The following is a 55216-nucleotide window of genomic DNA, read 5'->3' as shown; positions in this document are numbered from 1 at the left end:
GCTACGATATCGACCTTGAGATTGCCGAGACGGGCGCGCTCTTCCTCGAGGATCATCGCCAGCGAGTAAGGCTCCTGACCGGAGGAGCAGGCCGCGCACCAGATGCGCAGCGAACCGGTCTTGCCGCGGGCCCGCGAGAGCACCGGCAGGACTTCCTGCTTGAAGAGGTCAAACGGCGTGTTGTCGCGGAAGAAAAAGGTCTCGTGCGTCGCCAGCGCTTCGGTAATGCCCCACAGCAGGCGACCGCTGCCATCGCGGCGGGCGGCGGCAATCAGCGCCTCGATAGAGGGGAAGCCTTCCGCACGCGCCAGCGGCGCCAGGCGGCTTTCGAGCAGATAGCCCTTGTCCACGGACAGAACGAGGCCGGACCGCTTGTAGGCTTCTTCAGCCACGTAGAGGATATCGTCTTTCTGGATCATCTTTACAGCCCACCCTTTGCCCGGCGCACAATATCGGGTCCGACCTCGGAAAGAGGCAGGATCGCGTCGGCCAGTCCCTCGGCCGCGACGGCACCCGGCATGCCCCAGACGACGCTCGTCGCTTCGTCCTGGGCCAGCACGGTGCCACCGGCATTACGCAGAATACGGGCGCCCTCGCGGCCGTCATGACCCATACCGGTCAGGACGACGCCGAGCGCCGTGCCCCCCGTGGCCTCGGCGACCGACTGGAAAAGCGGGTCGACGGCCGGGCGGCAGAAATTGATCGGCGGCGTCTGGTCGAGCACCGCATAGAAACCACCCGCGTCCTTGCGAATGGTCATGTGAAAATCGCCGGGCGCGATATAGACCTTGCCGGGCGCCAGGCGCTCGCCGTCTTCCGCTTCCTTGCACGCCAGCTTTCCGGCCTTGGTCAGGTGTTCGGCGAGAATGCGCGTGAACAGCGCCGGCATGTGCTGGGCGATCACGACGGGCGCGGTCAGGTCGGCCGGGAAACTGGCGACGACATCGCGCAGCGCCTGCGGACCACCGGTCGAAGATCCGACGGCGATCAATTGAGGACGCCCGGTCTTGCGCGCAGCAGGACCACGAGATACCGGCGGGCGGGCCGCCGGAGCGGCTGCCGGGCGCGCCGGAGCCGGACGCGGCGCCGGTGCCGTAATCGTCCGCGCCTGCGGCTGGGCCGGCGGCGCGATATCGCGGCTCGTGGGAACCGGCGGGATCGGGCGCGGCGCGAGCGCCTTCAGCTTGGAAAGAAGGTCGCGGCGGAACTCCTCGGCACCGGCGAGACGGCCGGCCTGGGGTTTCGGCGCATAATCCGCGGCGCCCATGGAGAGGGCGCGGATCGTCACTTCACCACCGCGGCGCGTCAGCGTCGAAGCCATGACGACCTTGGACCCCGGAACAGCCTTGAGAAGCAGCGGAAGCGCTTCCAGACCGTCCATTTTCGGCATCTCGACGTCGAGGACGATCAGGTCGGGCTTCAGTTCCTCGGCCTTGCGCAAGCCCTGCTCGCCATCGACGGCAGCCCCTGCAAGGACGAGATCGGGATCTTCATCGACCCAGCGCGTCATCAGTCCACGGGCGACCGCGGAGTCGTCGATGACCAGCACTTTTGCGATGGGGGTCGCGGAGGCCGCCTTGGCGAGTTCCGGCATGAGGAAACTCCCCTAGGAGGCGCGAAGCAGACCGGTCTGCTGAAATTTCGACTCGATGATGTCGCCGTCGAAAGGCTTCATCACATACTCGTCCGCGCCGGCGCGCAGGGCTTCCGTGATGTGGGCCATGTCGTTCTCGGTCGTGCAGAACACGACGACCGGCTTGTCGCCGGCATCCTCCCGGCGCAACGCCTTGACGAAGTCGAGCCCGTTCATGACCGGCATGTTCCAGTCGAGCAGAACTGCATCCGGCATCTGCTCGCGGCACGCCTCGAGCGCTTCGGAGCCATCCGCAGCCTCGACGCAATTGAAGTCGAGCTCTTCGATAATTTTGCGGGCGACCTTGCGAATAACGCGGGAGTCGTCCACGACCAGGCAGGTTTTCATCCCCGGACCCTCTCTCTTAGGCTGCCACTTCGGCTTTGTTTCCGGCCGTACCGATGACAGCGGACACGTCGAGCACAGCCAGCAATTCCTTTTCGAGCCGGTGCACGCCCTTGACCATGGACCGCCAGCTCGCATCGACATGGGCCGGGACCGGTTCAAGCTCCGCACGCGGACGACGAAGCACCTCGCCGACACTATCCACGATGAGTCCGAAGATTTCGCTACCACGCTCGACTCCGAGCGCCATACCGCTTTCGGTGGTCTCCCGCGGCGGCAGGCCGAGCCGGCGGCGCGCGTCGATCGCCGTTACGATACGGCCGCGCAGGTTCAGCAGGCCCGCCACTTCGGCCGGCGCCTGGGGCACCGACGTCACGGATTGCGGGGCAAAGACTTCCCGGATCGCATCGACCGGGGCGCCGAAGAGCTGATCGCCGATACGCACGGAGACGTATTCGTTGATGGCCTCGGCGCTGAGTTCGGAAGAGTCGCTGTTATGCGTGGTCATGCCACTTTCTCCTCTTGGGAAAACTCGTCCAGGGCAGCGATCAGGGCGCCACGGTCGGAACGCGGCAGAACGCGCGTCAGGCCTTCGCCCTGGGTGTCGTCCGGCCAGTCGGTCACGGCCAGAGCCGGCAGATCGACCCAGAGGCCTTCCGCGCGGATACGCTCGAGCGCACCCGGATCGCCGACCAGAGCGTCGAACACCTCGCCGCCTTCGGCGATTGCCCGGATTTCGTGCATGCCGCCGGACGGCGTCACGTCATAGCCCGCAGCGGCCAGAAGCGGCGCGATCATGCGGCGCGCGAAGGCGTCGGCGTCGACCAGCAGGATCTTGCGGCGGCGCTTGGCCGAACGGCGCTGGATTTCACCGGCGCGGGACTGGTCGAGATACCAGGCGATGTCGACCACGTCGGTCGCCTTGCCCTTGATGATAGCCGATCCGATGACACCCTGCTTGTCGGAGCTCATCTGGAGATCGACGCGCTCTTCCACGACGTCGACGATTTCGTCGACGGCCAGGCCGATCGCCGTGTGATTTTCGGCGAAGACCAGCACCGGCTGGCGCGCGCCTTCTGCGCAGCTGATTTCCGAGCCGAGCGGCACGATCGGCATGAGGCGTCCGCGATACTGGACGACCTGGCGGCCATTCGTGCTCTCGATGGTTTCCGGATCGAATTCCTCGAGTCGCGTGACCAGCGAGAGCGGCACGGCCTTCGGCTCGACGCCGCCGGCACGCACCAGCAGGAGACGCTGGGTCTCGACGGCTTCCGCCATGCTCGCGGCACCCGCATCGATCGACGCCTCCTCGTCCATCGCGGAGACGATATCTCCGGCGAGGCCGTTCGGGTCGAGGATCATGATAACGGACCCGTCGCCGAGGATGGTGGCGCCGGAATAGGCGTTCACGCCGCGCAGGGATTCGGAGAGCGGCTTGACCACGATCTCCTCGGTATCGAGGACATTGTCCACGACGAGGCCGACATTGCGTCCGCCCGCATCGAGCACCACGACGAAGCCGGTTTCGTCGTCACCGCCCTGATAGCCCTGCCCGACGCCAAGAACCTCGTGCAGGTCGACGATCGGCATGAGCCGGTCGCGCAGGCGCATGACATAGGCACCATTGAGGTTTTCAACCGTGTGCTCGGACCCGGCGCCGACCCGGACCAGTTCGCGCACGGCGAGCTGAGGGATCGCGAAGCGCTGCTCGTCGCAACCGACGATCAGGGCCGAAACGATGGCGAGAGTGAGCGGGATCTTGATCGAAAAATGCGAACCCTTGCCGGCAGTCGAGCTGACGTCGATGACGCCACCGATCTGCTCGATATTGGTACGCACCACATCCATGCCGACGCCGCGGCCGGAGAGATTGGTGACCTTGGCGGCGGTCGAGAAGCCGGGCGCGAAGATGAAGCGATGAATCTGCGCTTCGTTCATGCGCTCCAGCTCTTCATGGGTCGTCAGACCCTTTTCGAGCGCCTTTTCGCCGATGCGCTGGGTGTTCAGGCCCTGACCGTCATCGGCGATGGAGATGATGATGTGACCGCCTTCATGATAGGCGGACAGCTTGATCGTACCCTTCTCGGGCTTGCCGGCCTTGACGCGCTGTTCGGGCGTCTCGAGACCGTGATCCGCGGAATTGCGCACCATGTGCGTCAGCGGATCCTTGATCAGTTCGAGAACCTGGCGATCCAGCTCGGTCTCATTGCCGTCCATGACCAGCTCGATCTTCTTGCCGAGATCGGTGGACACGTCACGGATGATGCGCGGCAGTTTGCGCCAGGCATCGCCGATCGGCTGCATGCGGGTCTTCATGACGCCGTCCTGCAGCTCGCCGGTCACTGCGGACAGGCGCTGGAGCGGACCCTTAAGTTCGTCGTCCTCGAGGCCGCGGATCGTCTGCATGAGCTGGTTCCGGGTCAGAACGAGTTCCGACACGGTTGTCATGAGCGATTCAAGCACGTCGACGCCGACGCGAACCGTCTGCTGCACGCGCGGACCGCCTTCGCCGGTCGCCGCATCGGCGCCCTTCAGCTCGGCCATCGCGCTCTGCAGCGCCTCTTCCTTGGACATGTCGGCAGACAGGAAGTCGCTGGCCGGCGGCGGGGCAACCGCGTCGTCGACTTCCGCGCTCTGGAAGGCAGCTTCGAGTTCGGCCGCCGAGACTTCGCCCGGGCGCAGCTCACGGCCCAGCTCCGGATCGAAATCTCCGACGCCGAGATGTTCGTCGGACGCTTCGTTTGCAGCAGCCGGATCAGCATCCTCTTCGGAGGTCGCATTCTGGAAAGCCGCTTCGAGATCGGCGAGAGACACTTCGCCCGGACGCAGTTCACGGCCGAGATCATCGTCCCAGTTTTCCGGCTTGGCCGGCTCGCTCTCGGCGCCGGACGCATCTTCGAGACGCCCCATTGCCGCATCCTCGAGGCGCGAGATCAGCTCGGCATCATCGCCCACCGGTTCGGAACCGGTTTGCTCGAGGGATTCGAGCAGCAGCTTGATCTGGTCGATCGCCTCCAGCACCAGCGTGACCATGGGCGGCGACACGGTCAGCTCGCCGTCGCGGAACTTGCCCAGCAGCGTTTCGCCGGCATGGGCGACCGCTTCCAGGCGCGGCAGTCCGAGGAAGCCGCAGGTTCCCTTCACTGTGTGCAGAAGTCGGAAAATATTGTCCAGAATAGCCCGGTCTTCCGGATTATTCTCGAAACGCACCAGTTCCGCGTCGATGACGTCCAGGCTCTCCGCCGTTTCCGTCAAAAACTCACTGATGAGATCGTCCATAGCATGCCCCGTACGGTTCCTATTCAACCGCAAAGTGGCAGGCCTTGGTTAACGGAGAGTTCGCTTGGGGCAGGAGAATTCGCCCAGAACGATCATAGGATATTATCAGTGCAGACAGGTCAGCCGATCATGCCTTCAGGGGCAGCGACGAGGGCCACGAATTCGATTCGCTCGCCGTCTGCCATGGCGCTCACACGGCCGCCATTGCTGCGCGCGATCAGACCCGCGTAATAGGGCTGGATCGAGCGGCCGTCGAAGCCGGTTTCCGGTGCCTCTCCATCCAGAGCGGCCTCGGTGGCCGGGTCCAGACGCGCCCGTTTGCCCTCCGAGACGATGCGTAACCGTGCACCGCCGCCGGAGTTCGCGGCCTCGACCGTCACAGTGCCGCCGCGCGGGGCGGCTTCGACGCCGAGAATGACGAGATTGAGCAGCAGACGCGCCGCCTGCTTTTCAAGACCGGCCGTCTCGACTTTCCAGACGACGTCCGGCTTTACCGCCGAAAACATGGCTTCGGTTATGCGCTTGAGGTCGCGCGTGTCCAGAACGCCCGGCGCCGAACCGCCGGCGCCGAATGCGAGACGCGAGAATTCGAGCTTGGCCTGGGCCTGCCGGGAACTTTCCCGGACCAGCTCCAGCGCATCATCGTGCATGTCCGGCGATTCCTCGTCGTCCAGCACGGACAGCGCCGCTCCGAGGGCCGACACGGGGCTGACAAGATCATGGCAGAGCCGCGCGCACAGCAGCGCAGCAAGTTGGTCGGCGGCCAGTTCGGCGGGCGTGTCATCAAGCATGTGTTTACCGATACACGATTCTCGGCTTGTCAGCCGCCTTTTCACACTCAGACGCGTGTGCCCGCGGTAATAACCGTGGAAAGGACTTGGCAACCGGATCAGTCCAAGACATGATTCGTTCCCGGCTCAGGGGGACAGATCCGGCAACGCCCGGAATGCCTGCCAGGCGATCGCACCGCGATCGGAATTGAAACGATGGCGGCAGACCGGACGGCGCGGGATTTGCTTGGTACCCATTTGACACGATGTGTCTTCAATAGCTGACCGGAGTAATGGACACCGACATGTCCGGATTTGACGTATCCCGTGCCGATTCCCACCGCACCCGCGGTCTTGTTGTATTTGCCAGCCTGACGCTGTCCGCGGCGCTGCTCGCCGGCCTGCTGACCAGTGGCGAACAGGTAAGCGACGCCTCGCCGATCGACGCGCAGGCCTGGAGCGCTCCGGAAACCGGGATCGTCCAGGCTGCCGCCCCGCGCGAGCAGGCGCCAGCGGTCACGATAGAGTCGGCGGCGCCCGAAACCGCGCCGGTTGCAGCCGCATCTCCGTCAGCCCACGCACCGGTGGCCACGGATCCCAATACGGATCCGGTCATGCCCTGGCCGGCAGCGACGGACCCGATCGCGCTCAATGACGCCGCCTTCAGCGATTGCGTCAATTGTCCCACCCTGATCCAGTCCGAACATCGCGTACCGCGCGGCGGCACGCTGGCGGGGGTGCTGGACAATGCCGGCGTCGACCGGACCGAAGCCAATCGCGCCATCGCGGCACTGGGTACGGTCTACGACCTGCGCTCGCTGCGAGCCGGCGAGCAAATCCGGCTCTATTCAGAAGTTCGCACCAATGCTGAAGACGAGTCCCAAACGCGCCTGAACGGTCTGTCCTTCCGTCCGGAACTCGAACGATCCATCACGGTCGCCCGAACTCCCGAAGATGCGTTCCGCGCCCGCGAGACGATCGCCGAGTTCGATCGTGAAATGGCCCGGGCCACCGGTTCGATCACCAGCTCGCTCTATGTCGACGCCCTCAATGCCGGCGCGACCGATCGCGTCGTCGTCGAGCTGGCGGGCGTACTTGCCTACGCCATCGACTTCCAGCGCTCCATCCGCGAAGGCGACGAGTTCGATATCGTTTTCGAACGCTTCATCGACGACGAGGGCGATGTCGCCCGGACCGGCGATATTCTCTATGCGCGCTATGACGGCCGCGGCGAGCCGAAGGAATTCTTCCGCTTCGAAACGCCCGACGGCATTATCGGCTATTACAGCGGCGACGGCGCCAGCGCCCAGCGCCTGCTCATGCTGACGCCGATCAATGGCGCACGTCTCTCCTCGCATTTCAGCCGCGCCCGCCGTCACCCGATCCTCGGCTATACGCGCCGCCATAACGGCACGGACTTCGCGGCGCCGCGCGGCACGCCGGTCTATGCCGCCGGCAATGGTGTCGTCGAGCGTGCCAACCGGTTCGGCAGCTTCGGCAATTACGTCCGCATTCGTCACGCCAACGGGTACCAGACCGCCTATGCCCACCTGAACGGATTTGCGCGCGGCATTCGCGCCGGCTCCCGCGTGACGCAGGGCCAGGTCATCGCCTATGTCGGCACCACGGGCCGCTCCACCGGCCCTCACCTGCACTACGAGGTGCATCACAATGGCACTCCGGTGAACCCGATGACGCTCGATTTGCCCACCGGCCGTCAGCTCAATGAAGACGAAATTCCGCTCTTCGAGGCCGAGCGCGACCGCATTCTCGCCATCCGCGACGCCGCGCGTCCGGCTGCCGAGGAGGATGCGCCGGTGATGGCCGATGCCGGGACCGGTGCCCAATAAGCGCTGATTGACGGGACATCCCGAAGGCACTAGTGAAGCGGCGGGTCAGGAGATACCCGCCGCTCGCAGGCCATTGGCCCTGGTGAAATCTCCGTTTCGAGATTGTCTTGCCCAAGTCACGTAAGCGTGCGGCTGGATGGCAATGCGAGCCCCACCCGATATCCGCATGCATTACAGGCATGAGGCAAACATGACTCACCCCGTCCTACCGTCCCTCGACACGCTCAAGGCACAGGCAAAAAACTTGCGCCGGGCCCTGGAGAATGAGGGCAATTTCATCTCCCACAGCGAGGCGCTGGAACTGGTCGCGCACCAGCACGGCTATCGCGACTGGAATACGGCCCACGCGGCGGCCGGAAACCGGCCCGCCCCCCCGCTCGCTATCGGACAGCAGGTCCGCGGCCGGTATCTCGGCCAGCCCGTACGCGGCGAGATCATCGCCCTGCAGCGGATCGGCGACGGTCATCACTACAGGCTCACGCTCGACCTCGACGAAGCCGTGGACGTGGTGACCTTCGAGAGCTTCTCGGCCTGGCGGAAGCGCATCAATGCGACCGTCGATACTAAAGGCCGTAGCGAGGCGAAGACATCCGACGGACGGCCTCACCTGGCGCTGGCCCTCTAGGTCACTGTCACAGAACTGTCGTTGTATTCTGCACCGGCGAACCATATGACGTCCGCGACCTCGGCTCGCGGACGTCTCGCCATGCTTACAATCCTGATCCTCTGCACCGGCAATTCGGCGCGCTCCATTATCGGGGAAGTGCTGTTCCGCGACCTCGGCGGCAAACGCCTCACCGGTCTGTCCGCCGGCTCCGATCCAAAAGATGAACCGCACCCTCAGGCCCTGGCGACGCTGGCAGCGCACGGCCATTCGGTCGACGGTCTGAGCTCGAAACGCTGGGACGTGTTTGCGAAACCCGGCGCGCCTGAGATCGATGCGGTCATCACCGTCTGCGACAGCGCGGCCGCCGAGACCTGTCCGGTCTGGCCCGGCGCACCCGTGAGCGCCCATTGGGGCCTGCCCGATCCCGCCGCGGTCGCGGATCCGGACGCGGCGCGGATTGCGTTCGAGACCACCTATCAAACCCTGCATTCCCGCATCCGCTTGCTGATCGACGCGCTGGACGGCGATGATCGCGAGGCGCTCGCCAGCGCGCTGGATGCCCTGCCTTCACTGGAGCGCTGAACTGATGAGCGACACGTCACAGGCCGCCGCCCCGAGCGGGATCGGCTTTTTCGAGGCCTGGCTTTCCGTATGGGTGGGTCTCGCCATTGTGGGCGGGATCGCCCTCGGCGTCATCGCGCCGGGGCTGTTCGAGACGCTCAGCCGGCTGGAATACGCCTCGGTCAATCTGCCTGTCGCGCTGCTCATCTGGGCCATGGTCTATCCGATGATGGTCAATGTGGACTTCGCCAGCCTCGGCCATGTCGGCGAGCGGCCGAAAGGTCTCATCATCACCCTGGTCGTGAACTGGCTGGTCAAGCCTTTCTCCATGGCGCTCCTGGCGGTGCTCTTCTTCGAACATGTCTTCGCCCCGATGATCGCCCCGGAGGATGCGCAGCAATACATTGCCGGCCTGATCATACTGGGCGCCGCGCCATGTACGGCCATGGTCTTCGTCTGGTCGCAGCTGACCCGCGGCGATGCGAACTACACCCTGGTCCAGGTGGCGGCCAACGACCTCATCATGGTGGTGGCTTTCGCCCCCATCGTCGCCCTGCTCCTGGGCGTGACGGAGATCGCCGTTCCCTGGGAGACGCTGATCCTCTCGGTGGCGCTCTACGTGATCCTGCCGCTCGCCGCCGGCTGGGCGACCCGCAAACTGCTCACGCGCGGCCGCGAGAAATCCGGCGGGGAAGCCCGGGTGGCGCGTTTCACCGCAAAGGTGAAGCCGGCCTCCATCATTGGCCTGGTCGCGACGGTGGTGATCCTGTTCGGTTTCCAGGGCGGGACCATCATGGCCCAGCCCCTCACGATCGCCCTGATCGCGACGCCGCTGCTGATCCAGTCCTACGGGATTTTCCTGATTGCCTATGCAGCGGCCTGGCTGTGGAAGACGCCCTTCAACATCGCCGCGCCCTGCGCCCTGATCGGCACGTCGAACTTTTTCGAACTGGCCGTAGCCGTGGCTATCAGCCTGTTCGGCCTGAATTCAGGCGCGGCGCTGGCCACGGTAGTCGGCGTGCTGGTGGAGGTGCCGGTCATGCTCTCCCTCGTGGCGCTGGCCAACCGGACGCAGGGCTGGTTCGCGCGCTAGCCCGAACGGCAAAGGGCGCGTCCATCTCCGGACGCGCCCTTTCCACCCGGCTGCCGGAGCAGCCTAGTTGACGGTTTCGACCGTGGGCGGCTTTACGCCGATAGCGACGCCATTGACGGTGAGCACACCGGCCTCGGTCGAAACGCTGATCGTGTCGCCATCCTTGATCTCGCCTTCCAGCAGGAGGCGGGCCAGCGGGTCCTGCAGCTCTTTCTGGATGACGCGCTTGAGCGGACGTGCGCCATAGGCCGGGTCGTAGCCCTTGGCCGCGAGCCAGTCGCGGGCGCCGGCATCGATCTCGATCGTCATGCGGCGATCGGCCAGCAGCGTGCCGAGACGGTCGATCTGGATATCCACGATCGCCCCCATATGCTCCTGGGCCAGCTTGCGGAAGAGGATGATCTCGTCCACGCGGTTCAGGAATTCCGGCCGGAAATGTCCGCGGACCACCGCCATCACCCCGTCGCGCGCCTCCTCCACATCGTCGACGAGCTGCAGATGCTCGGCACCGAGATTGGAGGTCATGATGATGATCGTATTACGGAAATCGACCGTGCGGCCCTGACCGTCCGTGAGGCGGCCATCGTCCAGCACCTGCAGGAGGACGTTGAACACGTCCGGGTGCGCCTTCTCGATCTCGTCCAGCAGCACGACCTGGTAGGGCCGGCGGCGCACGGCTTCGGTCAGGGCACCGCCCTCCTCATAGCCGACATAGCCCGGAGGCGCGCCGATCATGCGGGAGACCGAGTGCTTCTCCATGTATTCCGACATGTCGAGGCGCGAAACGGCCGTCTCGTCGTCGAACAGGAATTCGGCCAGCGCCTTGGTCAGCTCGGTCTTGCCGACGCCGGTCGGGCCGAGGAAGAGGAAGGAGCCGATCGGACGATTGGGATCCTTCAGCCCGGCCCGGGCACGGCGCACGGCATCCGACACGGCCTCCAGGGCCGGGTTCTGTCCGACGACGCGCTTGTGCAATGCGTCTTCCATGCGCAAGAGCTTGTCGCGCTCGCCCTCGAGCATCTTGTCGACCGGCACGCCGGTCCAGCGCGAAACGACATGGGCGATTTGCTCGTCGTCCACGACTTCCTGGACCATGTCGCCATCGGCGCCGTCCTCGGCCTCCGCCTCGGCCAGCTGGCGCTCCAGCTCCGGGAGACGACCGTATTTGATCTCGGAGGCTCGGGCGAGGTCGCCGCGGCGTTCCGCATCGACCAGCTCGTTACGGATGCGCTCCAGCTCTTCCTTGAGCGTGGTCGCGGAGGCCAGCTTGGCCTTCTCCGCGCTCCAGGCGGCGGTCAGCTCGGCGGACCGGGATTCCAGCTCGGCGATTTCCTTGGTCAGCGTTTCCAGACGCTCCCTCGAAGCGTCGTCGCTTTCCTTTTTCAGCGCTTCCGCCTCGATCTTCAGCTGGATGGCGCGGCGATCGATCTCGTCGAGCTCTTCCGGCTTGGAGTCGACCTGCATGCGCAGACGCGAGGCGGCCTCGTCCATGAGGTCGATCGCCTTGTCCGGCAGGAAGCGGTCGGTGATGTAGCGATTGGAGAGATTGGCGGCAGAGACGATGGCGCTGTCGGCGATACGCACGCCGTGGTGCACCTCGTACTTCTCCTTCAGGCCGCGCAGGATGGAGACCGTATCCTCGACGCTCGGCTCTTCCACCATGACCGGCTGGAAGCGCCGCGCGAGGGCCGCGTCCTTCTCCACATGCTTGCGGTATTCGTCTAGAGTCGTGGCGCCGACACAGTGCAGCTCGCCGCGCGCCAGGGCCGGCTTGAGCAGGTTGGACGCATCCATGGCGCCATCCGTCTTGCCGGCGCCCACGAGGGTGTGCATCTCGTCGATGAAGAGGATGATCTCGCCATTGGCGGAGGTCACCTCGTTGAGTACGGCCTTGAGGCGCTCCTCGAACTCGCCGCGATATTTCGCACCGGCGATCAGCGCGCCCATATCAAGCGCGAGCAGACGCTTTTCCTTCAGGCTTTCGGGCACGTCGCCATTGACGATGCGCAGGGCCAGGCCTTCCGCGATGGCGGTCTTGCCGACACCCGGCTCGCCGATCAGCACCGGATTGTTCTTGGTGCGGCGGGAGAGGACCTGGATGGCACGGCGGATTTCCTCGTCGCGGCCGATGACCGGGTCGAGCTTGCCTTCGCGCGCCACCTCGGTGAGGTCGCGGGCATACTTCTTCAGCGCTTCATAGCTGTCCTCGGCCGACTGGCTGTCGGCGGTCCGGCCCTGACGCAGATCGTTGATGGCGGTATTGAGCCCCTGCGGCGTCACGCCGGCAGCCTTGAGCACGTCATAGGCCTTGTTGTTCGGCGTCATCGCGATCGCCTGCAGGATGCGTTCGGCGGTCACATACTGGTCGCCGGCCTTCTTGGAGGCTTCCTGGGCCGCATCGAAAATCTTGGCGGTTTCCGGCGTCAGGTAGAGCTTGCCCTCGCCACCCTCGACCTTGGGCATGGCGGCCAGCGCCTGGTCGACGCCGTCCTGGACCTGGCGGATACGCCCGCCGGCAGCCTTGATCAGGTTGGCAGAGAGCCCGGCATCATCGTCGAGCAGCGCCTTGAGTACGTGCTCGGGCGCAAATTGCTGGTGGCTCGATTTCAGGGCGAGCCCCTGCGCGGCCTGGATAATACTCTTGCCGCGGTCGGTATAGCTTTCAAAATCCATTTAGATCCCCCGTGGAAGGCGAGATATCAAACGCTTCACCGCCTTGATCAAGCACGGTAGAAACGCGGTTCAGACCGCATGTAGGTGTTGCATAACCAACACACAAGTGGTGGCAGCGCGACATTCTGACCACGCGTACGGATCACCCGGGACGGAGCTTTTCACATCCCATGCCAGAACTTACAGCAATCACGCGGTTTCCGGTAAAGGGATTGGGGCCCGACAACCTCGAGAGCGTCGCACTGACAGCGGGACGGACACTGCCGGACGACCGGCGATGGGCGATCGAGCATGGCGAACCGGTCTTCGATCCGGCCGCCCCCGGGCATCTGAAGAAGAAGCATTTTCTCATGCTGGCGGAGCAAGCCGGCCTCGCCGCCCTGAACTGCCGCTATGACGCGGCCACAGGACAGCTCAGCGTCCGCGATGGTTCGGAGCATGCAGTGACGGTCGATCTCGACGATCCGGCCACGCACGATCCGCTGTTCGACCTCCTGCGCGACACGCTCGATGCCGAAATCCGGGGCGGGCTTCGTATCGTCAGCGCGCCAGGCCAGGCCATGACGGATATTCCGGAGCCTCAGATATCCCTGATCAATGCGGCCACGGTCCGCGATCTTTCAGAAAAGACGGGCCGCCCGATCGATCCTGTCCGTTTCCGCGGAAACCTGCTGATCGACGGCGCCACGGCCTGGTCCGAGCTGGACTGGGTGGGGCGAACGATCCGGATCGGCAATATCGCCTGCCGCGTGGAGAGCCGCATCCGCCGCTGCGCGGCCACCAGCGTCGATCCGGTCACGGCCCGGCGCGATATCGACCTGCCCCGCCTCATCTTCGACACGCAGGGCCATATGGATTGCGGCCTCTATCTCACCGTACTCGAGAGCGGATCGATCCGGGGCGGGGATCCGGTCAATCCGATGTGACGGACACAAAAAAGGCGGCACGCCGTGCCGCCCTTTTCAGTTCCTGAAGCTATAGCGATCAGGCCGCTTCGCTTTCCGGATCATCGCCGCCGGTCGAGTCGCCGTCGGTGTCGGCGCTGGCCTTCTCGAGTGCGGCTTCGGCCGCCTTGTCCTCGGTCGGCTTGGTCCGGCGCGGGCGGCGCGTCCGGCGGCGCGGGCCGTCCTCGTCGCCGTCCTGGCTCTCATTGCCTGCGTCCTCGCCGCCGCCTTCGCCTTCCGGCGTCACGACATTGAGCGGGTCGTCCTGCTGCTGGCCACCATCGCGATTGCCGCTCTGGTCCTTGCGCTGACGACCACGACCGCGGCGGGGCTCACGTCCCTCGCGCTGGCCATCGCGCTGGCCATCGCGCTGATTCTGGCCGTCGCCGCCATCCTCGTCGCCGGACGCTTCGGCATTCTCGCCATTATCGTCCTGATTCGGATCGCGCTTGGGCTGATTGGCCTGCACGATGCGGTAATAATGTTCGGCGTGCTGGTAGAGATTCTCGGCCCGCACCCGGTCACCGGCGGACGAGGCATCGCGCGCCAGCTGGAGGTATTTGTCGTAGATCTGGGAGGCGTTGCCACGGATTTTCACTTCCGGGCCATTGCTCTCATAGCTCCGGTTCGCAGAGTTTCCGGACTTTCGTCCCCGACCGCGTTGACGCTTCATATCGCCTAATCCCTGTCTACCAGCGATGCTAATTCTAACTTATTGGCTTTGCTGTGCATTTGCAGGTGCAAGCCTGTGCGCCCGTATTGTCGAGGTACTGATATCAATGGCCGGATCAAGGCAGGTGGCTCATCCGGCCGCGCGTGCCCCCGTATTGGCGCGCATCACCTGCCTGACATGAACCTAGACTCACGCGTCCAGCATTCCAAGCCCTTTTAGCCGTTATCCACCCTGGCCTTTCTTCAGCCCGCCGCGGGCGACCGGCCGAGGACCACCCTGTCCTGCCCGCCCAGATCCTTCAGGCAGGCGATTTCCGTCAGGCCGGCCTCGCGGGCAAGCCCGGCGACCGTCTCGCCCTGGTCGTAGCCGATCTCGAGCGCGAACAGCCCGCCCGGACGGAGCAGGCGCGGCAGATCGGCGACGATTTCGCGATAGGCATCCAGCCCGTCCGCGCCGCCATCGAGGGCGAGGCGCGGTTCGTGATCGCGCACCTCAGGCTCCAGCCCGGCGAGCACCTCGCTGACGATATAGGGCGGATTGGACACGACGATGTCGAATGCCCCGTCTGCCAGCCCCTCGCCCCAGCGCCCTTCAGCGAAGGCGGCGCGTGCTGTCAGCCTGTTCCGGTTCGCATTGATGCGCGCAACCGCCAGCGCGGCGGCAGAAAGGTCGACGCCGAGCCCCGTCCAGCCCGGACGCTCGCTCAGCAGCGCCAGGAGAATGGCGCCGGAGCCCGTACCGAGATCGAGCAGACGAGCTTCCCCCTCCGGTCCACGCGCCAGCACCGCCTCGACCAGCGTCTCCGTATCGGCCCGCGGCGACAGAACGTCCGCGGTCACGGCAAGGTCCAGCGTCCAGAAAGGCTGACTGCCCAGGACCTGGCTCAACGGCACGCGTTTGAGACGCAGCCAGGACAGATCGGCGAGCTGCGCCATGCTCTGCCAGGACACCAGAGCCGGATCCGCGAGCGCGGCGGCCAGCGTGGTCGGCGCGAGGACGTGAGCGATGAGATGACGGGCTTCCGACTCGGCCTCCTCGATTCCGGCGTCCAGCAGGCGCACCACGAGATCGCGCCGCACGGCCTGCAGGTCGAGGCCCAGCCAGCTTTCACGCAAGGGTTTGCTGTCGGCTGCGTCGAAATCCGCCTTCGCGTCGGAAACCAGCTTGTCGAAAGGGCCGGTCATGACCGGCTCAGCCTGCCTCTTCCATCGCGGCGAGGCGCCCGGCCTGGTCCTCTGCGATCAGCGCGGTGATCACTTCGTCCAGCCCGTCGCCCGCGACGATCTGGTCGAGCTTGTAGAGGGTGAGATTGATGCGGTGATCGGAGACGCGGCCCTGCGGGTAGTTATAGGTCCGGATGCGCTCGGAGCGGTCGCCCGAGCCGATCTGCCCCTTGCGCTCGGCCGCGCGTTCGGCGGCGGCGGCCTCGCGCTCCATGTCGTAGAGCTTGGCCTTGAGGAGTTCCTGTGCCCGCGCCCGGTTCTGGTGCTGTGACTTTTCCTGGCAGACCACGACGAGCCCGGTCGGGACGTGCGTCATGCGTACGGCCGAGTCGGTCTTGTTGACGTGCTGGCCGCCGGCGCCCGAGGCGCGCATCGTGTCGACCCGGACATCATTCATGTCCAGCTCGATATCGATATTTTCCGGCTGCGGCATGATCGCGACCGTGGCGGCGGAGGTATGGATACGGCCCTGGCTTTCCGTCGCCGGCACGCGCTGGACCCGGTGCACGCCGCTTTCGAATTTCAGCCGGCCGAACACGCCATTTCCGGACACGGCGGCGATCACTTCCTTGTAGCCGCCATGCTCGCCCTCGGAGGCGGAGACCAGCTCCCAGCTCCAGCCCTGCAGCGCCGCATAGCGCTGGTACATATTGTAGAGATCGCCGGCGAAGAGCGCCGCCTCGTCGCCGCCCGTACCGGCCCGGATCTCGATCAGGGCATTGGCGCTGTCATCCTTGTCCTTGGGCAGGAGGAGCAGGTTCATCGCGTGCTCGAGATCGGGCAGACGTTCCTTGAGCGCGTAATATTCCTCGCGCGCCATCTCCGCCATTTCCGCGTCGCCGCCCTCCATCATCTCGGCGAGATCGTCCAGCTCCTGGCGCGCCGACTTCAGCTCGTTGGCCTTCTCGGCCACCGGCTTGAGCTCGGCGTGCTCCTTGGACAGCTTGACGATCTCGTCCGGGTCGGCCGCGGCGCCAAGGCGCGCCTCGACCTGGTCGAACCGGTCGATCACTTGGGAGAGTCTGGCTTCAGGTGCGTGCATGGCGTTCGGTTAGCACCAAGCGCCGCCGATGAAAATCCTGTCGGGCTGTTGCCGGGTCAGAACGCCACCAGCAAATTGCGCACGGTCATCACGATCAGAACAAGACCCGAGGCGATGAAGACGAGGAAACGGACGGGCACGTAATTCCACAATGCCTGGATCAGCGAGTGCAGAATGCGCAGAGCGACATAGCCCCAGGCGAGCATGATGTTGAGACCGTCGGCCACGCCCACGAGATGGGAATAGAGCACCAGTGCGTAGAAGATGACCGGCTGTTCGTGAAGGTGATTGAAATTGTCCGCGATCCGCCGCACTTCGATGGGCAGGACGTCGAGCTCGCGCTTCTCTTTCAGCTTTCCCGGATTGAGTCCGGCCTTCTGCATGGCCGGGATGCGCGTGGCATACATCCAGACGAACATCACAAGGGTCCAGGCGATCAGGACCAGCATCGGCGTCATGATGGATTGGAACACGGCTCAGTCTCCCCGAAACAATTTCGCCGGAGGTTAGAGCGCTTCGCGCGGAAAAAGCGAGCAAATTTCCCGGATCGGGGGGATGCGGCAAACGGGGATCAGGTCTGTCCGGTCTTCAGCCGCACATCGGCCGCCGGCGCCTGGTAGGCCTCGAAGGCGGCGATCAGCGTGTCGACGCGATCCGAGACGATCAGCGAGCGGCGGTGATCGTCCTGCAGGAAACCCTGCTGGGTCATGCCGTCGAGAAAGGCGACGAGGTGATCGTAATAGCCATGCACATTGAGCAGACCGACGGGATGCCGGTGCTGACCCAGCTGCGACCAGGTCCAGATCTCGAACAATTCCTCCATCGTCCCGATCCCGCCGGGCAGGGCGATGAAGGCGTCGGAAAGATCGACCATTTTCGCCTTTCGCTCATGCATCGATTGCACGACGAAAAGCTCGGACAGCGCCATGTGAGCGATTTCCTTGAGGGCGAGGAATTCGGGGATCACGCCGATCACACGCCCGCCCGCGGCCAGGGCCGAGTCCGCCGCCTGCCCCATCAGCCCGACCTGGCCGCCGCCATAGACGAGCTGGATATCCCGTTCCGCCAAGGCGATTCCGACCTCGTGCGCCGCCGCCCGGTAAGCCGGGTTGCGGCCCTCATTGGAGCCGCAATAGACACAGATGGATTTCATCGGCTTGCCTCCCGGCCCAGGACTTCCAGGGCATCGACGATAGACTGAAGCGGCGCCTCGAGCGCGCGTTCGCCGACTGTGAGCTCCAGCGCCGGCACCGGATCGTGCTCGAAATGCCAGAAGCGATTGCCCAGCCAGACGCCCGTCGCCTCTGCCGCCGCATCCCGTGCCCGCTCGGCGGTGGCGCGATCGCAGGGCAGGCGAACATGCATCTGGTTGGTGTGCGGCGGATTCGGCGTCACCGTGAGGCCGTCCATATCGTCCACCGCAGCCGCGATCGCCCTGGCGCGAGCCACGAAGTCCGGCATCTGCGCCAGCCGCGTGTCGAGCAGGCGCAGCGCATCGGGCACCATGGGCCAGGCCGAGACGAGATTGCCACCCAGCCGCCCGCGCCAGATGCGCGCCTGCTCCACGACTTCTGCATCACCGGCGAGGACGGCCCCGCCGCTGGCCCCGATATCCTTGTAGAAGGAGACATAGACCGTATCGAACCCGTCGGCGATCTCGGCCAGGCTGCGGCCGTCATAGAAGGTCCGCGCCGCCCAGAGACGTGCGCCGTCCATATGCAGCTTCACGCCCAGTTCGCGGGCGCGCGCCTTGATGGCGACCAGCACCTCCCAGTCCGGCAGCGCCCCGCCATTATGGCGCTGGCCCAGCTCCACGAAGGCACAGGCCGCCGGTTCGAGATCGTCGGCGGTCAGGGTTTCGTGCCAGTCGCCGTAAAGACGCGCCTCGAGCCCGTGGGCATGGCGATAGCCGTGATGCTCGTGCAGTTCGAGATGCGAGGTCGGGTGAAGCAATATGTCCTTGCGGCCCGTAGCCTCGGCATGGATACGCGCGGCGACACCCTGGGCCAGGGTCCCCGTGGCGCACCACATAGCATCCTGTTTTCCCAGCAGCTCGGCGACTTGCGCCTCGAGGTCCACGACGGAGGGGCCGGCCAGATAGGCTTCGGGCCCGTAGCCTTCGGCCTCCATGAAATCGGCGACGGCGCGCAGATGCGCCGCCGGGTTATTGTCGCCATGAAGGGGAAAGGAGAGGTCGATATCGCAGCGCGACTTGAGACCCGCCTCCATCATTTCGCCTCCGGCAGGAGCGCCGCCTCCACCGCCGGTGTCCAGCCGACATGGATCACAGCGCCCTGTTCGATCACCGGCCGCTTGATCAGCGTCGGATTGGCGATGAGGAGGCCGGCCGGATCTTCGGACGCGACGCTCTTGTCCGCCTCGGACAGGTTCCGCCAGGTCGTGGAGCGGCGGTTGACCAGCGCGCCCTCACCGACCGCTTCGAGCCAGGCGGGAACCTTGGCGACCCGGTCTGCCTCCTCGCGGATGTCCACGAATCTGTGAGCGACCCCGCTCCCCTCCAGCGCCTTCAGAGCTTTCTTGCAGGTGTCGCAATTCTTCAGGCCGTAAACTGTCAGGGTCATGGAGTTATCCGCTCGGAGTTGCTCGTGAGGAAGAGAGCTAGTGTCCCGAGGCAAGCCCGGTCAAGCCACTCCCTTCCAGAATGCCAGCCGGATCGTCCAGAGCAATCAGCGCATCCAGTGCAGCGGCCTTGTCGGCGGCATTGTCGTAATAGGCCTGGGCGATCTGGCGTCCGATCCAGTAGCCGGCCTCGTAATACCAGCCCTCCGGGGCATTGCCGTAATTGCCCAGCCAGCGTCCGGCCGCTGCCGCCGCCTCGTCGGAAAAGGGATTACCGGCCGCATTGCTGTCATAGCCCGCCCGGATGATCTCGCGGTCCTCGGCGAACCGGGCCCAGAGCATGTCCGCATTTTCGCGCGCCCAGGCGTCGCGTTCCGCCCAGGGCACCTCGCCGGTGACCTGCGCCGCGATGAAGTCAGGCACGCCTTCGGCGAGACTGGCAACAAGTAGCGGGTCCGCGCCCATCAGCGAGTCTTCCGGTCGCGTCTGGAAAGTGTGCACCGTCTCATGCGCAAAGAACATGCGGAAGGCCTGGCGGATCTCGTCCTCGCTCTCCTTGACCGCGCAGATCACTTCCAGCCCGAGCACCTGGGCGCCCGGCCCCGCCGTGCCGCCGGAATTGCCGGCCCCGAAGAGGACATGGATTTCCGGAAGTTCCTGGTCAGGCAGCAAGGCGTGCATGTTTGCATAAATCGTCCGCAATTCCGGCGTCATCGTTTCCGCGATGGGCAGGCAGACATCGATCGCCCGGCGATAGAGGCCCGGATTGGCGGCAATACGGGCCGCGAGATTGTCGGCGTTCTGGATCCGGTTCGGCGTGAAAATCTCGACGGCGTTCGAGCCCGGATCGAGATAGCCGGCCTGCAACGCCTCGGCGCTCGGAGCGCCCTCGGCGGCCTCGAAAACCGAAATGAAGCGATAGGCATCGCCGGTTTCCACCGTAGCGGAAGACGGATCGACACCTTGCGCCAGAGACGGCGCGGTCAGCCCGGCTGCCATAGCAAGCGCGGTGAGAGAGTATTTCATCGAAACAGAATTCCTTGATCAACGCCCCCGGCGTTAAGCGAGGAATACCAGAGCCTTTGCCGGCTGCCACCGGGACAGACAGTGCGAGCGTCCCCGGTCAGTGAAAGCGGGGGCCGTGAGGCCGCTTGCTACTCGGCCGCTTCCGTGTCGCTCTCGCGCTCCGCGCGCAATGCCTCCGCCCGCGCTTCGACCATTTCAACGATATGCTCGATCATCGCCTCGTTGGAGACGTTGTGATCCGGCTTGCCGGACACATACATCTTGCCGCGACCGGCGCCGCCGCCGGTGAAGCCCATATCGGTCATCAGCGCTTCGCCCGGGCCGTTGACCACGCAGCCGATGATGGACAGCGAGATCGGTTCGGAAATATGCGCCAGGCGCTGTTCCAGCGTCTCGACGGTCTTGATCACGTCGAAGCCCTGACGGGCGCAGGACGGGCAGGCGATGATGTTGACGCCGCGCGTCCTCAAGCCGAGCGATTTGAGGATGTCGAAGCCGACGCGGACCTCCTCCTCCGGCTCAGCGGACAGCGAAACGCGGATCGTGTCGCCGATTCCGGCCCAGAGCAGGGAACCGATCCCGATCGAGGATTTCACCGTGCCGATGCGCTGGCCGCCCGCTTCGGTGACGCCGAGATGGAGCGGAGCATCGGTCGCTTCGGAAAGGGCCTGATAGGCGGCCGCCGTCAGGAAGGGGTCGGAGGCCTTCACGGAAATCTTGTATTCGCGGAAATCCAGCTCCTCGAGGATGCGGGCATGGTCCAGCGCGCTCTCGACCATCGCTTCGGGACAGGGCTCGCCGTATTTCTCCAGCAAGTGCCGCTCGAGCGAGCCGGCATTGACGCCGATACGGATGGCGCAACCGTGATCCCGGGCGGCGGAGACGACCTCCTTCACCCGGTCCATCGAGCCGATATTGCCCGGATTGATGCGCAGGCAGGCCGCGCCCGCCTCGGCGGCTTCGATGCCGCGCTTGTAGTGGAAATGGATATCCGCGATCAGCGGAACCGTCGCCGCTTTCGCGATCGTCCTGAAGGCGGCCGTGGAATCCTCGTCGGGGCAGGATACCCGGACCAGATCCGCCCCTGCCTCTTCGCAGCGGCGGATCTGGTCGATCGTGGCCGCCGCGTCCGCCGTGGGCGTATTGGTCATGGTCTGGACGCTGATCGGCGCATCGCCGCCGACCTCGAGTCCGCCGATCCGGATAGTCCGGCTCGGGCGTCGCTCGATCATGCGCCAGGGGCGCACACTGCGGGGATCCTTGTCGGATGAGGTCATAGGGTGGCTCCATGGCGGCGCGCACAAGCCGCGCCGCATCGCACATTCCCCCTGCATATAACGTGTCGCCCGCGCGGTTTCGACCGGTCAGGGCATAATCAGCGGAATTGCCGCAGATCGGGTTCAGCGCGGCTGGTTTTCCGCCACCGTGGCCGGCTCAGGCAGGACAGGCAGGTTCTCGACCACCATGCCCGGCTCGCCAAGCGGTCCGATCACCTCGCCGTCGCGCACGAGTATGATGGCGCCCGCATCTTCCGCCGAAACCGTCAGGCCCGGCTCGAGGGCGCGATAGGTCTCGCCCGGCAGTACGTCGCGGGAGAACAGGATACGTCCGGAAGCATCACGGACTTCCATCCAGGTCGGTGCTTCGGCGCGCATGACCACATCGCCGATCCCGGCCGGATCGGCGCCGATGGGAAGATCGCTCCAGATCGCATCGACCGAGGCCGGCGACCGCGCGTCGAAATCCGCACGCGCCCATTCCGGCGCCGCATCGGGCGGCGAAGGCAGATTGTTCAGGATCGGATTGCCGGAGGTCTGCTCGGCATACCACCAGGCCACACTGGCCAGGGCGATCAGGATCAGGATAGCCCCGAAGGCGCCGCGCGGCAGCTTGATCGGCTCGCGCGTCTTGGCGGCAGCGGTCGGCTGAGCGCGCCCGGTCTCGGTATCGACCTCGCGCTTGAACTGTTCGACGACGCCCGCCGGTTCCAGGGAGAGGAAGCTGGCATAAGTGCGCAGATAGCCGATGGCATAGGCGCGGGCCGGCAGGCCTCGCGGGTCCATCTCTTCCAGAGCTTCGAGATAATCGGCCCGGATACGGGTGCGTGTGGCGGCCTGTTCGAGAGTCAGATTCAGCTTGCCGCGCGCCTCCCGGAGACGCTCGCCCGCTGTAAGCTGTACATATCCGACGCCGTCACCGGAATAGACGGCATCTACTGGCACGAAACCCGCGCTTGTCGCTTGACCCGACATCACCCTAGCCGCTCTCTCATTGTTATCGAGAGATTAACATCCGTAAGAACGCGAATGAGGGGCATTACCCTTACCGCTTCCTTATAAGATCAAATCCCTCGCCCGTTTTCAATGGCCTCGCGGGGTAATCCGGCATCCTCCCCTGCCTCGAGCAGGAGCGGACGCAGCGTGTCCGCGGGGCTGTGAAGACGGCTCGCAAGCCAGGTGCCAAGCTTGCCGGCATCCAGTCCGGAGACGAGTTTCTTGATCGGGCCGATATTCGAGGCGGCCATGGAAAGACTTTGATAACCAAGGCCGATCAGCACCGCGGCCTCCAGAGGTTTGGCCGCGATCTCGCCGCAAACCGAGACCGGCGTATCGTGCTCGTGGCAGATGTCGCGCACCTTTTTGAGCAGGTCGAGGGCGGACGGGCTGAGCACATCGTACCGATCCGAGACACGTACATTTTCCCGGTCGGCCGCGTAGAAATACTGCATCAGATCGTTCGCGCCGACCGAAACGAAGTCGACCGTATCGATGGAATGCTCCAGCGCCCAGGCCATGCCGGGGGTCTCCAGCATGATGCCCACCTGCACATCGGACGGCATTTCATGGCCGCTACGTTCTGCATGGCGGAGTTCGCGGTCCATCATGTCGCGCGCAGCCCTGACCTCCCAGGGCGCGGAGATCATCGGGAACATGACTTTCAGCGGGCGCCCGGCCGCGGCCAGGATGAGCGCGCGCAGCTGATAGCGCAGCAGGCCCGGGCGATCGAGGCCCATGCGGATCGCCCGCCAGCCCAGGGCCGGGTTCGGCTCTACAGTCGAGGGCGCGAAGGGCGCCACCTTGTCGCCGCCCAGATCGAGCGTGCGGAAGACGACCGGCTTGTCGCCCGAGGCGTCGAGCACGGACTTGTAGACCGTCGCCTGTGCGGAAAGCCGCGGCAGCGTGTCCGAGACCATGAACTGGAACTCGGTCCGGAACAGGCCGACGCCGTCCGCGCCGATCTCGTCCAGCGCCATCATCTCGATCAGCAGGCCGGCATTCATGTGCAGCTCGACCCGCTGGCCGTCCGCCGTCACCGTCGGGCCGCGCAACTCCGCATAGGACATGCGGCGTTCCGACAGGGCCTTGATCCGCGCTTCGTAGGTTTCCACCACGTCCGGCTGCGGTCGGATGTGGAGCAGGCCGAACTCGCCATCTAGAATGACAGGGTCGCCGTTCTCGGCCCGGTCGAGCGCGCCTTCCAGACGGCCGACCAGCGGAATGCCCAGCGCTTTCGCGACGATCGCGGCATGGGAAGAGGCCGAGCCTTCCTCGAGCGCGATGCCGAGCAGCTTCTCACGGTCGAAATCCAGCAGTTCCGCCGGCCCGATATTACGCGCGATCAGGATGGCATCGTCCGGAAGGTTCGCCGCCAGTTTGGCACCACCGTCGAGATGCCTCAGGAGGCGATTGGCCAGATCCTCCAGGTCGTGAAGGCGCTCGCGGAAGGTCGCATCCGCCGCTTTCATGAGCCGGGCCCGGTTTTCGTTACGCACCCGCTCCACGGCCGCCTCGGCCGTCAGGCCTCGGCGCACGGCTTCGCGCAAACGCTCCAGCCATCCCCGGTCATGGGCGAACATGCGATAGGCCTGCAGCACGTCGCGCGTCGGTCCGCCGAAGGGAATGCGGCCACTGTCCAGCATGTCGTCGATGGAGGCCCGCAGGTCTGCAATGGCGACGTCCAGGCGTTCCTCCTCGGAGGCCGGATCGTCGGCGATCAGGCGGGTCGACTCGACATGCGGCTCATGGAGCACGGCGACGCCGCGCGCGACACCGCCGGAAAAGGCGCCGCCCTGGAAACGCTCCGGCCGCGACTGACGCACATCCAGGCCGGCCATTTCCTCGGACTCGACGATATCGCCCGAAGCCACGATCTCGGCGAGCACCATGGCCACGGTCTGCAGCGTCTCGATCTCGTCGTCCGCGACCTGGCGCTCCTGCGCCGTCTGTGCGGTGAGCACGCCGACCATGCGGCCACCGCGAAGAATGGGGACGCCGACAAAGGTGTTGAAGGGTTCCTCGCCGGTCTCCGGCTTGTAAGAGAAGGCCGGATGGTCGCGCGCATCAGAGGTGGCGAGCGGTCGCGCACGGCGCGCCACAAGGCCGACAAGGCCCTCGCCCGGCTGCAGCGAGACGCGGTGCACGGCTTCCGGCTTCAGCCCGTAGGTCGCGCAAAGCTCGAGCGCGCTCGACCGCCGCGACAGATAGATCGAACACACGTCCCAGCCTGCCTCTTCGGCGATCATCGCCGTGAGGTGGTCCAGCCGCGCCTGCGCATTTTCCTGCACGGCCATGAGCTCGCGCATACGCTTGAGCAGGCGGCGGGGATCCCGGAGCGGAGCGTTGTTCATGTCTTCCATGCCTACACCTGATCCAAACCGTACGCCCCGTGCAAGGCCCGCACGGCGCGTTCGACAGAATCATTATCGATCAGCGCCGAGATCTTGATCTCCGACGTGGCCAGCACCTTCACCGCAATTCCCTGCTCGGCGAGCACGCTGAAAAGCGACCGGGCCACATCGGCCCTCTGACGGAGGCCGGCGCCCACGACCGAGACCTTCGCAAGCCCGGTCTCGGACGATACCTCCACCGTCTCCATCTCACGCTCCAGCAGTGCCTGGGCGCGATCCAGATCACGGTGGGCGACGGAAAACTCGATCGTGACGCGTCCCGGCGTGCGCCCGTGCGCCTGAACGATCATGTCGACACCGACCTCGGCCTCGGCGAGCAGCGCGAAACAGCGTGCCGCCAGGTCCGACCGGCCCGGTGCTCCGAGCAGGGCGATCCGGGCCTGGTCCCGGGCATAGGCGACGCCCGAAACGATGCGGCGCTCGGCAATATCCTTCTCGGCTACGATATCCGTCCCGCGGCTCTGTCCGGCCGCCTCGAAGGAGGATAGCACACGCATCGGCACGCCCCGCGATTTCGCGAATTCGACCGAGCGCGGCTGCAGCACCTTGGCGCCCTGGGCGGCCAGTTCGAGCATCTCGTCATGGCTGATGGCATCGAGCCGGCCGGCTTCCGGCGCAATGCGCGGATCGGTCGTGTAGACCCCGTCGACATCGGTATAGATATCGCAGCGCGCGCCGAGCGCAGCCGCCAGCGCGGCGGCAGACAGATCGGTGCCGCCCCGCCCCAGCGTACGGATGTCACCCTCCCGGGTGATGCCCTGGAACCCCGCCACGACCGGGATAGTGCCCGCCTCGAGCGCCTCTTCGAGAACGCCGGCATCCATGCCCGCAATCCGCGAGGCGCCGGCGGGTCCGTCCGTGACGACGGGCAATTGCCAGCCCATGAAGGACCGCGCCTCATGGCCGAGTTCGCGTAGCGCCAGCGCCATCAGAGCGGCGGAAACCTGCTCGCCGGCCGACAGGGCGACATCGGCTTCCGCATCGCCGAGCCCGGCGCCCAGTTCGCCGACCAGGCCGAGCAGGCGGTCGGTCTCGCCGGCCATCGCCGAAACCACCACGACCGGCGTCTCGCCAGCCGCCTTCGATGCAGCGACGAGCCCTGCTGCATGCCGGATACGCTCGATCGAGCCGACCGAAGTCCCGCCGAATTTCGCCACGACACGCGTCATCTCACCCTGTCCCTCGCTCTCGCCCCCGCTTCGGTCCGGCGTTCCAATGCCCGACGACTGCTTAAATCGTCGCACCGGGCTCGATAAGGCGCGACGGTGAGGCCATATTGAGGCCAAACAGGGTCGTTGCGCCGGCGGATAACTACGCGGCCAGCGCCCTGCACGCAACGCTTGAACGCAATCGGCGCCCTGTTCGCCTGCGAGGAGAAATTCGATGGCAACCGCCACCGCACCGGAAACCCTGTCGCGTCCCTCAATCGATCCGGAAGAAGTCGAGAAGTTCTCGCGCATCGCCGCAGAGTGGTGGGATCCGGAGAGCAAGTTCAAGCCGCTGCACAAGTTCAACCCGGTCCGGCTCGACTATATCCGCTCGGTGATCTGCGACCATTTCGGTCTGTCGGGAGAGCGTCCCCTTGAAGGCCTGCGCATTCTCGACATCGGCTGCGGCGGCGGCCTCGTCTGCGAGCCTATGGCCCGTCTGGGCGCCAGCATAACCGGCGTCGACGCCTCCGAGGCGAACATCAAGACCGCCAGCGTCCACGCCGAGGAGAACGGGCTCGACATCGATTACCGTCACGGCGTCGCCGAACAATTGCTGGAAGCGGGCGAGCCGCCTTTCGATGTGGTCCTGAACCTGGAAGTGATGGAGCACGTCGCCAACCCGCACACTTTCCTCGTCGATTGCGCCAAGCTGGTGAAGCCGGGCGGGCTGATGATCTGCGCGACCATCAACCGGACCTCCAAGGCCTTCGCGCTCGCCATCGTCGGCGCCGAATGGATCATGGGCTGGCTGCCGCGCGGCACGCACCGCTTCCACAAACTCGTCAAGCCGCGCGAGATCCGCGCCGCCCTTCATGCCGGCGGCATGACCACACGCGAGCCCGCCGGCGTCGGCTACAATCCGCTGACCGACCAGTTCTCCATCGATAGCGACACTTCGGTGAACTACATGATGGTGGCGGAAAAACCGGCTTCATAAAACAGGCCCGGACACGCGCAGTCCGGACATATGAAAAACGGGGCGCCGCGGTATGCGGCGCCCCGCTGAAACCGGCCCCTGAGGGCGAGGGGACAGGTCGGGACCGGTCATTCCGGAGCGGGCCGGCTACCAGCTGTGCGAGCCTTCATAGCGCCAGCGGCCGCCGTTATCGCGGCAGGACTCGAACTCGAAAGACTGGAAATCGCCGTCGCGGTCATAGACCTCGGCCCGGGCCCGGGCGCACTCGCGCCCGCCGTCGCGATAGCGGGGCCCCGGGCGGATGACACCGCGGCGGCCACTGTCCGGATTGTGCCAATAGGCCGCCCGGTCGTGGTCGAAGGCATCGTACTGGGCGTAGCTGAACTGGCCGCGGTCGCACTCGGTCCAGCGCCGCCCGACCGAGGCCGACAGGAGGCTGCCGCCGCCAAGATCGACGCCGAGCGACAGACCGCCGCCGCGTGTTTCGCAAGCCCCCCGGTAATACTCGAACCGGTGTTCGTGATAACCGCGCTCGTAATAGCTGTGATGATATTCGTAACGAAGGCGGTGCTGCCGGCGTGACTCATGATGGTCGTGGCCGACGCGAACACCGAGCAAGGTCTGTGCGGACGCACCCTCGCCGCCGGCGAGAACCGGCATGATGGCCAGGACGAGCGTTGGAACAATATGGCGGATCATGATGTCCTCCTTTTCTGCCTGTTCAGAACGACAACGGCCCGGAAGCGGGATTTCTTCCGGGCCGTCCGACTTTTTTTCAGGCGGTGTCGCGCCGCTTCGACTGCAGGCGCAGTGCAAGGGAAAGCGCACTCAGCACCAGGCCCAGCGAGATCAGGAGGACCGACCAGTCCGCCCAGCCCAGTCCGGCTGACACTCGCGTATCCGCATCCGAAACGGTCTGCACGGGGACTGCGCCCGCAGGGCGTCCGGCCGGTGCTGCGGGAGGTATCTGCGGGGCCGGCATGGCGGTCCCGGAGCGACGATCGCTGTACACACGGCGATGGCGGGTGTGGACATGCGTATCATTGTGGCTGACGAACACGGGCGCCGGGGCCGCACCCGAGCGACGCGCGGCGGGCATCTCGACGCGCGCGGCGACCACGGGCGACGCTTCGGCGATGGTTTCAGTCGTCTCACGAACCACCGTTTCGGCATTCGCCTCCACCTGACCGGCAACGGCCAGCGCCGCCCCGGTCTCGCCTGTCAACGCGGTCTCCATCCCGCCCGACACGTCCGCCCCCGTCCCGAGCGCGGCATCCGTTCCGGTTGAGAGACCGGCATCCGGGGCCGCGAGCTGGCTGACTTCGATCGGCGCCGGCGCGGTCGCACCGGCTTCGGCTGCACCGCTCGCGGAGCCGGATGCAGTGGCTTGGGCCTCGGGAGCGGCGATCCGGACAGCGGTTTCGGCGTCGGTCTTCGCCGCCGCCATCGAGCCGGAAGCCGTGTCGGCCATCATGTCCGCTGATGCGTCCATGCGGGTATTCACTGCGGCGGCGGGGCGTTGTGCTGCCTCGGCTTCCGCGCGCGCCGCCCGCCGCGCCTGACGGCGCGCTTCGCGACGCTCCCGGTCGAGCCGCATCTGCTCGATCCGGCTCAACCGTCCGGTGGGCGCCATGACCGGATCGAGTCTCGATGCCGGGTCCAGCGCGACCTCGCCTGTCGTGGATGTCGCGGCGTCGGTCGCCGTCGAAAGCTGCGCTTCAGCCGTACCGGCCACCAGCGCCAGCAGGATTGCCGTCGTCAGAAAGGGCTTCATCGGTCTCTCCCTCTTTGCATCGCAAATCGCGACCATGTGGAGAGAACGCACCGGCGCCGGTTTTTATTCCCCGGACCGGAAAATTTTCTGCAGCCAGGTCACCGCTCGCTTGCGGCAGCGACCGGAATGGCCGCGCCCGCGTCCAGAATGCCCGCGCCATAGACCGGGTCGCGGCCTCGTACGCCCGCATCGCGAAGCCCGCTCATCAGCGCTGCCAGTACCGCCGCCGCTCGTTCGGCATCCGGCGTCGGGTGAAAGCGGGCGAGCCGGGCCGCGACCAGGGGCGCAGCAAAGGAGGTGCCCCGTACCGGTCCGGTCGCCCCGCCCGGCACTGCCACATCTGCCAGCAAGCCGGGCGCGGCGACGTCGACATGCGGTCCACGGCACGCCTCCGGCAGGATGCGATTGCGGCGGCCCAGCCCGGTCACGCCGACAACACCGTCATAGGCCGCGGGGAAAAGCGGCGGTGCCGCCGGTCCGTCATTGCCGACTGCGGCTATGACGATGTGGCCGCGCGCCTGCAGCGTGGCCACGACCTCGCGCAGGAGGAGATTGTCCGGGCCGACAAGGCTGACATTGATGACGCCGACCTCCTCCCGGGCCATCCACGACAGGGCGTCGACCAGCGCGTCGAGCGCACCGCCCGTCGCCTCGCCGCCATAGATGTCGGCCGAATAGATCAGCGGGGCAGGCCCGGCCTCCGCCGGCGCACTCGCAATATCGGCCACCGCCGTACCGTGTGCGGCGGGCACATATCGCTCCTCGACAAAGCCGCGCACCAGGAAGTCCACGCCGCGAAAGGCCGGGTGAGCCGTATCAACCCCCGTATCGACCAGACCGAGGCGTACATATCCGCCCTGTCCAGCGCCCGGCATGCCGCCGGGCTGCCGGCCGGACCCGCTATAGACATGATTGAAGTCATACGTCCCGGCGGGATCGAGAGAGCGCGCGAGCCGGAGCGCGCCGGCCGTGGACAGGCCCAGGGGCACTTCAAGCACGATCAGTTCGCCGCCCAGGCCGACCAGCGGACGCCGCCGGACGATGCCGAAGCCCGCATCGATCACCGTCTCCGGCAAGGGGGCAGCGATTCGCAGCGCCGTGATCTGCCGACGCAGGATGATATCGCCCGCAGGGCTGCGTTCGAGCCGGTCGCGATTTGCCCGCAACAGCCGGTCGAGAGTCTGCTGCCGGGCGTCCTCGATGGCATCGACCGGTTCGTCGAGCCGGTCCCGCAGGCGGTCGGTCAGATCGCGCACCGGGAGGCGGCCCGTATCGGGCAGGTCGACCGGCAATTGGGCCTGACCGGCGGCTGACAGAAGGCAGGCCGACAGAGCCGCAAGCACCACGGTTCGCAGCCGGACGGGATTTCGAGACTGTGGTCTTCGGGCCATTCCGCTTTCCGCCTTTCTCGCGCGCGATATTGCGCTGGATAACAACGCATGGAAGAAACGCTTTCTTCCAGACGTTATCGGATCAGGACATGGCGGCAAGAACGCGGCAGCTGGAAAACGAGATCATCGGCCTGATCCCGCGGCTGCGCCGGTTTGCCCGTTCCCTGTCCCGCAACGAGGCGGACGCCGACGATCTGACCCAGATCGCACTGGAACGCGCGCTCGCCCGACTGGAACAATGGAAGCCCGAAACACGGCTCGACAGCTGGATGTATCGCATCATGCAGAACGCCTGGATCGACGAGACCCGGTCGCGGCAGCGCCGCGGACGGTTTCACGCTCCGCCCGAAGCGGGCGACAATGTGGGCGCGGACGATCCGGGATTCGAACAGACGGTCCGGATGATGTCCGTCGAGGCGGCCATGGAGACGCTGCCGGACGAGCAGCGGCTCGCCGTGGCGCTCGTCCTCGTCGAAGGCCTGTCCTACAAGGAGGCCGCCAGCGTCATGGACGTGCCGATGGGAACGCTGACGAGCCGCCTCGCCAGGGGCCGTCAGGCGCTGGAGGCGATCCTCGCCCCGGCCGCAGGAGAGCAGACGAGATGACGATCGATACCGAAACCCTGATGGCCTATGTCGACGGAGAGCTGGACGATGCGGACGCTGCCCGCATCGCCGATGCGATCGAGTCCGATCCGGACCTCGCCGCACGCGTCGACGCCATGCGCTCGGTCGGCCAGCAATTGCGCGAGACCTTCGACACGGTCTCGCAGGAACCGGTTCCCGACGCCCTGGCCAATCTGGTACGGGCGCGAAGGGGCGCCTCGACCGAGCCGGATACGGGCGATACCGGGGACGACACGGTCGTCGCCTTCGAGCGGCGGCGGCCGGTTCCGGCGCCTGCCGGTGGCGGGCGCTGGATGGCCTATGGGGCAATCGCGGCCAGTCTCGTTCTCGGCCTTCTGATCGGAGGACGTCTGGGTGGCAGCCCGGGCAGTTTCATTCAAATGGAGAGCGGCCGGCCCGTCGCGGCGGGCCAGCTGGCCCGCGCACTGGAGGCGCAGCCATCCGGCGGTCAGTTCGGCGCGACCGGCACCGGGATCCAGCTCACCTTCCGGGACCGCGACGGGCGCTTCTGCCGCAATTTCGTACAGGGCGAGACGGCCGGCCTTGCCTGCCGTACCGAGGGGCAATGGATCGTCGAGATGACGGCCCCGGTCAGGGGAGGCCCGGCGCCGATCGTGCGGACCGCGTCCAGCAGCATGCCGGTCGCCATACTCGACGCCGTCGATGCCCGGATCGAGGGCGAAGCCTTTGCCCCGGAGCGCGAAGCGAGCCTGTTGGAATCCGGCTGGGAAACGCCCGGCGGCTAGTTCAGCTTTTTCGGCGGCGTGGGTGCCAGCACGTCTGGCAGCGGAGTTACCGGAACGCCCTCATCCGCCAGGCTTTGCGTCTCTTCGGGCGTCGCCTCGCCGTAAATCAGCCGCTGCGGCTTTGCGCCGTCATGGATGGCGCGGGCTTCAGTGGCGAAATCCTCGCCGACATAATCGTAATTCTTGCGGATATGAGCGCGGACCTGTGACGCCATCTCGGCCATTTGCCGCTCGGCGGAGGCCTGCTTGCGGCGGGCCGTCGAGACCGCGGGCGCCATCAGAGCCTTGCGCACGGAGACAGAACCGCATTCGGGACATTCCACCAGACCGCGGCGTGCCTGCCCGTCGAAAGCATCCGAGTTGGAGAACCATGCCTCGAAGGCATGGTCGTTCTCGCAGAGAAGCGCGTACTTGATCATTCCGCGGTTCCGGCACCCGGGCCGGCGAGGCCGCGATCATGGGTCAGGGCCGGGATGCGGCGGCGGGCCTCGGCGACCTTGTCCGTGTCGATCACGGCGGTCAGCACGCCGGGTTCGTCATCCTCGATCTGCGCGACCGTTTCGCCCCAGGGCCCGATCACCAGGGAGTGCCCCCAGGTGCGCCGACCGTCCTCATGCAATCCACCCTGGGCCGGTGCGATGACATAGCTTCCGGTCTCGATCGCCCGCGCACGCAACAACACCTCCCAGTGAGCACGCCCCGTGGGGCGCGTGAAGGCCGCCGGCACGGTCAGCACCTCGGCGCCGGCCTGGGCCAGGCGGCGGTAGAGATAGGGAAAGCGAACATCATAGCAAATCGACAGGCCAAGCCGGACGCCCTCAGCCTCTGCCGTGACGAGCCGGTCGCCGGGCCGGTAATTGTCGCTCTCGCGATAGGTTTCGCCCTTGCCCAGACCCACATCGAACATGTGCGCCTTGTCATAGGTCGCCACCAGCGAGCCGTCGGGACCGAAGAGGAAGCTTCGATTGGCGGCGCGATGCTCGTCCACACGGACCGCCATGGAGCCGATCAGCAGGGTAATGCCCAGCTCGCGCGCGAGATCTGCGAAAATGCCGACCGCCGGCTCACGCTCCTGGGGCTGCAAATGCTTTTGCGCCTCTCGGAAATCCTTCTGGACGAGATGCGTGGTCTCCGGCGTCGCCACCAGGCGCGCACCGGTTACCGCCGCTGCGCGGATCAGTTCCGAGGCATCGACGATATTGGCGGCCGGGTCGGTCCCCGACCGCATCTGGACCAGCGCGATATCGAGCTTTGCCATCGGGCCTCCGTCAGGACGCCAGCAGGGCGTCCAGCTTTCCGGCACGTTCCAGTGCCATCATGTCGTCGCAGCCGCCGATATGCATGTCGTCGACGAAAATCTGCGGGAAGGTATTGGCGCCATTGGCGCGCTGGACCATTTCCGCGCGCCTGGCCTGGTCGAAACCGGCATCTATCTCGTTGAACGCTACGCCCTTCTTCTTCAAGAGCGAAACGGCCCGCACGCAAAAACCGCACATCGGGCGAGTATAGATAGTCACGTCAGCCATGAAAAACTCCTTTGGCTCACTAGATAGTGGCGTCGCGCGTGCGGACAACACGGCACAATGTCACAATCCGGACTTCGCGCGCCCCGGCGCGGCGCAGCACGCCCGCGCAGGCCGCGACCGTGGCGCCGGTCGTATAAACATCATCCACCAGAACGACGCTACGTCCCGCAGCAGCCTCGCGATCGGTCACATGGAAAGCGCCGGCCATGTTGCGGCGGCGGGCCCGGACCGCCTTGCCCGCCTGGCTGGGCGTCGGCTTGCGCCGCAAAAGCGTGTCCGTGTCCAGCGGCAGGCCGGCGAGATTCGCAAGCGCCGCACCGAGCAGGGCCGACTGGTTGTAGCGCCGCGCCAGCAGACGGCGCCAGTGAAGCGGCACGGGCATGATCAGGTCGGCACCGTCGAGGCAGTCGCGCCCCGCCATGGCCATCCACCGGGCGAATTGCGCGATCATGTCCCGGCGCCCGCCATGCTTGAAGCCGAGAACGAGCGGACGCGAAGCGTCGTCGTAGAGCAGCGGCGACCGGGCCATATCGAAGCGCGGCGGATCGGCGATGCACGGACCGCAGAGCGCACCCGATTGCGAGCCGGTTCCCCCCGGATAGGGAAAGGGCAGGCCGCATTGCCGGCACACCGGATCATCCAGGAAAGTCAGTCCCTGCCAGCTCTCCGGCGCCAGCCGCCCGCTGATGTCGACGGGCTCGCCGGAGACCGGGCAGACCGGGGGCCAGACGGCGTCCGCGAGCCATCGGGCCGCCCGCCCGAAAACCGGACTCCGGCCGGCGAGTTCAGCAAGAGACCTTTTTTTCCGCTCCCGCGCGGGGCATATCCGCGTCATGGCCGACGACACTCCTCCGCTCCTCTTCGACCGGCGCCTGCTGCGCGCGCGCCGCAATCGCGCTGCAGGCAAGATTGCCGAATACAACTTTTTAGCGCAACGCGCTTTCGAGGACATCTGCGATCGCGTGGAGAGCGTGACGCGGGATTTCGAGCGCACGGCCATTATCGGCGGCGGGCCCGGCCTAGCCGCGCAGATCGCCGGACGCCCGGCCAACTCCAAGGCGGGACACATCATCCAGACCGATCTCGCAGCTTCGGTCGCCGCCAGCCTCGACGTGCCCGCCGCCGTGATCGACGAGGAAGCCCTGCCCTTCGCCAGCGAAAGCCTGGATCTGGTACTGGCGCCCTGGGGCCTGCACTGGACCAACGACCTGCCGGGCGTGCTCGTTCAGATCAATCACGCCCTCAAGCCCGACGGCTTCTTCGCCTGCGCCCTGCCCGGCGGAGCGAGCCTGACGGAGTTGCGCCAGAGCCTGCTGGCGGCGGAAAGCGAGTTGAGCGGCGGTGCCAGCGCGCGGGTATCCCCCTTTGCCGGCACGTTCGACATGGCGGCCCTGCTGCAGCGCGCGGGCTTCGCCATGCCGGTGGCCGATATCGACCGGGTCACGGTGCGCTACGACACGATGTTCGACCTGATGCGGGATCTGCGGGGTATGGGCGAGACCTCGGTACTTGCGGAGCGCCCGCGAACGCCAGCGACGCGCCGGCTCCTGGTCCGTGCGGCGGAGATCTATGCGGAGCGCTTTTCCGATGAGGATGGCCGCGTCAGGGCCAGTTTCGAGATCGTGCATGCCGCCGGCTGGGCGCCGCATCCGGATCAGCCCAAGCCGAAACGCCCCGGGTCGGCCACGCATCGTCTGGCCGACGCCCTGGGCGTCAAGGAACAGTCTCTCGGAGAAAAAGCGGGCCGGTAAAGCCCGCTGCGAGCGTGGCTAGAAAGCCGACCCGGCATTGTTGAAGGCCCCGATCAGGGCCGGTCCGACCGCGGTCAGCCCGACAATGATCGCCAGAGCGATCAGGGCCGTGATCAACCCGTATTCGATCGCGGTCGCGCCGCGCGTGTCATTCCAGAACTTGATCAGCGTCTTCATAACCGGTCTCTCAGTTCCGCCGCGAGGGGGCGATCGGCGGCCGGCATCGGATAATCCGTCAGCCGTTCCTTTCGCACCCAGGCGATCTCCTGGCCTTCTGTCGGATGGGGAAAGCCGTCCCATGTCCGGCACAGGAAGAAGGGCATGACGATGTGGAAGTCGTCATACGCGTGAGAGACGAAAGCGAAGGGATGGAGACACCGCTCGCACGGCTCGACCGTCAATTCCTCGCGCAGCTCACGCACCACTGCCTGTTCCGGCGTCTCCCCCGGCTCGATCTTCCCGCCGGGGAATTCCCAGAGCCCGGCCATTGCCTTTCCCTCGGGACGCTTGGCGATGAGAATGCGGCCATCCACATCCAGCAAGGCACAGGCGGCGACGTAAAGCACCGGCTTGGGGCTACCAACAGACATGATGGCCGAACTCCCTTAAAGACAGATGGAGAAACGCGGTTAAGCGCCACTAACCCGGATCGGCGACATTGTCTGCGTCCGGCTGCTGTGCGGAACCGTCCTCCACAGCCTCTTCGGACGCTCCGGCCGCTGAGGGATCGACCGTCAGCGGCAGGTCGGGGCGTTCGATTTCCGCCTCGCTACGCAATTCGTCCACCAGGGCTTCGAGCTGATCGAAGGTATAGAAGCGGATGATGTTGGGTCGCAGCACCTCGAGCGAGGGCGGCGGCTGGCGGCGACGGTCGACGACCATGAGAAGATGCCAGCCGAACTCGGTACGGAAGGGCTCGGATATCTCGCCTTCCGCCGTGTTGAAGGCCACCGCGCCGAAGGCGGGCAGAATGCCGTCCCGCGTGAAATAACCCAGATCCCCGCCCTCGAGCCGCGTCGCGCGGTCTTCGCTCATCGCCACGGCGAGCTCGGCGAAATCCCGTCCCTCGTCGAGCAATTGCTTGATCGAGTCGGCCTGGGCCTCGGTCTCCACGAGGATATGGCGCGCCCGGACTTCCTCGCCCAGCGGGATAAGACGTATCTGCTCTTCATAGATGCGCTGGATGCGTTCGTCCGTCACCGCATCGGCGAGCGCGGTCTCCACCAGGACATTGCCGAGAATACGCTCCTCGGCGAGCGCGAGGCGCCGGCGCGCTTCCTCCGAGCGATGCAGGCCCCGGCGGCGGGCTTCCAGCGCAAGCAGGCGCTGGTCGATCAATTCTTCCAGCACGCGGTCGAATGTCTCGCTTCCGGGCTCGGGCGGTGTCACTTCCTCGCCGTCGGCCTGGGCAAGCGCCTCCCGTTCCACGTCAGACCGGCGGATGACCGTGCCGTCGACACGCGCAACCACCGGGTCGAGTTCGTCCGGCGAAATGGCCGGTTCGGCCGGCGCGAAATCCTCGGCCGTACGGCGCGGCTCGGGGCCGCAAGCGGTCAGCGCCGCCACAAGAAGCAGTCCGACTGAAAAACGCAAAAAGCCCACGCCTGTCTTCCTTTGCGGCCATTTGTCGTCGGCGCGCTGCCGCGCCGCTTGATTGACACGTACCAGCCCCATCCTTAAGTCACCATGACGTTTCAAAGCAATGTCGGCGTCCTCGGCGGTCGGGACGATCCTCGAACGCCGGCAGTCGGCTTGTCATAGTTCGCCAATACGCCGTAGTTCGCAAAGCCAGAGCACATGCTGTCCATAGCCCGCAAGATCTTCGGAACCGAGAATGACCGTAAAATCCGCCGCCTGCGGCCCACGGTCGAAAAGATCAACGCGCTGGAGCCGGAGTTCGAAGCACTCTCCGACGACGCCCTGAAAGCCAAGACGGCGGAATTCAGGGAGCGGATCGAGAAGGGCGAGAAGCTCGACAATCTCCTGCCGGAAGCCTTCGCCGCCGTACGCGAAGCGGCCAAGCGCGCGCTCGGCCTGCGCCCCTACGACGTACAGATGCTCGGCGGGATCGTGCTGCATGAAGGCTCGATCGCCGAAATGAAGACCGGCGAAGGCAAGACGCTTGTCGCCACCCTGCCCGTCTATCTCAACGCGCTTCCCGGCAAGGGCGTGCACGTCGTCACCGTGAACGACTATCTCGCTACGCGCGACGCCGAATGGATGGGCAAGGTCTATGCCCAGCTCGGCATGACCACGGGCGTGATCTCTCACGGCAAGTCCGACGAGGAACGCCGCGAGGCCTATGCCTGCGACATCACCTACGCGACCAATAACGAGCTCGGCTTCGACTATCTTCGCGACAACATGAAGTATTCGACCGAGGAGATGGTGCAGCGCGGCCACGCCTTCGCCATCGTCGACGAGGTCGACTCCATCCTGATCGACGAAGCCCGCACGCCGCTGATCATTTCCGGCCGGACCGAAGACCGGACCGAGTTCTACAAGACGATCGACGCCCTCATCCCGCTGCTGGACGAGGACTGCTACGAAATCGACGAAAAGTCGCGCTCCATTCTCCTCACCGAAGAGGGTAATGAGGAAATCGAGCGTCTCCTGAAGGAACGCGACCTTCTGAAGGAAGGCGATCTCTACGACGTCGAGAACGTGGCCGTCGTCCACCACGTCAACCAGGCGCTCAAGGCGCACAAGGTCTTCGTCAAGGACAAGGACTACATACTCAAGGACGGTGCCGTCGTCCTGATCGACGAATTTACCGGCCGCATGACGCCGGGCCGACGCCTCTCCGACGGCCTGCATCAGGCGATCGAGGCCAAGGAAGGCGTGGACATCCAGCCGGAAAACCAGACGCTGGCCTCCGTCACCTTCCAGAATTATTTCCGCCTCTACGGCAAGCTGGCCGGCATGACCGGTACGGCGCTGACCGAGGCCGACGAATTCCATTCGATCTACAAGCTCGGCGTGGTCGAAGTCCCGACCAACAAGCCGATCGCCCGGATCGACGAGGAAGACGAAGTCTACCGGACCCTTGCCGAGAAATACGCCGCCATCATCGACGAGATCGTCGATTGCCAGAAGCGCGGCCAACCGGTCCTCGTCGGCACGGCCTCGATCGAGAAGTCCGAGATTCTCGACCGGCTGATGACCGACAAGAAGATGTTCCGCGAAATGCTGGGACATCTCTATCCGAAGGACGATGCCACGAAGGCCGAGTTCGAGAAGAAAGCCCGCCCGGTCGACCATACGCTCAAGGAAATGCTCGCCATGCTGCCGCTGGACCACAAGGTCCTCAATGCGCGCTATCACGAGCAGGAAGCCTTCATCGTCGCCCAGGCCGGCGTGCCGGGCGCCGTGACGATCGCCACCAACATGGCCGGTCGCGGTACAGACATCCAGCTCGGCGGCAATGTCGAGATGCGTCTGGAAGAGTGGAAGAAGGCACAGGAAGAAGCCGGCAAGACGCCGACCGAAACCGAAATTGCCAGGGAACTCGAGGCCATCAAGGCCGACGTCGCCGAGAAGAAGCAAAAGGCGCTCGACGCCGGCGGCCTCTACGTGCTGGCCACCGAACGCCATGAAAGCCGCCGGATCGACAACCAGCTGCGCGGCCGGACGGGCCGCCAGGGCGATCCGGGCCGCTCGAAATTCTTCATCTCCGTCCAGGACGACCTGCTGCGCATTTTCGCGCCGGAGCGTCTGGACGGCATCATGCGCACGCTCGGCATGAAAGAGGGCGAGGCCATCCAGCATCCCTGGATGTCCAAGGCCCTGGAAACCTCCCAGCGCAAGGTCGAGCAGCGCAATTTCGATATCCGCAAGAACGTCCTCAAATACGACGACGTCATGAACGACCAGCGCAAGGCCGTGTTCGAGCAGCGCATCGAATTCATGACCGCCGACGATGTCGCCGATGTCATAAAGGATATGCGCCATACGTCTGCGGAAGATCTCGTGGAAGAGCATATTCCGCCGAAAGCCTATGCCGACCAGTGGGACAGCGAAGGTCTGGAGACCGAGCTCAAACTGCAATTCGGCCTCGATCTGCCGGTCCGCGAGTGGGCTGCGGAAGAGGGGATCGCCAACGAGGAAATTCTCGAACGCGTGCTGGAAGCTGCCGATCGTGCTTATGCGGAAAAAGCCGCCAATGCCGGCCCCGAGCTGATGCGCCGCATCGAGAAGTCGATCCTGCTCCAGGCCATCGACATCAACTGGCGCGAGCACCTGCAGAACCTGGAAGCCATGCGCTCCATGATCGGCCTGCGCTCCTACGCCCAGCGCAACCCGCTCAACGAGTACAAGACCGAGGCCTTCACCCTGTTCGAGCGCATGATGGACAATCTGCGCGGCGAAGTGACCAAACAGCTCATGCTGCTGCGCTTCGAGCGGGCGCCGGCACCGCCCAAGGCGCCGGAAGACGTCAAGGCGACGCATATCGATCCGCGCACGGGCCGCAACGAGATGGACGAGCCGGGCTCCGGTCCGGTCGCGCCGCGCGTCGCGCCGACCCAGCGCCGGGTCTCGACACCGGTCGATCCGTCGAAGCCGGAGACCTGGGGCCGTGTCGCCCGCAATGCGCCCTGCCCCTGCGGGTCCGGCAAGAAATACAAGCAGTGCCACGGCGCGATCGGCGCCCAGAACGCCTGATGAGCATGGTGCGTCTTCGCCCTGCCCGCCCGGGCGAGGAGGAGACGCTCTCCCGGCTCTGCCTGAAATCCAAGGCCTATTGGGGTTATGACGCCGCCTTCATGGCGGCCGTCTCCCCCTATCTGAAAGTCACTCCGGAAGCCGTCGCCGCAGGTCATACGACCGTGGCCGAAGACGCGGACGGTACGCTGCTCGGCGTCTGCCAGATCGACCCGGACGGACATAGCGGAACGCTGGACCTGCTCTTCATTTCACCGGAGGCGATCGGAAAAGGCGTGGGGCGCGACCTCTACGAACATGCCAAGGCCCAGCTGCGCGCCCTCGGCCACACGGTCATGACCATCCTGTCCGATCCCTATGCGGAACCGGCCTACATCCATATGGGCGCACGCCGCGTCAGCATGCGTCCATCGGACGTCTTCAAGGGGCGGGAACTGCCCTGGCTGGAAGCGGTGCTCTAGCTAGGCGCCAGGCAGCGTCCTGCCGATCGCCAGGAAGCGCTCGCGGCGCTGCTTGCGCAGATCCGCTGCGGACATGCCATCCATCTGGTTGAGATGGGATTCGATGGCATTGCCGACAGCCCGCATCGTTTCCTGGGCATGCCGGTGGGCGCCGCCGATCGGCTCGTCGATCACCTGATCCACGATTTTCATCTCGAGCAGGTCCGGCGCGGTGATCTTCATGGCACCGGCCGCATCCTTGGACCGGGCACTGTCTTTCCAGAGAATGGAGGCGCAGCCTTCCGGCGAAATCACCGAATAGATCGAGTGTTCCAGCATCATCACGACATTGGCCGAGGCCAGTGCCACGGCACCGCCGGAGCCGCCCTCGCCCGTGATCGTCGAGATCAGCGGCGTACCCAGCGTCAGGCAGCGCTCGGTCGAGCGGGCAATGGCTTCGGACTGGCCGCGCTCCTCGGCGCCGAGGCCGGGATAGGCACCCGCCGTATCGACGAAGGTCAGGACCGGCAGGTCGAACTTCTCGGCCAGATCCATCAGCCGGATCGCCTTGCGATAGCCTTCCGGGCGGGCCATCCCGAAATTGTGCTTCAGACGGCTTTCCGTGTCGTGACCCTTCTCATGGCCGATCACGACCACGGAGCGGCCGCGAAAACGGCCCAGCCCGCCAACGATCGCGGCGTCTTCGGAGAAGCGGCGATCGCCGCACATCTCTTCGAAATCCTCGATCAGCGCCTTGCGGTAATCACGGAAATGCGGCCGTTCCGGATGACGGGCGACCTGGGTCTTCCGCCAGGGGTCGAGCTTGGAATAGAGCGAAGCGAGCTGTTCGGACGCCTTCTGACGCAGGCGCGCCGTCTCCTCGGCGGTATCCGGCGCATCATCGCCGGTCCGGCCGGAGAGCGTCTCCAGCTCTTCGATCTTGGCTTCCAGTTCGGCCAGGGGCCGCTCGAAATCGAGATAGGTACGTGTGGGGTCGGACATGCCTTGCCAACGCCTTTGAACGCAAAAAGAGCGGGCAAACTAACGAGCCCTGCGCACGGGAACAAGCCTCAACAGCCGTCCTTACGCACACGTCAACCGCGCCTCAGACGTCATCCTTTCGTGCCAATGGATGTGCGGTTTCGACCAGCGTTTTCAAACGCTCATCAAGAACGTGCGTATAAATCTGGGTGGTGGACACATCGGCATGACCGAGCAGCGTCTGCACCGAACGCAGATCGGCGCCGTGGGCAAGGAGATGCGTCGCGAAGGCGTGCCGCAAGACGTGCGGCGAAACCTTGCCCGGGTCCATCCCCGCTGCGACGGCGAGATCGGAGAGTATCTGCGCGAAACGCTCACGGGTAAGATGACCCGACTTTGCCGTGCGGGACGGAAAGAGAAAACGCTGTGCCTTGCCGGCACGCACCTTGTCGGCGGGCAGGTGCGCCTCTCGGACAGCCTTGTAGGCCGCGACCGCGTCCAAGGCATTCTCGGTCAGCGGAACCAGCCGCTCGCGCCCGCCCTTGCCGGTCACATGAATGCAGCGCTCCGCTCGCACGAAGGCGTTGAGCGGCAGGGTCACCAGTTCGCTGACGCGAAGCCCGCCCGCATAGAGGACTTCCAGCAGTGCGCGTGTACGGATGCCGGCCGGACCGGGCAATCGAGCGGCGGCGTCGAACAGCGCGTCCACATCAGCTTCGGACAGGACTTTCGGGAGAGGCCGTCCCTTGCGCGGCGCCTTGAGCGGCGTCGCGGGATCGTCGGCGCGGCGGCCGTCCGACAGCAGGAAGCGATAGAAGCGTTTCATCGCGGATAACCTGCGTGCAGCTGTCGATGCAGCGAGGCCGTCGCGCGCGAACCCGGAAAGTACAGCTTCCAGATCCGGCGTCGCGGCCCTGGCAAGCGATGATCCCCGGGCTGCGAGCCGGGCCGCGACATCATCCAGATCGCGCCGATAGGCATCGAGCGTATTGCGTGCGGCACCCCGCTCGGCCGCCATCATGTCGAGGAAGAGCGCGATCTCCCGGCTGTCGCTCACATCGCCCTCTCGACCACACGCTCGGTCAGGATAGCGAGCGCATGGCGGCGCAGGCCGACCGCGTCGAGCGCGTCGATTGCACGAGCGAACAGATCCGGCGACGAGGCGAAACGCTCGTCATTGAGGATCGCCACCGCCAGAAGCGCCGCTTCACCGCGAGCGCCGGCACGAGCGGCCAGATCCATCGCCGAAGCCAGAGGTGTGGCGGCCATGTCTTCCTGTGCCAGCAGGGCTGTGCGGAGCGAGGTGGGTGCGGGCACGCCCAGCCGGTCCAGTGCCAGGCGGTCCGCCAGCACATCGGCACCCTGGCTTTCGTCCCAGGCAGCGATGACGGCATCGAAACCGCCGCCTCTCATGCGGTCCGAAGCGATGGCGAGCGCGAGATCCAGCGCCACCATGCGGCGCGGACTCGGCGGCTCCCAAGCCGGCGCGGACGGTTCGACCGGGTCGGGCACGACCGGCGTGGCCAGCCCCTCCGGCGTTTCCACGACGGCGACGGGTTGCGGTTCCGGCTTGGGCGGACCGTCGATGAGCGCATTGCGCCAGCGCTCGGCCAGGGACAGATTGCCGGTAACCAGAGCGGCCATGGCCAGCTCGTATCCATGATCCAGCGTCGCAGCGCTGACCGGCACGCTGCCGATTTCGCGGCCATATTCGCGGGCCGTCTCGATAAAGGCACCGGCCTCGGCGGCATCGGCGAGCATCAGCCCCAGCGCCACACCGGCGATATCGCGATCCATGGACTGGGCCGACAGGGCACGCAGGAATTCGCCGCGCGTCTCGCCCTCCGCCGCACGGGCCTCCTCCAGCATCGCGGCGGGTTCGGTCACAGCGGCCGCCGGGACCTGCTGCCCATCGGCAATATGGCGTTTCAGCCAGGCCGGCCCCTGCCCGTCGAACGCGCCGTCTGCCGCCAGGTCCGGCGCGACGGTCCGCACCATGCCCCAGTCGAGCCCGCTGTCCGCCGTGACGTCACCGGTGGCGGGTACCTGCCCGAGCGTGATGGCGTAAAGGAGAGCATCGTAATCGGCATCGGCGCCCTGGCCCCGGGCCAGCTCGGCGGTCAGTTCCGCAGCGGCATCCTGCCCTTCCAGAGCCAGGCAGAAGGCACGTGCGCGGAGCCAGAAGGCTTCATCGCGCCCCACCATCATCGCATTGGCGGTCTGGCAAGCCCGCTCGTCCTCGCCGATCGCAAAGCCGAGTTCAGCATGCAGGGCACCGAGCGCGTTCATGTTGTAGAGGCGCGGGGTCCGGTCGAGCAGGTCGAAGGCGTCATAAGGGCCGGCTGCGGCAAGCAGGCGTTCCGCCCGCAGCGTAGCGAGCGCGTCGTCGCCACGGCCGCCGGCAGGCGGCTGACCGCCCGACATCAGGACCTGGCGTGCCAGATCGGCGAGCGCCGGGCTGTCATAGGATCCGCTGTCCGGGTCGGGCAGCGCGCGCAGCGCGGCCGCAGCGGTATCGCGTCCGGAACGCTGCCAGATGACATTGCCCAGGGCGGCTCCGCCCAGATTGACCTCCAGCGGGTCGAGCGCGTCGAGCTGCTCGACCTCGATCGGGTCTTGCGCCAGGGCCGCACCAGACGTGTCCGGTCCGGCCAGTGCCGCGACGAGAACCGCGGTCAGCCCGCTAGCGCGGGAAATCGTCTTCCAGCTGGACACTCACACTCTCCCGGGTCGGTTCCAGGCCATTGGCGATGAGAACCAGGGCCCCGAACCCGACTGCGACCAGCGCACCGAGCGCCACCACTCCGAACAGGAAACCCCGCATAAACACCGCTCCATGGCCATTTCGCGCACGCGACTGGACTGCGTGCCATATCCGCGACGAGCCTAACGGCGATTGCGGCGATTTCCAGACCGTTTATACCGCTAGACATGAGCCATGCAGTGAAACCGGATCGCTCCATCGTGCTGATAGGCCTGATGGGGGTGGGCAAATCGACGATCGGGCGGCGCCTCGCGCGCGCCCTCGACATGCCGTTCCGGGATTCCGACGAAGAGATCGAGGCCGCGGCCGGGCGCAGCGTCAGCGAGATATTTTCCGATTTCGGCGAGCCGGCTTTCCGCGATGGCGAGCGCAAGGTTATTGCGCGCCTGCTTGAAGAACCGCCCCTCGTCCTGGCGCTCGGCGGCGGAGCCTTCATGGATCCGCAGACACGCGAACGCGTCAAGGCGACGGCGATCTCGATCTGGCTGCAGGCGGACATTCCGACACTGGTCCGGCGCGTATCCCGCCGCAATACGCGCCCCCTGCTGCGCGAGAACGACCCGGTCGAGGTTCTGCAACGCTTGCTCGATGCCCGCACACCCGCCTATTCAGAGGCAGACATCCATCTTGACGCGTCCACCGGCTCCCACCAGGCGACGCTGGACCGGATACTTGAAGCTCTGAGCGCCCGGGAGGCGAAGGCGTGAGTGACTTGCTGACCGTTCCCGTCGGTCTCGGCGACCGAAGCTACGAGGTCGTCGTCGGACGGGACGCCCTGACGGCCAATGCCGAACGGCTCGCCGCCCTGTTCCCGCGCGGCCGGGCCATTCTTGTGAGTGACCGGACCGTAGCGGGCCTGCATCTCGAGACCGTCTCCAACACGCTCGAGCGCGCCGGCCTCCGTGTCGATCCCGTCATCCTGGAACCCGGCGAGCGCACCAAGAGCTGGTCGGGTCTGGAAACGTTGGTCGAAGCCTTCCTCGACCGCCATATCGAACGCAGCGAGCCGGTGATCGCACTCGGCGGCGGCGTGATCGGCGATCTCACCGGGTTCGCAGCCTCCATCACCAAGCGCGGCATAGACTTCGTGCAGATACCGACCACCCTGCTGGCCCAGGTCGACAGCTCGGTCGGCGGCAAGACCGGCATCAATACGGTGCACGGCAAGAATTTCGCCGGCACCTTCCATCAACCGCGCCTCGTGATCGCGGACACCGCCCTGCTCGATACGCTCCCGCCGCGAGAACAGCGGGCCGGTTATGCGGAAATCGTGAAGGCGGCCCTGATCGGCGATCCGCACATGTTCGATCGTCTCGAATCCGCCGGGCCCGCCGCACTGGAGGGCGAAACGCTGAATGCCGCGATCGCGGCTGCCGTGGCTTTCAAGGCCCGCATCGTGGCTGAAGACGAGCGCGAGGCCGGTTCGCGCGCCCTGCTCAATCTTGGCCACACCTTCGCGCATGCCCTTGAGGCCGATGCTCCCAAGGATGCGATACGGCACGGCGAAGCCGTCGCCGCCGGCCTGGCACTGGCCTTCGCCTTCTCGGTGCGCTGCGGCGTCTGCCCGGACACCGATGCGGACCGGGTCAAAGCCCATCTGCGTGCCGTCGGTCTGCCCGATGGCCCGAAAGCACTGGCCCATTCCGACTGGGATGCGACCTCGCTCGTTCACCGCATGCGCGACGACAAGAAGAACCGCGACGGACACATTACCCTGATCCTCGCGCGCGGCATCGGAAAAGCCTATATCGATAGTGCGGCCGATGAGGCCGAATTGATTGATTTCATGGAGACCCAGCTCAAATGAGCCTCGACTGGACCCTGCTCGGACCGGCCCTCACCATTGCCGGCCTGCTCTGCCTGTCCGCATTCTTCTCCGGATCGGAAACCTCGCTGACCGCGACCTCTCGGGCTCGCATGCTCCAATTGGAACGCGACAAGAATCCGGGCGCGGCGCGGGTGAACCGGTTGATCGGCGACGGGGAGAGCCTGCTCGGCGCCATCCTGCTCGGCAACAACCTCGTCAATATCGCCGCCTCGATGATCGCCGGTCAGCTCTTCGAACAGATACTGGGCGGAAACAGCGTGATCTGGGCGACCCTGGTCATGACCGTGCTCGTGCTCGTCTTCGCCGAGGTGATGCCGAAAACCTATGCGCTGTCCAACCCGGACCGGTTCGCCCTCGCTGTCTCGCGCCCGATCCTCATCGTGGTCCGCGTGTTCGCACCTGTGGTCGGGGCCGTGCAGATGGTCGTCCGCGGCACGCTCAAACTCTTCGGTGCCAATGTCGAAGGCCCGGTCCTGTCGGCGCATGACGAGCTGCGCGGCGCGATCGCCCTGCACCATGAGGAAGGCAGCGTGGTCAAGGACGACCGCGACATGCTGGGCGGCGTGCTCGACCTTCGCGAGCTGACGGTCGACGACATCATGGTGCACCGCAAATCCATCGTCATGCTCGATGCCGACAAACCCGCCGTCGAGATCGTGACCGAAGCCCTGCACAGCCCGCACACCCGACTGCCGCTCTACCAGGGCGACAATGAGAACATTATCGGCGTGCTGCATGTGCGCGACATGGCCAGGGCCCTGCACGAGGCGGACGGCGATGCCTCCATGGTCGACATCATGGCGCTGCGGCGCGATCCCTGGTTCGTTCCGGAGACGACGGAAGTCCTCGATCAGCTCAACGCCTTCCGCGAAAAGCGCGAACACTTCGCCCTCGTCGTCGATGAGTACGGTGCCCTGATGGGCCTGGTCACGCTCGAGGATATTCTCGAAGAGATCGTGGGCGCCATCGAGGACGAGCACGATATCGCCGTCGAGGGCATCCAGCAGGAGGGCGACGGCGTCTGGCTGGTCGAAGGAACGCTGCCGATCCGCGATCTCAACCGTGCGCTCGACTGGGAGCTACCGGACGAGGAAGCGGTCACGATCGCGGGCCTCGTCATCCACGAAGCCCAGACCATTCCGGAGCGCGGACAGGTCTTCCAGTTCCATGGTGCCCGCTTCGAAGTCGTCGAGCGCCGCCGCAACCAGATCACCCGGCTGCGCGTCGCGGCGAGTCCCGATGATCAGGCGCCGCTGGCGGATTGACCTATTCGCCGGGCGCCTTCGCCTTGATCACCAGTGCATGGACCGGCCCTGCCAGCTCGGTCTCCAGCGCCTCATTGACCAGGCGGTGACGCCCGAGCCGGTTTACGCCTTCGAAGGCCCGGGCGGTGATGTCGACCGTGAAATGGCTCTCCCCTTCCGGCCGCGCACCGGCATGACCGGCATGGAGATGACTGTCATCGGTGACGACAAGCCGCTCCGGCGACAGTTTTTCCTGCAGCCGCGCCTCGATCCGGTCCCGTATAACACCCATATTCTCGTCCTTTTCCGCATCGGCTTCATTGCCGCTTTACAACTCGATCCCCATAATTGGTCATCATGTCGGAAGCCTTCCAGTACAAGCCGCGGTTCAAGGACATCCGCATCAAGCCGCCCAAGGACGAGCCGGCTCCGGAAGAGCGTGTCTGCGAATGGCCTGGCTGCCGAAAGCACGGCGACAGCCGCGCGCCGAAATCGAGCGATCAGCTGAACGACTTCTACTGGTTCTGCCAGAGTCACGCGGCCGAATACAACAAGTCTTGGAATTTCTTCGAAGGCATGAGCGAAAACGCCGCCCAGGCCTATCGCGAGAGCGCTGCCTACGGACACCGGCCGACCTGGAGCTGGCGCAACACCCATTCGGCCAGCGCCAAGGCCTCCCGCGCGAGTCGCGATTTCGGGGACGGTTTTTCCGACCCGTTCGGCCTTTTCGGGGACAGGACGGATCCGCACAAGGAAGCCCCGCGCGAAAAATCGATGGGCCGACTGCAATCGAAAGCGCTCGAAACCATGGGTCTGGACGCCGACGTGAAACCGTCCAAGGTCCGCAAGCGCTACGCCGAACTGGTCAAGCAGTTCCACCCCGATGCCAATGGCGGCGACCGGTCGAGCGAAGAGCATCTGGGGCGCGTCATCGCGGCCTACCAGATCCTCAAGAATGCCGGCATGGCCTGACGACGTATACGGTTTGTCAACTCGCACCTCCTAGCCAGCAAGATCGACACATCCCGGGGGATGCATGGCACAGACCCGTGCGCAGCGCCTGAAATTTCTGGACTACAGACTCTGGGCCTTCCCGTTCGGGCTCGTGCTCCTGTTTTTCGGAACAGTCTATCTGTGCGCCTGGTCCGGACTCTATCTGCTGATCGAAACCGGCCATTGGCACAAACCTGTTCTGGGTGTCGACGTCGTCTCCGCCTTCGAACGCGCGAGTAGCTTCTTCATCGTCCGGCTTCTGATGGCCGGCGTGCTCGCGCCGCTCGGCCTGATATTATGCGCCTTTCGAAAACCGGCCGGGCTGGTCGCCTTCAGCCTGGCCACGCTTGCTCACATCTCGCTGTGGGTGCAGCTCGCGACCGGCCTCTACTACCAGGGCCAGTTCGGCGCGGTTTTCGTCTTCATCGAAATCCTCGGCCTCGTGATGATCGGCGCCATCCTTCTGGTAACCGAGGATACGCCCAGGCTGAAACGCACTTCCCGCATCCCCTCGAGGCCGGGCCAAGGCAGATAGGCGCTCAATCGGGCCCATGATAAACTGTCCGCTTTCGCAACCGCGACAGCTCCGGAGACAGGCCGCACATGACCGATCTCTCTCGCCGCCTCTCCGAGGAAACCAGCAAGATCCGGATAGCGGCGACGGCGCTCATGCTCAGCGTCGGCCTTTATGCGCTGGCCTGGGGCGTGATGATCAGCGCGACGCTGTACGGCGCATGGACATCGCCCGTTCTCGGCGTCGACCTTCCCGGAGCCGTAAGCGCGCTCTCGCTCCGACAACTGATCCAGGTCTACGCCACCATTCTGGCCGTAGCGGCAGGCGCTGCCACAAGTCTCGTCTGGCCGCGGGCCGGCTGGATCATCTTTGCCGCAGGCGCCGCCCTTCACATCACCGTGTGGGTGGAACGTGTAGGGTCGCCCTATTACGAAGGCGGACCCGGCTTCATCTTCCTCGGACTGGGCCTGCTCGCGCTTGGTCTTCAATACCGCTATGCCTTCCGGGCTGACGAAGGCGGAGACTAGGCTGGTCGGCCCGGTGATCGCCCCTGCTTCCCGCAAAGACAAGCAAGATTCTCCATGCCCCCTTTGCCGCCCCATTTCGACACCCCGCCCTGGCTGTTTCGGACAGCGCTCGTCCTGATGGCACTACTGTGCGTCTATGCAGCTGGGTGGTGCGTAATCATCACGGCCAGCCTGACAGGCACATGGACGCAGCCGCTCTTCGGGATCGATTTCCCCTCGGCCCTGGCGTCCACGGACCCGGTCTTCATCGTCCGGCTCTATCTGGGCATGGCGCTCGTCCTGACGGGCAGTCTGAGCTCGGCCTTCAAACGCAAGGTCGGCCCGCCTTTGCTCGGCCTCGCCGTGCTGGTTCATATCGGCATCTGGCTCGACCTGACGCGATCGCCCTATTATACCGGCGATCTCGAGACGGTCGTCATGATCGTCGAGCTGCTCGTTATCGGCCTGCTCATTCCGGTGATCTACCGGCACCACTGACGGGCTGCGTCATCCTGGCCTGCGGCCATTGACTTGAAGCGGCAACGGGCGTGCGATACCTCCCAGACATGTCCGAAACGCATCCGCGGCCAATGACGGATGCACCAGCCCGATAAAGACCGGTTCGATGAGCGATAATTTTCCCCTTTCCGCCCCCGACGCCAAAGCCGACACGCAGGCCCTGTTCGGCTTCGATGCCGGATTCGACGTGCCGATGTTCTCGGTCGCCGACGAGCATACGCCCAAGATCGACCCGGACTACGTCTTCGACCCGGCCACGACGCGCTCCATCCTTGCGGGCTTTTCCTATAATCGTCGCGTGATGATCCAGGGCTATCACGGCACCGGCAAGTCGACCCATATCGAGCAGGTCGCCGCGCGCCTCAACTGGCCGATGGTCCGCGTGAACCTCGACAGCCATGTCAGCCGGATCGACATGGTCGGCAAGGACGCCATCGTGCTGAAGGACGGCAAGCAGATCACCGAGTTCCAGGAAGGTATCCTGCCCTGGGCCCTGCAGCGTCCCGTCGCCCTCCTGTTCGACGAATACGATGCGGGCCGGCCGGACGTGATGTTCGTGATCCAGCGCGTTCTGGAAGCCTCGGGCTCGCTCACCCTGCTCGACCAGACCAAGGTGATCCGTCCGCACCCCTATTTCCGCCTTTTCGCGACGACCAACACGATCGGCCTCGGCGACACGACGGGCCTCTATCACGGTACGCAGCAGATCAACCAGGGCCAGATGGACCGCTGGTCCATCGTCTCCACGCTGAACTATCTTCCGCGCGAAACCGAAAATGCCATCGTGCTGGCCAAGATGAAGAGGCTGGCTGCGGACGACGAGGGCAAGAAGACGGTCGAGGACATGGTCAAGGTCGCCGACCTGACCCGCGAAGCCTTCATCAATGGTGACATCTCGACCGTGATGAGCCCGCGGACCGTGCTGACCTGGGCCGAGAATTACGAGATTTTCGGCGATCTCGGCCATGCCTTCCGCCTGACCTTCCTGAACAAGTGCGACGAGCTGGAACGCCCGGTGATTGCCGAGATGTATCAACGCGTTTTTGCGAAGGACCTGCCGGAAGCGCCGGTGAAACAGGCCGTCAGCGCGGCCTGAACGCTGCCATGCCCTTCCCCGCGGCGCCCTCTGCCCTAGACTGGGCGCCGCGATGAAGGTCTTTCATTCAGATACCTACCATCTGCCGCTGCCGGATACGCATCGTTTTCCGGGCAGCAAGTACGCCATGCTGCGCGAGCGGCTGATCGCGGACGAAATCCTCGCGCCCGGTCAGCTGCACGTATCGCCCCTGGCCGAAACGGAAGACCTCGAGCGGGCCCATTGTCCGGACTACATCGCCGCCTTCGAGCGCGGCGAACTCGACCCTGCCGCCATCCGCCGTATCGGCTTTCCCTGGTCAAAGGGCCTGGTCCGGCGCGTCCGCGCCACGGTCGGCGGGGCGATCGCGTCGTCCGAAGCGGCGCTGGAGGACGGGATCGCCGGCCAGCTCGCCGGCGGAACGCATCACGCCCATCGCGATTTCGGCGCTGGCTATTGTGTCTACAATGATTTCGCGGTGACGGCGCTGCGTCTGATAGAGACCGGACGTGCGAGACGGGTGGCGATCATCGATCTCGATGTCCACCAGGGCGACGGCAATAGCGCCATCCTCGCCGGCAATACCGGGACCTTCGTCTTTTCCATGCACGGCGAGAAGAATTTCCCCTTTCGAAAGACGGTCAGCGATCTCGACATTCCCCTGCCCGACCGGCTCGACGATGAAGGGTATCTGGCCACGCTCGAACAGCATCTGCCGGAGGTCTTCGCCTTCGCGCCGGACATCGTGCTCTATCAGGCCGGCGTCGACGCGCTGGAAGAGGACACGCTCGGCCGCCTGGCGCTGACGCATGACGGCCTCATGCAGCGCGACATGCTCGTGCTCTCGGCCTGCAAGGCACGCGGGATTCCGGTTTCGATGGGTATCGGCGGCGGATATGCCGAGCCGATCGGAGCGAGTGTGGAGGCCTATGCCAACACCTATCGCGTCGCCAAGCGGCTCTACGGTTTCTAGCGCGCCGTCAGGGCAGGCTACTGGAAGAATTGCAGGATGATGCGAGGCGCACGATTGGCGATCGAGAGCGCCTTGATCCCGAGTTCCTCGCGCACCATCGCCGATTCGAGACGCGCCTTTTCGCGTCCGAGATCAGCATCGACCAGATTGCCGATGCCCTGCTCGGTGATATCGGCCTGCTTCACCACGAGCCCGCGATGCACGTTGAGCGCCTTGAGGCCGACACCGAAACGGGTCGCCGCAGCATTGACAGCGTCGATGGAGGCGTCCAGCGCATCGACCATGGTCTTGGTCGGCCGCGTGGTCAGGGCCGAGCTGTCGTCCTGCGGCAGGCCGCCGGGAAAGGCGCTGTCGAACAAGCCTCCGCCATCGGAGAGGTCCTCCGCCGCGATCGTCATGATCTGGTCGGGCTTGGCGGCAACGAGCACGCTGTAGTCGGAGGCGCCGGCTTCAAGCAGATTGGCGCCGTTGAAACTGGCATTCTCGACCAGGCGCTGGGCCTGATTGCCCAGCATGACGTATTCCTCCATCAGGGCACGCCAGCTGGCGTCGTCGAGCGTCTCGTCGGTGGCGGCGACGAGCTTCTCCTTCATTTCGATCATGAGATCGGAAATGCCTTCGGTGGCAACCAGCGCCGTCTCTACGACGCCAATGCCCAGATCGATGGAATTCACCGTGGTGCCGAGCGCGCGATGAGACGCGCGCAGACCCTGGGCCATCGCCCAGGTCCGGCCGTCATCGCTTGCATCGCCGACTTTCAGTCCGGTCGCGATCCGTTCGTAGATCGGAGCGCTTTCTCGCTGCAGGCTGTCGATATGCCGCAACGCGGACGTCACGCCGGCCATGGAATTGACCGAAAAGCCCATCCCGCCGTCACTCGCCACCAAGATTGAAGCCCGTCTTCGCGCGGACTCGTGCCGGATGAGCTTCCGGCATTTCGGTTAGCGAGTCGTTTACGACGGCACTCTAGGCGCCGCCCTGCTTGGTCGTTGAGGGTCCGGACGTACCGCCCTCGAAACCGAGGCTCTCCAGGGCGAGCGAAATGCGACGGACGAGTTCCGGCGGCGGGCCGCTCATGCCCTCTTCCTCGGCGACGGCAACCTCGTTGGCGTCGTAGAGCCAGCGGCGCAGGATCGAAATCTTTTCCGAGCGATCCAGATCGCCGGCCTTCAGGACGGCTTCGGGGTTCTCGAACCGGTCGGCCGGATCGAGCAGGATCGTGTCGAGGTCTGCCTGTTTCATGGGGTATCCTCCAGGCTTCTGTACCAGGCAGGGCAACACATCCCGGGCTTGGGAGCAAGGTGACGCCTTGACGCGCCAGAACCGACATCCGGTCTCGCATTCGGCGTTGAATGGATTAGGTTGAAGCTCATGAGTCAGCCGCCCAATTCCGATCCCGACGCCTTCAAGCGTGCCCTCGCCATCACCACGCGGGCCATCGCTCACGACAAGGACGTCGATATCCGCTTCGGCGGCGAAGTCGCCGGCCTGTCCGGCGGCCGCATCGTGCTGCCCAATCCCGGCGCCGAGCCGTCCAGGGCGGCGGCCGCAACGGTGCGCGGGCGGGCCGATGCGCTGGCCCTGCGGCTCGCCTATCACGACGAGGCCGCGCACCAGAAGGCTCTGCCGCCCGGCGCGACGGCACGCGCCATCTTCAATGCGGCGGAGCAGGCCCGGGTCGAGGGGATCGGCGCCCGTGACATGCGGGGCATGGCCGACAATCTCGATGCTGCCCTGGTCCAGCGCTGCAAGCAGAAGGGCTGGCAGCGCGTCGAGGACCGCCAGGGGGCTCCGATGGAAGAGGCCCTGGCCATGCTGGTACGCGAGCGTATCACCGGTCGGCCCGTGCCGCCCGAAGCGGCCGGGCTGATGGAAATGTGGCGGAACCAGATGGAAGGCCTCGCCGGTCTCTCCCTCGACGCCCTGGCGGAAAACGCCGACGACCAGGACGCTTTCGCGGACTTGCTGCGGACCGTGATCCAGGATCTCGACCTGGCCGACGAGCTCGGCGGCGACCCGGAAGAGTCCGACAATCCCGAAGACGAGGATGAAGGCGTCGACCGCGAACAGCGCACGGGCGAGGACGACCAGTCCGATGCCCAGGACGGCGACGAGCCGGAAACGCCCGACGCCGCCGGTACGGCCGGCGACGAGGAAGAGATCAATGCCGACACGGACGATGCGGATACCCGCGTCGACGCGATGGACGACGAAGGCGCCGCCCAGACCGCCATGCGTCCGAACTGGCAGCCTTCCGGCGAAGGCGACGCCAAGGCCTACAAGATCTTCACCCGCGAATTCGACGAGGTCATCCAGGCGCCGGATCTGTGCGACACAGAAGAGCTGGAGCGCCTGCGCCGCTATCTCGACAATACGCTGAAAGGCCTCGACCAGGTCGTCGGGCGCCTTGCCAACCGGCTGCAGCGCCGCCTCATGGCGCAGCAGGAACGCTCCTGGCAGTTCGACCTCGAAGAGGGCGTGCTGGAAAGTTCCCGCCTGGCCCGGGTCATTGCCGATCCGACCCTGCCGCTTTCCTACAAGCAGGAAAGCGATACCGAATTCCGCGACACCATCGTCACCCTGCTGATCGACAATTCCGGCTCCATGCGCGGCCGGCCGATCATGGTGGCCGCGGCCTGCGCCGACATCCTCGCCCGCACGCTGGAGCGGTGCGGCGTGAAGACCGAAGTGCTCGGCTTCACCACCAAGGCCTGGAAGGGCGGACGCTCGAAGGAGCAATGGCTGGCCGAGGGCAAACAGCCTCATCCGGGCCGGCTCAACGATCTGCGTCACATCATCTACAAGGCCGCCGACACGCCCTGGCGCCGCGCCCGGGTCAATCTCGGCCTGATGATGCGCGAGGGCCTCTTGAAGGAAAACATCGACGGCGAAGCCCTGCTCTGGGCCTGGAAGCGCCTGTCGGCCCGCCCGGAACAGCGCCGCATCATGATGGTGATCTCCGACGGTGCCCCGGTCGATGACGGCACCCAGTCGGCCAATTCCGCCGGCTATCTGGAACGCCATCTGCGCGAGGTGATCGCGCAGATCGAGAACCGCTCCGAAGTCGAGCTCTTGGCCATCGGCATCGGTCACGACGTCACCCGCTGGTACCGCCGCGCCGTGACCATCAACGACGTCGAACAACTCGGCGGCGCCATGACCGACCAGCTCGCGGCCCTGTTTGACGAGGACGGTGGAGGCGGCAGCGGTTTCTCCAGCGGCCCGGCGTCTGCAACCGGCGAGCTCAAGCGCGCGGTCTGGTCCGGAGTCGGCGGCCGGGTCTAGCGCCTTTCGTCTTCCCCCGGGAAATCTGTTCGATCTCACGGCAGTCCGCTTGGCGGACGCCTCCGATGGGGCGGCCCATAAGGGCCGGCGCGCAGTCGCGCTTTCCAGTGCCTCTTTCGTCTTCCCCCGCCGGGGGAAGTGGGCCGGCGCGAAGCGGCGGGTCGATGGGGGTAATCGGCGCTTCATCCTGTACCATCCCCCTCCGTCCCTTCGGGACACCTCCCCCGGCGGGGGAGGACGAAACACGACTGGCGCCACGGCGCTTCCGCCTGGCGGTATGAGGGGTGCAGGGCGTCCGGCGATGCCGGAACTGGTGAGTTTTGCTGTGTGGCATCGGGAACGACCCTGCACACGGAGATTTACCGGAGCCCTCACGGGCTCCCTCTCGAAACCGGTCTGGACAGACAGTCAGCGCTTTTGCTGCCTCTCCGAACCGATGGCCACCACCGGGCCCTGCTTTGGTCAGTCAGCAGAGACGGGCAGGCTCCGTACTCCCCACACCCCC

Annotated in this window: 57 protein-coding genes (1 of these 57 cut by a window edge); 21 read left to right on the top strand and 36 right to left on the bottom strand. The window is 65.6% G+C overall.

Annotated elements, in window-relative coordinates; translation table 11 throughout:
- From AC13HB_RS10880 to chpT, 6 genes are all read right to left on the bottom strand, one after another.
- A protein-coding gene (locus AC13HB_RS10880; protein WP_482949779.1) for a CheR family methyltransferase crosses the window boundary here: on the bottom strand, positions 1–419 show its 5' portion. It extends 418 nt beyond the left edge of the window; the window shows 419 of its 837 coding nt (coding positions 1–419); its start codon is at positions 417–419; the stop codon falls past the left edge of the window.
- Between the two features lie 2 nt (positions 420–421).
- Positions 422–1594, bottom strand: coding sequence for a protein-glutamate methylesterase/protein-glutamine glutaminase (locus AC13HB_RS10875; RefSeq protein WP_482949778.1), 1173 nt, complete (start codon positions 1592–1594; stop codon positions 422–424).
- A 12-nt stretch (positions 1595–1606) separates the two neighbouring features.
- Positions 1607–1981: a response regulator gene (locus AC13HB_RS10870; protein ID WP_482949777.1), complete on the bottom strand. Its 375-nt coding sequence runs from the start codon at positions 1979–1981 to the stop codon at positions 1607–1609.
- A 16-nt stretch (positions 1982–1997) separates the two neighbouring features.
- Complete coding sequence (locus tag AC13HB_RS10865) at positions 1998–2486, bottom strand: chemotaxis protein CheW (protein ID WP_482949776.1); 489 nt, start codon at positions 2484–2486, stop codon at positions 1998–2000.
- On the bottom strand, positions 2483–5257 hold the full coding sequence (locus AC13HB_RS10860) for a hybrid sensor histidine kinase/response regulator (RefSeq protein ID WP_482949775.1): 2775 nt from the start codon (positions 5255–5257) through the stop codon (positions 2483–2485). Before AC13HB_RS10860 ends, AC13HB_RS10865 begins: the two co-directional genes overlap by 4 nt.
- A gap of 119 nt (positions 5258–5376) precedes the next feature.
- Positions 5377–6048 carry a histidine phosphotransferase ChpT gene (chpT, locus tag AC13HB_RS10855; RefSeq protein WP_482949774.1) on the bottom strand — a complete coding sequence of 224 codons (672 nt, stop codon included), beginning with the start codon at positions 6046–6048 and terminating at the stop codon, positions 5377–5379.
- 284 nt (positions 6049–6332) lie between these two features.
- Between chpT and AC13HB_RS10850 the strand changes: the two genes are divergently transcribed.
- The 4 genes from AC13HB_RS10850 to arsB all read left to right on the top strand — a co-directional run bounded on the left by AC13HB_RS10850 (position 6333) and on the right by arsB (position 10138).
- Positions 6333–7877, top strand: a complete 1545-nt coding sequence (locus AC13HB_RS10850) for a peptidoglycan DD-metalloendopeptidase family protein (RefSeq protein WP_482949773.1) — start codon at positions 6333–6335, stop codon at positions 7875–7877.
- Between the two features lie 190 nt (positions 7878–8067).
- A complete protein-coding gene (locus AC13HB_RS10845; RefSeq protein WP_482949772.1) occupies positions 8068–8502 on the top strand; it encodes a glyoxalase superfamily protein in 435 nt (144 codons plus the stop codon).
- Between the two features lie 45 nt (positions 8503–8547).
- A complete protein-coding gene (locus AC13HB_RS10840) occupies positions 8548–9066 on the top strand; it encodes an arsenate reductase ArsC (RefSeq protein WP_482949771.1) in 519 nt (172 codons plus the stop codon).
- Positions 9067–9070: 4 nt separating this feature from the next.
- Complete coding sequence (gene arsB, locus AC13HB_RS10835; RefSeq protein ID WP_482949770.1) at positions 9071–10138, top strand: ACR3 family arsenite efflux transporter; 1068 nt, start codon at positions 9071–9073, stop codon at positions 10136–10138.
- Between the two features lie 63 nt (positions 10139–10201).
- Here the strand turns inward: arsB and clpB are convergent, their stop codons facing one another.
- Complete coding sequence (clpB, locus tag AC13HB_RS10830) at positions 10202–12811, bottom strand: ATP-dependent chaperone ClpB (RefSeq protein WP_482949769.1); 2610 nt, start codon at positions 12809–12811, stop codon at positions 10202–10204.
- Positions 12812–12981: 170 nt separating this feature from the next.
- On the opposite strand from clpB, the gene AC13HB_RS10825 reads away from it, so the two are divergent.
- Positions 12982–13737, top strand: a complete 756-nt coding sequence (locus AC13HB_RS10825) for an MOSC domain-containing protein (RefSeq protein WP_482949768.1) — start codon at positions 12982–12984, stop codon at positions 13735–13737.
- 58 nt (positions 13738–13795) lie between these two features.
- Here the strand turns inward: AC13HB_RS10825 and AC13HB_RS10820 are convergent, their stop codons facing one another.
- From AC13HB_RS10820 to AC13HB_RS10765, 12 genes are all read right to left on the bottom strand, one after another.
- Positions 13796–14428: a DUF4167 domain-containing protein gene (locus AC13HB_RS10820; protein ID WP_482949767.1), complete on the bottom strand. Its 633-nt coding sequence runs from the start codon at positions 14426–14428 to the stop codon at positions 13796–13798.
- 242 nt (positions 14429–14670) lie between these two features.
- Positions 14671–15612: a peptide chain release factor N(5)-glutamine methyltransferase gene (gene prmC / locus AC13HB_RS10815; RefSeq protein WP_482949766.1), complete on the bottom strand. Its 942-nt coding sequence runs from the start codon at positions 15610–15612 to the stop codon at positions 14671–14673.
- Positions 15613–15619: 7 nt separating this feature from the next.
- Positions 15620–16693, bottom strand: a complete 1074-nt coding sequence (gene prfA / locus AC13HB_RS10810; RefSeq protein ID WP_482949765.1) for a peptide chain release factor 1 — start codon at positions 16691–16693, stop codon at positions 15620–15622.
- Between the two features lie 56 nt (positions 16694–16749).
- The gene (locus tag AC13HB_RS10805; RefSeq protein WP_482949764.1) at positions 16750–17166 is read right to left on the bottom strand and encodes an MAPEG family protein; all 417 of its coding nucleotides are present in this window, start codon (positions 17164–17166) and stop codon (positions 16750–16752) included.
- Positions 17167–17264: 98 nt separating this feature from the next.
- The gene (locus AC13HB_RS10800; RefSeq protein ID WP_482949763.1) at positions 17265–17846 is read right to left on the bottom strand and encodes an LOG family protein; all 582 of its coding nucleotides are present in this window, start codon (positions 17844–17846) and stop codon (positions 17265–17267) included.
- Positions 17843–18925: a threonine aldolase family protein gene (locus AC13HB_RS10795; RefSeq protein WP_482949762.1), complete on the bottom strand. Its 1083-nt coding sequence runs from the start codon at positions 18923–18925 to the stop codon at positions 17843–17845. Before AC13HB_RS10795 ends, AC13HB_RS10800 begins: the two co-directional genes overlap by 4 nt.
- A complete protein-coding gene (locus AC13HB_RS10790; RefSeq protein ID WP_482949761.1) occupies positions 18922–19275 on the bottom strand; it encodes an ArsC/Spx/MgsR family protein in 354 nt (117 codons plus the stop codon). Before AC13HB_RS10790 ends, AC13HB_RS10795 begins: the two co-directional genes overlap by 4 nt.
- 37 nt (positions 19276–19312) lie before the next feature.
- Positions 19313–20299 carry a DUF2268 domain-containing putative Zn-dependent protease gene (locus tag AC13HB_RS10785; RefSeq protein ID WP_482949760.1) on the bottom strand — a complete coding sequence of 329 codons (987 nt, stop codon included), beginning with the start codon at positions 20297–20299 and terminating at the stop codon, positions 19313–19315.
- A gap of 128 nt (positions 20300–20427) precedes the next feature.
- Positions 20428–21576: a flavodoxin-dependent (E)-4-hydroxy-3-methylbut-2-enyl-diphosphate synthase gene (gene ispG, locus AC13HB_RS10780; RefSeq protein WP_482949759.1), complete on the bottom strand. Its 1149-nt coding sequence runs from the start codon at positions 21574–21576 to the stop codon at positions 20428–20430.
- Between the two features lie 123 nt (positions 21577–21699).
- Entirely contained in the window at positions 21700–22521 is an 822-nt protein-coding gene (locus tag AC13HB_RS10775) for a RodZ domain-containing protein (RefSeq protein WP_482949758.1), read from the bottom strand.
- 119 nt (positions 22522–22640) lie between these two features.
- A complete protein-coding gene (ptsP, locus tag AC13HB_RS10770) occupies positions 22641–24935 on the bottom strand; it encodes a phosphoenolpyruvate--protein phosphotransferase (RefSeq protein ID WP_482949757.1) in 2295 nt (764 codons plus the stop codon).
- 2 nt (positions 24936–24937) lie between these two features.
- Positions 24938–26155, bottom strand: coding sequence for an aspartate kinase (locus tag AC13HB_RS10765; RefSeq protein WP_482949756.1), 1218 nt, complete (start codon positions 26153–26155; stop codon positions 24938–24940).
- A 214-nt stretch (positions 26156–26369) separates the two neighbouring features.
- Between AC13HB_RS10765 and ubiG the strand changes: the two genes are divergently transcribed.
- Positions 26370–27134, top strand: coding sequence for a bifunctional 2-polyprenyl-6-hydroxyphenol methylase/3-demethylubiquinol 3-O-methyltransferase UbiG (ubiG, locus tag AC13HB_RS10760; protein WP_482949755.1), 765 nt, complete (start codon positions 26370–26372; stop codon positions 27132–27134).
- A gap of 126 nt (positions 27135–27260) precedes the next feature.
- Here ubiG and AC13HB_RS10755 read toward each other — a convergent pair whose 3' ends face one another.
- From AC13HB_RS10755 to AC13HB_RS10745, 3 genes are all read right to left on the bottom strand, one after another.
- Positions 27261–27812: a hypothetical protein gene (locus tag AC13HB_RS10755; protein WP_482949754.1), complete on the bottom strand. Its 552-nt coding sequence runs from the start codon at positions 27810–27812 to the stop codon at positions 27261–27263.
- A gap of 76 nt (positions 27813–27888) precedes the next feature.
- Positions 27889–28887 (bottom strand): hypothetical protein, encoded by a 999-nt coding sequence (locus AC13HB_RS10750; RefSeq protein WP_482949753.1) that lies wholly within the window; start codon positions 28885–28887, stop codon positions 27889–27891.
- Positions 28888–28985: 98 nt separating this feature from the next.
- On the bottom strand, positions 28986–30278 hold the full coding sequence (locus tag AC13HB_RS10745; protein WP_482949752.1) for a S8 family serine peptidase: 1293 nt from the start codon (positions 30276–30278) through the stop codon (positions 28986–28988).
- An 89-nt stretch (positions 30279–30367) separates the two neighbouring features.
- Between AC13HB_RS10745 and AC13HB_RS10740 the strand changes: the two genes are divergently transcribed.
- Both AC13HB_RS10740 and AC13HB_RS10735 read left to right on the top strand, forming a co-directional pair.
- The gene (locus tag AC13HB_RS10740; protein WP_482949751.1) at positions 30368–30883 is read left to right on the top strand and encodes a sigma-70 family RNA polymerase sigma factor; all 516 of its coding nucleotides are present in this window, start codon (positions 30368–30370) and stop codon (positions 30881–30883) included.
- Positions 30880–31650, top strand: a complete 771-nt coding sequence (locus AC13HB_RS10735) for an anti-sigma factor family protein (RefSeq protein WP_482949750.1) — start codon at positions 30880–30882, stop codon at positions 31648–31650. Before AC13HB_RS10740 ends, AC13HB_RS10735 begins: the two co-directional genes overlap by 4 nt.
- Here the strand turns inward: AC13HB_RS10735 and AC13HB_RS10730 are convergent.
- The 4 genes from AC13HB_RS10730 to AC13HB_RS10715 are packed head-to-tail and all read right to left on the bottom strand — an operon-like array spanning position 31647 to position 34011.
- Positions 31647–32069 carry a DUF1178 family protein gene (locus AC13HB_RS10730; RefSeq protein ID WP_482949749.1) on the bottom strand — a complete coding sequence of 141 codons (423 nt, stop codon included), beginning with the start codon at positions 32067–32069 and terminating at the stop codon, positions 31647–31649. The genes AC13HB_RS10735 and AC13HB_RS10730 overlap by 4 nt on opposite strands.
- Positions 32066–32908: a carbon-nitrogen hydrolase family protein gene (locus AC13HB_RS10725; protein ID WP_482949748.1), complete on the bottom strand. Its 843-nt coding sequence runs from the start codon at positions 32906–32908 to the stop codon at positions 32066–32068. The genes AC13HB_RS10730 and AC13HB_RS10725 overlap by 4 nt, the downstream gene beginning before the upstream one ends.
- A gap of 10 nt (positions 32909–32918) precedes the next feature.
- On the bottom strand, positions 32919–33176 hold the full coding sequence (gene grxC, locus AC13HB_RS10720; RefSeq protein WP_482949747.1) for a glutaredoxin 3: 258 nt from the start codon (positions 33174–33176) through the stop codon (positions 32919–32921).
- Between the two features lie 19 nt (positions 33177–33195).
- Complete coding sequence (locus AC13HB_RS10715) at positions 33196–34011, bottom strand: ComF family protein (RefSeq protein ID WP_482949746.1); 816 nt, start codon at positions 34009–34011, stop codon at positions 33196–33198.
- Between AC13HB_RS10715 and AC13HB_RS10710 the strand changes: the two genes are divergently transcribed.
- Positions 34010–34927, top strand: coding sequence for a methyltransferase domain-containing protein (locus tag AC13HB_RS10710; protein WP_482949745.1), 918 nt, complete (start codon positions 34010–34012; stop codon positions 34925–34927). The genes AC13HB_RS10715 and AC13HB_RS10710 overlap by 2 nt on opposite strands.
- Positions 34928–34945: 18 nt before the next feature.
- Here AC13HB_RS10710 and AC13HB_RS10705 read toward each other — a convergent pair whose 3' ends face one another.
- From AC13HB_RS10705 to AC13HB_RS10695, 3 genes are read right to left on the bottom strand one after another with little or no spacing between them, the layout of a single operon-like run.
- A complete protein-coding gene (locus AC13HB_RS10705; protein ID WP_482949744.1) occupies positions 34946–35104 on the bottom strand; it encodes a Flp family type IVb pilin in 159 nt (52 codons plus the stop codon).
- Positions 35101–35517: an 8-oxo-dGTP diphosphatase MutT gene (mutT, locus tag AC13HB_RS10700; protein WP_482949743.1), complete on the bottom strand. Its 417-nt coding sequence runs from the start codon at positions 35515–35517 to the stop codon at positions 35101–35103. Before mutT ends, AC13HB_RS10705 begins: the two co-directional genes overlap by 4 nt.
- 49 nt (positions 35518–35566) lie before the next feature.
- Positions 35567–36520, bottom strand: coding sequence for a peptidylprolyl isomerase (locus AC13HB_RS10695; RefSeq protein ID WP_482949742.1), 954 nt, complete (start codon positions 36518–36520; stop codon positions 35567–35569).
- 204 nt (positions 36521–36724) lie between these two features.
- Here AC13HB_RS10695 and secA point away from each other — a divergent pair, with 204 nt between their 5' ends.
- A complete protein-coding gene (secA, locus tag AC13HB_RS10690) occupies positions 36725–39589 on the top strand; it encodes a preprotein translocase subunit SecA (protein WP_482949741.1) in 2865 nt (954 codons plus the stop codon).
- A complete protein-coding gene (locus tag AC13HB_RS10685; RefSeq protein ID WP_482949740.1) occupies positions 39589–40050 on the top strand; it encodes a GNAT family N-acetyltransferase in 462 nt (153 codons plus the stop codon). Before secA ends, AC13HB_RS10685 begins: the two co-directional genes overlap by 1 nt.
- On the opposite strand, the gene AC13HB_RS10680 is transcribed toward AC13HB_RS10685, so the two are convergent.
- The 4 genes from AC13HB_RS10680 to AC13HB_RS10665 form a co-directional block, all read right to left on the bottom strand.
- On the bottom strand, positions 40051–41031 hold the full coding sequence (locus AC13HB_RS10680) for an acetyl-CoA carboxylase carboxyltransferase subunit alpha (protein WP_482949739.1): 981 nt from the start codon (positions 41029–41031) through the stop codon (positions 40051–40053).
- Positions 41032–41134: 103 nt separating this feature from the next.
- The gene (locus tag AC13HB_RS10675; RefSeq protein ID WP_482949738.1) at positions 41135–42067 is read right to left on the bottom strand and encodes a site-specific tyrosine recombinase XerD; all 933 of its coding nucleotides are present in this window, start codon (positions 42065–42067) and stop codon (positions 41135–41137) included.
- Entirely contained in the window at positions 42064–43725 is a 1662-nt protein-coding gene (locus AC13HB_RS10670) for a hypothetical protein (RefSeq protein WP_482949737.1), read from the bottom strand. The genes AC13HB_RS10675 and AC13HB_RS10670 overlap by 4 nt, the downstream gene beginning before the upstream one ends.
- The gene (locus tag AC13HB_RS10665; protein WP_482949736.1) at positions 43694–43834 is read right to left on the bottom strand and encodes a hypothetical protein; all 141 of its coding nucleotides are present in this window, start codon (positions 43832–43834) and stop codon (positions 43694–43696) included. The genes AC13HB_RS10670 and AC13HB_RS10665 overlap by 32 nt, the downstream gene beginning before the upstream one ends.
- A 119-nt stretch (positions 43835–43953) precedes the next feature.
- Between AC13HB_RS10665 and AC13HB_RS10660 the strand changes: the two genes are divergently transcribed.
- Genes AC13HB_RS10660 through AC13HB_RS10650 form a run of 3 tightly spaced genes read left to right on the top strand, consistent with a single transcriptional unit; the run spans position 43954 to position 46867 of the window.
- Complete coding sequence (locus AC13HB_RS10660) at positions 43954–44481, top strand: shikimate kinase (protein WP_482949735.1); 528 nt, start codon at positions 43954–43956, stop codon at positions 44479–44481.
- Positions 44478–45581 (top strand): 3-dehydroquinate synthase, encoded by a 1104-nt coding sequence (gene aroB, locus AC13HB_RS10655; RefSeq protein WP_482949734.1) that lies wholly within the window; start codon positions 44478–44480, stop codon positions 45579–45581. Before AC13HB_RS10660 ends, aroB begins: the two co-directional genes overlap by 4 nt.
- Entirely contained in the window at positions 45578–46867 is a 1290-nt protein-coding gene (locus AC13HB_RS10650) for an HlyC/CorC family transporter (RefSeq protein ID WP_482949733.1), read from the top strand. Before aroB ends, AC13HB_RS10650 begins: the two co-directional genes overlap by 4 nt.
- A gap of 1 nt (position 46868) precedes the next feature.
- On the opposite strand, the gene AC13HB_RS10645 is transcribed toward AC13HB_RS10650, so the two are convergent.
- Positions 46869–47138, bottom strand: a complete 270-nt coding sequence (locus AC13HB_RS10645) for a BolA family protein (RefSeq protein WP_482949732.1) — start codon at positions 47136–47138, stop codon at positions 46869–46871.
- Between the two features lie 65 nt (positions 47139–47203).
- Between AC13HB_RS10645 and AC13HB_RS10640 the strand changes: the two genes are divergently transcribed.
- The 6 genes from AC13HB_RS10640 to AC13HB_RS10615 all read left to right on the top strand — a co-directional run bounded on the left by AC13HB_RS10640 (position 47204) and on the right by AC13HB_RS10615 (position 51426).
- The gene (locus tag AC13HB_RS10640; protein ID WP_482949731.1) at positions 47204–47818 is read left to right on the top strand and encodes a J domain-containing protein; all 615 of its coding nucleotides are present in this window, start codon (positions 47204–47206) and stop codon (positions 47816–47818) included.
- 64 nt (positions 47819–47882) lie between these two features.
- Positions 47883–48374 carry a hypothetical protein gene (locus AC13HB_RS10635; protein WP_482949730.1) on the top strand — a complete coding sequence of 164 codons (492 nt, stop codon included), beginning with the start codon at positions 47883–47885 and terminating at the stop codon, positions 48372–48374.
- 68 nt (positions 48375–48442) lie between these two features.
- On the top strand, positions 48443–48880 hold the full coding sequence (locus AC13HB_RS10630; protein ID WP_482949729.1) for a hypothetical protein: 438 nt from the start codon (positions 48443–48445) through the stop codon (positions 48878–48880).
- A 117-nt stretch (positions 48881–48997) separates the two neighbouring features.
- Positions 48998–49357, top strand: a complete 360-nt coding sequence (locus tag AC13HB_RS10625; RefSeq protein ID WP_482949728.1) for a hypothetical protein — start codon at positions 48998–49000, stop codon at positions 49355–49357.
- Between the two features lie 127 nt (positions 49358–49484).
- Complete coding sequence (gene cobS / locus AC13HB_RS10620; protein ID WP_482949727.1) at positions 49485–50474, top strand: cobaltochelatase subunit CobS; 990 nt, start codon at positions 49485–49487, stop codon at positions 50472–50474.
- 52 nt (positions 50475–50526) lie between these two features.
- Positions 50527–51426, top strand: coding sequence for a histone deacetylase family protein (locus AC13HB_RS10615; protein ID WP_482949726.1), 900 nt, complete (start codon positions 50527–50529; stop codon positions 51424–51426).
- 17 nt (positions 51427–51443) lie between these two features.
- Here AC13HB_RS10615 and AC13HB_RS10610 read toward each other — a convergent pair whose 3' ends face one another.
- Both AC13HB_RS10610 and AC13HB_RS10605 read right to left on the bottom strand, forming a co-directional pair.
- Positions 51444–52310 (bottom strand): flagellin, encoded by an 867-nt coding sequence (locus AC13HB_RS10610; RefSeq protein ID WP_482949876.1) that lies wholly within the window; start codon positions 52308–52310, stop codon positions 51444–51446.
- Between the two features lie 82 nt (positions 52311–52392).
- On the bottom strand, positions 52393–52668 hold the full coding sequence (locus tag AC13HB_RS10605; RefSeq protein ID WP_482949725.1) for a hypothetical protein: 276 nt from the start codon (positions 52666–52668) through the stop codon (positions 52393–52395).
- 129 nt (positions 52669–52797) lie between these two features.
- Between AC13HB_RS10605 and cobT the strand changes: the two genes are divergently transcribed.
- Complete coding sequence (gene cobT, locus AC13HB_RS10600; RefSeq protein WP_482949724.1) at positions 52798–54711, top strand: cobaltochelatase subunit CobT; 1914 nt, start codon at positions 52798–52800, stop codon at positions 54709–54711.
- Positions 54712–55216 lie beyond the last annotated feature (505 nt).

The sequence above is a fragment of the Maricaulis sp. B-26 genome (genome assembly GCF_056857855.1).
The sequence above is the reverse complement of the archived record's forward strand: the minus strand, read 5'-3'. Positions and strand labels throughout refer to the sequence as shown.

What these genes read in the sequence shown, in the direction of transcription:
- AC13HB_RS10615 (WP_482949726.1), top strand. Translation starts at nt 50,527, where the DNA reads ATGAAGGTCTTTCATTCAGATACCTACCATCTGCCGCTGCCGGATACG.
- clpB (WP_482949769.1), bottom strand. Translation starts at nt 12,811, where the DNA reads ATGGATTTTGAAAGCTATACCGACCGCGGCAAGAGTATTATCCAGGCC.
- AC13HB_RS10630 (WP_482949729.1), top strand. Translation starts at nt 48,443, where the DNA reads ATGACCGATCTCTCTCGCCGCCTCTCCGAGGAAACCAGCAAGATCCGG.
- AC13HB_RS10825 (WP_482949768.1), top strand. Translation starts at nt 12,982, where the DNA reads ATGCCAGAACTTACAGCAATCACGCGGTTTCCGGTAAAGGGATTGGGG.
- AC13HB_RS10845 (WP_482949772.1), top strand. Translation starts at nt 8,068, where the DNA reads ATGACTCACCCCGTCCTACCGTCCCTCGACACGCTCAAGGCACAGGCA.
- AC13HB_RS10755 (WP_482949754.1), bottom strand. Translation starts at nt 27,812, where the DNA reads ATGATCCGCCATATTGTTCCAACGCTCGTCCTGGCCATCATGCCGGTT.
- AC13HB_RS10730 (WP_482949749.1), bottom strand. Translation starts at nt 32,069, where the DNA reads ATGATCAAGTACGCGCTTCTCTGCGAGAACGACCATGCCTTCGAGGCA.
- AC13HB_RS10665 (WP_482949736.1), bottom strand. Translation starts at nt 43,834, where the DNA reads ATGCGGGGTTTCCTGTTCGGAGTGGTGGCGCTCGGTGCGCTGGTCGCA.
- AC13HB_RS10785 (WP_482949760.1), bottom strand. Translation starts at nt 20,299, where the DNA reads ATGAAATACTCTCTCACCGCGCTTGCTATGGCAGCCGGGCTGACCGCG.
- AC13HB_RS10735 (WP_482949750.1), top strand. Translation starts at nt 30,880, where the DNA reads ATGACGATCGATACCGAAACCCTGATGGCCTATGTCGACGGAGAGCTG.
- AC13HB_RS10640 (WP_482949731.1), top strand. Translation starts at nt 47,204, where the DNA reads ATGTCGGAAGCCTTCCAGTACAAGCCGCGGTTCAAGGACATCCGCATC.
- AC13HB_RS10710 (WP_482949745.1), top strand. Translation starts at nt 34,010, where the DNA reads ATGGCCGACGACACTCCTCCGCTCCTCTTCGACCGGCGCCTGCTGCGC.
- AC13HB_RS10850 (WP_482949773.1), top strand. Translation starts at nt 6,333, where the DNA reads ATGTCCGGATTTGACGTATCCCGTGCCGATTCCCACCGCACCCGCGGT.
- ispG (WP_482949759.1), bottom strand. Translation starts at nt 21,576, where the DNA reads ATGACCTCATCCGACAAGGATCCCCGCAGTGTGCGCCCCTGGCGCATG.
- AC13HB_RS10795 (WP_482949762.1), bottom strand. Translation starts at nt 18,925, where the DNA reads ATGATGGAGGCGGGTCTCAAGTCGCGCTGCGATATCGACCTCTCCTTT.
- AC13HB_RS10765 (WP_482949756.1), bottom strand. Translation starts at nt 26,155, where the DNA reads ATGACGCGTGTCGTGGCGAAATTCGGCGGGACTTCGGTCGGCTCGATC.
- cobS (WP_482949727.1), top strand. Translation starts at nt 49,485, where the DNA reads ATGAGCGATAATTTTCCCCTTTCCGCCCCCGACGCCAAAGCCGACACG.
- AC13HB_RS10790 (WP_482949761.1), bottom strand. Translation starts at nt 19,275, where the DNA reads ATGACCCTGACAGTTTACGGCCTGAAGAATTGCGACACCTGCAAGAAA.
- AC13HB_RS10625 (WP_482949728.1), top strand. Translation starts at nt 48,998, where the DNA reads ATGGCACTACTGTGCGTCTATGCAGCTGGGTGGTGCGTAATCATCACG.
- ubiG (WP_482949755.1), top strand. Translation starts at nt 26,370, where the DNA reads ATGGCAACCGCCACCGCACCGGAAACCCTGTCGCGTCCCTCAATCGAT.
- cobT (WP_482949724.1), top strand. Translation starts at nt 52,798, where the DNA reads ATGAGTCAGCCGCCCAATTCCGATCCCGACGCCTTCAAGCGTGCCCTC.
- arsB (WP_482949770.1), top strand. Translation starts at nt 9,071, where the DNA reads ATGAGCGACACGTCACAGGCCGCCGCCCCGAGCGGGATCGGCTTTTTC.
- chpT (WP_482949774.1), bottom strand. Translation starts at nt 6,048, where the DNA reads ATGCTTGATGACACGCCCGCCGAACTGGCCGCCGACCAACTTGCTGCG.
- ptsP (WP_482949757.1), bottom strand. Translation starts at nt 24,935, where the DNA reads ATGGAAGACATGAACAACGCTCCGCTCCGGGATCCCCGCCGCCTGCTC.
- AC13HB_RS10715 (WP_482949746.1), bottom strand. Translation starts at nt 34,011, where the DNA reads ATGACGCGGATATGCCCCGCGCGGGAGCGGAAAAAAAGGTCTCTTGCT.
- prmC (WP_482949766.1), bottom strand. Translation starts at nt 15,612, where the DNA reads ATGACCGGCCCTTTCGACAAGCTGGTTTCCGACGCGAAGGCGGATTTC.
- AC13HB_RS10645 (WP_482949732.1), bottom strand. Translation starts at nt 47,138, where the DNA reads ATGGGTGTTATACGGGACCGGATCGAGGCGCGGCTGCAGGAAAAACTG.
- AC13HB_RS10680 (WP_482949739.1), bottom strand. Translation starts at nt 41,031, where the DNA reads ATGTCCGACCCCACACGTACCTATCTCGATTTCGAGCGGCCCCTGGCC.
- AC13HB_RS10740 (WP_482949751.1), top strand. Translation starts at nt 30,368, where the DNA reads ATGGCGGCAAGAACGCGGCAGCTGGAAAACGAGATCATCGGCCTGATC.
- AC13HB_RS10875 (WP_482949778.1), bottom strand. Translation starts at nt 1,594, where the DNA reads ATGCCGGAACTCGCCAAGGCGGCCTCCGCGACCCCCATCGCAAAAGTG.
- AC13HB_RS10820 (WP_482949767.1), bottom strand. Translation starts at nt 14,428, where the DNA reads ATGAAGCGTCAACGCGGTCGGGGACGAAAGTCCGGAAACTCTGCGAAC.
- AC13HB_RS10685 (WP_482949740.1), top strand. Translation starts at nt 39,589, where the DNA reads ATGAGCATGGTGCGTCTTCGCCCTGCCCGCCCGGGCGAGGAGGAGACG.
- AC13HB_RS10865 (WP_482949776.1), bottom strand. Translation starts at nt 2,486, where the DNA reads ATGACCACGCATAACAGCGACTCTTCCGAACTCAGCGCCGAGGCCATC.
- AC13HB_RS10860 (WP_482949775.1), bottom strand. Translation starts at nt 5,257, where the DNA reads ATGGACGATCTCATCAGTGAGTTTTTGACGGAAACGGCGGAGAGCCTG.
- AC13HB_RS10650 (WP_482949733.1), top strand. Translation starts at nt 45,578, where the DNA reads ATGAGCCTCGACTGGACCCTGCTCGGACCGGCCCTCACCATTGCCGGC.
- AC13HB_RS10800 (WP_482949763.1), bottom strand. Translation starts at nt 17,846, where the DNA reads ATGAAATCCATCTGTGTCTATTGCGGCTCCAATGAGGGCCGCAACCCG.
- grxC (WP_482949747.1), bottom strand. Translation starts at nt 33,176, where the DNA reads ATGGCTGACGTGACTATCTATACTCGCCCGATGTGCGGTTTTTGCGTG.
- AC13HB_RS10725 (WP_482949748.1), bottom strand. Translation starts at nt 32,908, where the DNA reads ATGGCAAAGCTCGATATCGCGCTGGTCCAGATGCGGTCGGGGACCGAC.
- AC13HB_RS10870 (WP_482949777.1), bottom strand. Translation starts at nt 1,981, where the DNA reads ATGAAAACCTGCCTGGTCGTGGACGACTCCCGCGTTATTCGCAAGGTC.
- secA (WP_482949741.1), top strand. Translation starts at nt 36,725, where the DNA reads ATGCTGTCCATAGCCCGCAAGATCTTCGGAACCGAGAATGACCGTAAA.
- AC13HB_RS10745 (WP_482949752.1), bottom strand. Translation starts at nt 30,278, where the DNA reads ATGGCCCGAAGACCACAGTCTCGAAATCCCGTCCGGCTGCGAACCGTG.
- AC13HB_RS10635 (WP_482949730.1), top strand. Translation starts at nt 47,883, where the DNA reads ATGGCACAGACCCGTGCGCAGCGCCTGAAATTTCTGGACTACAGACTC.
- AC13HB_RS10705 (WP_482949744.1), bottom strand. Translation starts at nt 35,104, where the DNA reads ATGAAGACGCTGATCAAGTTCTGGAATGACACGCGCGGCGCGACCGCG.
- AC13HB_RS10840 (WP_482949771.1), top strand. Translation starts at nt 8,548, where the DNA reads ATGACGTCCGCGACCTCGGCTCGCGGACGTCTCGCCATGCTTACAATC.
- prfA (WP_482949765.1), bottom strand. Translation starts at nt 16,693, where the DNA reads ATGCACGCACCTGAAGCCAGACTCTCCCAAGTGATCGACCGGTTCGAC.
- mutT (WP_482949743.1), bottom strand. Translation starts at nt 35,517, where the DNA reads ATGTCTGTTGGTAGCCCCAAGCCGGTGCTTTACGTCGCCGCCTGTGCC.
- AC13HB_RS10605 (WP_482949725.1), bottom strand. Translation starts at nt 52,668, where the DNA reads ATGAAACAGGCAGACCTCGACACGATCCTGCTCGATCCGGCCGACCGG.
- AC13HB_RS10750 (WP_482949753.1), bottom strand. Translation starts at nt 28,887, where the DNA reads ATGAAGCCCTTTCTGACGACGGCAATCCTGCTGGCGCTGGTGGCCGGT.